Source organism: Sneathiella sp. P13V-1 (assembly GCF_015143595.1).
In the GTDB taxonomy this organism is placed as follows: Bacteria; Pseudomonadota; Alphaproteobacteria; order Sneathiellales; family Sneathiellaceae; genus Sneathiella.
The window spans coordinates 1,209,407-1,267,077 of the sequence record NZ_WYEU01000001.1; the positions used below are offsets into that span (position 1 = coordinate 1,209,407).

Sequence of the window (57,671 nt, forward strand, 5' to 3'; positions counted from 1 at the left end):
TTTGTCGTTGGATCTTTGTCATAAAGACCATCCACATCGCTTAGCAACACAAGGCAATCCGCGCCCATCATCTGCGCAACACGCGCCGCAAGTCGGTCATTGTCACCATAGCGAATTTCACTGGTGGCAACGGTGTCATTTTCATTGATCACCGGAATGGACCCGAGCGACAGGAGGGTGGACAATGTACTTCTTGCATTCAGGTACCGGCGGCGTTCTTCAGTATCACTCAATGTGAGAAGAATTTGCGCGATCTTCAGGTCAACAAGACCCAGAATTTCCTGATAGGCATGGGCGAGTAATACTTGCCCGGTTGCCGCAGCAGCCTGGCTTTCTTCCAGACGTAGCTGTCCTGCTGGCAGGCCAAGCACAGTCCGTCCCATGGCGATGGATCCGGAAGAGACAATCAGCACTTCCTGACCGCGGGCACGCATTTCAGCCACGTCTTCTGCGAGGGCTACAAGCCACCGTTTTCGAAGCTCGCCCGTATCGCCATCCACAAGAAGGGCAGAGCCGATCTTGATGACAACACGTTTTGCATTGGTCAGTTTCTCAATTAAGGACGCCATGTTGGTTTCTCTTCCCCGGCTTCTTCGCGGCGGGTTTCCTCTTCTTCTACTTTTTCCTCTGCTTTTTCCGCGTCAATTATGTCGATCAGTTCAAATAGCAAAGGTTCTACATTATCGCCTGTAGCCGCGGAAATGGTTCTGACCTTTTTGCCAGAGGCGGCTTCCAAAGCGGCAACTTTCTCCTCAATTTCTTCATCAAGAAGCGAGTCGATCTTGTTGAGTACAACAATCTCGTCTTTCTCAGCCAGATGATCGGCGTAGGCTTCCAATTCACCGCGGATGGTTTTATAGGACGCCACCACGTCCTCTTCTGTTCCATCAATTAAATGAAGAAGAACCCGGCAACGTTCAACATGGCCCAAGAAGCGGTGACCAAGACCAATCCCTTCAGAGGCCCCTTCAATAAGGCCAGGAATATCAGCGAGCACAAATTCCCTGCCACCGGCACCCACAACACCCAATTGTGGAACAAGTGTGGTGAAGGGATAGTCAGCGATCTTAGGCTTGGCGCGGCTTGTGACGCTTAGGAATGTAGATTTACCCGCATTTGGCAGACCCACCAGACCGGCATCCGCAATCAGTTTCAGGCGAAGCCATACCCAACGCTCTTCCCCAGGCCAGCCTGGTTCAAACTTGCGCGGGGCACGGTTGGTCGATGTTTTAAACGCAGCATTGCCGCGTCCCCCGTCACCACCCACACAAAGGGTTTTCTTCTGACCAACTTCTGTAAAGTCTGCGATGATGGTTTCGTTATCTTCTTCTAAAATCTGTGTACCAACAGGGACCTTCAAAATGACGTCAGGCGCAGCGGCACCTGTTCGATCACGGCCCATGCCGTGACCACCGTTTTTAGCTTTGAAGTGCTGCTGATAACGGTAGTCGATCAGGGTGTTCAGCCCTTCGACACATTCGGCATATACCGACCCGCCGCGGCCCCCGTTTCCACCATCAGGGCCACCAAACTCGATATATTTTTCCCGGCGAAAACTCATGGAGCCGGGGCCACCATTGCCGGAGCGCAGGAAAATTTTGGCCTGATCTAGAAATTTCATGGAACTATTGCTCGTTCTGCTGAATGAATGCTGCTGAAAATAGCAGGACAAAAGAAAAAGGGGAATGGTTGGACCATTCCCCTTCTTAATTCTTTATATTATCCGAAGATGCTGGCGCTTAAGCCTGACCGTCTACAGATACATAAACTTTACCGCCAGCTTTTTTGGTAAATTTAACTTTACCTTCTGTGACGGCGAAGATGGTGTGATCCTTGCCCATTCCAACATTGTCACCCGGGTGCCATTTAGTGCCACGTTGACGCAGAATGATGTTGCCTGGGATAACAGCTTCGCCACCGTATTTTTTGATGCCAAGGCGGCGGCCAGCTGAATCGCGACCGTTACGGGATGAACCACCAGCTTTTTTATGTGCCATCTAGCTTACTCCTCGCTTGCTTCTTCAGCATCTTTCTTAGGTGCTGCTTTTTTTGCTGCTGCTTTTTTTGGAGCCGCTTTTTTGGCGCCTTTAGCAGAAATGTCTGTAATACGCAGAACTGTCAGATCCTGACGGTGACCGGCTTTACGACGGTAGTTCTGACGACGTTTCTTTTTGAATACGACGATTTTATCGGCGCGACCCTGTTCCAGAAGAGTGGCTGATACAGTCGCACCTTCGACAACCGGGCTACCTACAGTCAGGGCACCATCGTCGGCAGCAACTGCCAGAACCTGATCCAGAGTTACGGTGTCGCCAGCTTCACCGGCCAGGCGCTCTACCTTGATAACATCGTCTTTGGCGACTTTGTATTGCTTGCCGCCGGTTTTGATCACTGCAAACATGGCTGATCCGTTTCGAACATAATGAATGGTCGCGAAGATTGCCTCCGCGCCGTATAATTGAAGGGCGCAATATATCCATGACCTATTTTAAGTCAACATGATTCAATACGGATTTGAAAGATTTTTGACATTTTTCCCAATTTTTTGCGGGGCGTGGGATAGAGGTCCTGTTTTGGAAGAAGAATATTGAAGGAAATTGTCGCGCCTGATATTGAGGAAAAGCGCCGTTTGGCGCAGACTGCTAATAAATAACAATAACAAGTGCAGTTCCCGTGACGACCGTGATCCAATTCTGATTCCCTTCCTATTAAAAGGGGCCCACGGCTGGTTGCAGGGACAGAATAGGGGAAATCATGAGTGATTCATCTGTAAATGAAGGGCGTTTTGACCCATTTTCACACACTTTGGTGGAAACGAAAGGTTTTGAGGACCTGAAATTAGGCGACAAATTTCCGATTCCATCCCGCACCATTGGCGATGCGAACTTCGCAGCTTTCCAATTAGCGTCTGGTGATAACCATCCGATTCACTATGATGAGGAATATTGTAAGGCGCTTGGCTATTCTGGAATGCTGGCTCACGGATTTCAGGTGCTGATTCAGGCGACACCGGGGGCTGGGTTGTTTCCACATGTGATGGGGGACTGCATGATTGGCTTCATCGAGCAATCGAGCCGTTTCCTAAAACCACTGATCGCTGGTGATACGGTTTATCCGAACCTTGAAGTCATTGATTTGAAGAAACAGACCAAGACAGGTGTTATTACTTTGAAAGCCACAGTTCATAATCATCGTGGTGAGCTCTTGATGGAAGGGGAGCAGAAGTTCCTGGTGAAACTGAAAAAACCAGAATAGGGGGCGGATATGTCTGAAGCAGGCTATTTACCTTATAAAGAGCAAACCCGTCACTATTTTGACCGTCCAGACGAAGGGCCGTTAAATGATATACTTGATGTCCCTGCTGCGTGGTATGGACGTGAGTTATCCAAAACAGATGATTGGATCGTTCATTTCACTGATGAAGACATCGCTGAGATTGAAGCGGCTTTTGATGTGGCGATGCAAAGCGGTAAGGAGACCCGCGATCTTCTTCCTTCTGATTTTCCCCTCCCTAACCTTTCCAGGAAAATGGACGTGTGGCGTGAGGAGATCAAAACGGGTCGCGGCTTTCAGGTTCTTCGTGGTATTCCAGTTGAAAAATGGTCCCAAGAAAAGGCGGAGACATTTTTCTGGTGCTTTGGTCTTCATCTGGGGCGGCCCGGCGGTCAAAACCAGTCCGGAGATCTATTGGGCCATGTGACAGATCTTGGTGGGGAGAAGGCTGAAGATGTCTTATCCCGTCTATATAAGACCGCGGCCAATATCGACTACCATTGTGATGGGGCAGATGTGGTTGGCCTTCTGTGCTTGAAAAAAGCCAAGTCAGGTGGTCGCAGCCGGATTGTCAGTTCAGTCACTGTATTTAATGAACTGATGAAGGAGCGTCCGGATCTCGCTGCACGGTTGTTTGAGCCGGTTAAACTGGATATCCGCAACGAAAACAGCAAAGCAGGCCGCAAATATATCGAAGTGACCCCGTGCAAATACGGGAGGGGGACTTTGCATACTTTTTATCATGCAGACTATTTCCGTTCGGTTCAGCGACATGAGGAGGTTCCGCCCTTTACGCGCGAAGAGCAGGAGATGTTCGACCTTTATGAAACCATTGCCGCCAAGCCCGACCTGTTAATGGATATGGATTTGGAGCCGGGCGATATTCAGCTTCTCTCCAACCACACAAACCTTCATGCCCGAACTGAGTATGAGGATCATGAGGATGCAGCCAAGAAGCGCCATCTGTTGCGCCTCTGGCTGTCTTTAATGGACTAAGGTCTGACCCCGAAACTTGGTCGCCCTGCTTTTCGAAGGGGGGCGGCCAGATTGGCAAATTCACAAAGTAGTTTTCGTGTGCTTCTTGGGTCAATAATCTCTTCCACCATAAAGCGTTCCGCTGTTCTAAAAGGTGACCTGAGACGATCCAGACGCTCTTCAATTTCTTTGAGCTTTGCTTCCGGATCATCGGAAGCCTCCAGATCTGATTTATAGGCCGCTTCCAGCCCGCCTGCGATGGGCAAGGACCCCCAGTCACCACTTGGCCACGCGTATCGAATATTAAAACGGGAGGCGTTCATGTGGGCGGCACCGGCAACCCCATAACATTTGCGAATAATAATGCTGCACCAGGGAACTGTGGCCTGGAAAATGCCGCTCATGGTGCGAACGCCGTGGCGGATGGTGGCCTGTTCTTCGGCCTCACGCCCCACAAGAAAACCCGGGATATCCACAAGATGAACAACGGGCAAATGGAACGTTTCCGCAATATCCACAAATCTGAGCGCCTTATCTGCGGCATCTGCGGTCCACGCCCCGGCGTAATGGTAGGGATCGCTTGCCATAACGGCAACAGGCCAGCCATCAATCCGGGCAAAGCCTGTAATGACAGAACGCCCCCATTTTTTACCCATCTCAAAAAAGCTGTCTTTATCCACCACAGATTTGATGATTTTCCGCATCTTGTAGACCTGACGCGGATTGCGCGGGATGGCTTCGATAAGCCAGTCATCTGATCTTTCGGGGTCATCGGTAATCTCATTACGTTCAGGCAGTTCATGGACGGAGTTTGGAAGGTAAGAGAGAAACTTTGCTGCATATTCAAAGGCTTCTTCTTCTGATCTAACCTCATCATCCACGGCGCCATTTGTGGTGTGAATGTCAGATCCACCAAGTTCATTCTTGTCCAGCTTTTCACCGACACGGGCAACAACGGGTGGTCCGGCCACAAACATCTGGGAGGTTTCTTTGACCATAACGGAATAGTGGCTTGCCGCCACACGCGCCGCCCCAAGGCCAGCGGTTGAACCTAAGGCCAATCCCACTACAGGAACCGTAGACAGGTTTTCCACCACATGTTCCCAACCACGCACCGCCGGAATATAAGTGCGGCCCTCCGTTTCAATGGTTTTAACCGAGCCACCACCACCTGTGCCGTCCACAAGCCGAATAAGGGGGAGTTGCAACTGACCTGCCATCATTTCAACATGGGTGAGTTTTTCGCGTATGCCTGCATCATTGGCACCGCCGCGAACCGTAAAGTCATCGCCCGCGACAACCACATTGCGCCCGTTAATCTTACCGCGACCGGTGATCAAGTTGGCCGGCTGCATGGATTTGATGTTGCCATCTTCGTCATATTCCACTTTGCCGGTGATGGTGCCGACTTCATGAAAGCTGCCGTCATCCAGCAGCTTATCAATCCGCTCCCGCACGGGCAGCTTGCCTGCATTGATGTGCCGTGCGAGTTTTTCCTCGCCGCCCATTTGCCGACCAAGTTCCTGACGGTGCTTTAATTCATTGATTTCTTTTTCCCAGGACATGGGCTCCCCCTTTTTCTTCTTGTTTTTAAGAAAAGGGTAATGGAGCAAAAGGGAAAGAGCGAGTGTTTTTTAAAAAGGATAAGCTACAAGTTACGCGACTGTTGGGTCCATGGGGGGGCTGGATGCGCTTTCCGGCCCGGCCGCCATTTCTTACGCTACTGGGTAATCAACTCGACTGCAATCGAGGGAGAATATGCCCTTAAGGTTTTAACATCCTGTAAGATTCTACACGCAATTTTATGCAATTTTTAGATGCAGTTTATATAAGCGTTTTCAAAGGTTTGTAATCCGCAGTTTTGCTGTGTATTGTAGATCTATGACCGAAGCAGAAATTCTGGATTTTCTTCAAAAAATTTGGGTGGAGATCTCTCAAAACGCCCAAAAGATCGAAATCTACGTACAGATTTTGGCAGTTATTTTGGGGTATGGACTGGCGAGAGTGGTCCAGTTCCGAATCAAATCCGCCTTGTCCGGACTGGAAGATAAATTCACCTATCCGCTTATCGCCCGTACCGTTCCCGTTCTGGTGTCCGTTTCCCTACCGGCAACATGGCTTGCGATCCAGTTTGCTGTCCTTGCCATTATTCGGGGGCTTGGGCATCCGTCTTATATTCTGAGCATTACCTGCTCGCTTCTCAGTGCCTGGGTGATCATTCATATCTTTACCCGACTGATGCAAAACTCGGCATGGGCGCGGCTCGTGGCGCTGTGTGTCTGGTCAATTACCGCCCTTAATATTCTGGGGTTACTATCGCCCACTCTTGCTTTCCTAGACAGTCTGGCTTTCACTTTTGGAGAGACTGAAATCTCCATGCTGAAAATTGCCAAGGGAATCGTGGCAGCGATTATTGTTTTCTGGATTACCCTTGGTCTTTCCAAATTTGCAGAAGGCCGTATTCAGAAAAGCAAAGCGCTCACCCCTTCGGTTCAGGTGTTGCTGGCCAAACTGGTGCGGGTTGGCCTGATCGCAGCGGCGATCCTGATCGTTCTTTCAAATTCAGGGATAAATATCACGGCCTTCGCGGTGTTCAGTGGTGCCTTGGGTGTAGGTATCGGCTTTGGCTTGCAAAAGGTGGTTTCCAACCTGATCAGCGGTGTCATTCTTCTTCTGGATCGGAGCATTAAACCAGGTGATGTGATTGAAGTTGGCCAAACATATGGGCGGGTGCATTCCATGGGGGCACGCTATGCGTCTGTCATTACCCGTGATGCCACAGAGTATCTGATCCCGAACGAAGATCTCATCACTCAGCATGTGGTCAACTGGTCTTACACTTCCCACAATATCCGGCTTAAATGCCCGATCGGAGTATCTTATAATTCTGATATCCCCGCAGTGATAAAGTTGACCGAAGAAACCGCTGTTACCATCCCGCGGGTTTTGTCAAATCCGGCCCCCCGTTGTCTGATGCGGGGATTTGGGGACAGTTCCATTGATCTGGAACTGCGCTTTTGGATTACCGATCCGGAAAATGGCTGTGCCAATGTTACCAGTGAAGTGTTGGTTGCCATATGGAAAGCCTATAAAGAGGCCGGTGTGGAAATCCCATTCCCACAGCGGGATGTGCGTGTTGAAATGATTTCAAGCGATCAGTCTTCAACGGAAAATTAAAATCCAGATACACAGCTTCCTTGCCTCAGCTCTCAAATGTGATATGTAATAATATAACATTTATCTATAGGAGCGCTGTCCATGTACGCCCAACATGAACATAGCCATTGCATTGAAACCGCAGTGGAGGCCGCAGAGCGTATTTGCGAAGATCGCAATTTGCGATTTACCGAATTGCGCCGCCGTGTTCTGGAGCTTGTCTGGCAGAATCACGGAGCTGCCAAAGCCTATGACTTGCTGGAACAGCTGGGGGATGACTATAGCGCTAAGCCACCAACCGTGTATCGGGCGCTGGACTTTCTATTGGAAAATGGACTGGTTCACAAAATAAATAGTTTGAATGCCTATGTAGGATGTGAGCATCCGCTGGAGCATAAGGATTGTTTTTTTCTGATCTGTTCCAATTGCGAGGAAGTGGCAGAATGTTGTGCCGGTGATGTTGCCAAATCACTGAGAGACATGGTGGCAAAAAGCGGTTTTAAGCCAACGCACACGACCCTGGAAATTGAAGGCCTGTGTCAGCAATGTCAGGCCGGGTGATGTAATGAGTATCGCTTTTGTTTCGGCCAAGGATGTATCTGTCATCCGTGATGGTCGCCATATCCTGAAAGATGTCTCCGTTGATGTGATGGAGAATGATTTCATCACTATCATTGGCCCAAACGGAGCGGGCAAATCCATGCTGCTGAAGTGCCTGATGGGATTTTACAGGCCTGACGAAGGTTCAGTTTCCATCGCGAAGGATTTGCGTATCGGATATGTGCCGCAACGTTTGATCGCAGATGCTACGTTACCCATTTCTGTAAAACGATTTTTGACGCTCCGGAAGAAAGTTAGCAAGCCTGAGTTTGATCGGGTAGTTGAGGAAACGTCCATTGGAGCTTCACTTGACCAATCTCTTTCAGTTTTGTCTGGCGGTGAATTGCAGCGCGTTCTTCTGGCGAGAGCGCTACTTGCTGAGCCGCAACTTTTGGTGCTTGATGAGCCGGCACAAAATCTGGACATCACAGGCCAATTGGCTTTTTACAAGCTTTTGGACAAGGTCTATAGAGAACGGAACTTGAGCGTTCTGATGGTATCTCATGATTTACATCTTGTTATGGCTTCTACGCGAAACGTTCTGTGCTTGTCATCCGAAGTTTGTTGTTATGGCGCACCTCAGTCGGTTGCCAGAAACCCTGCCTTTATCACCTTGTTTGGGGAAGATATGGCAACGTTGATGGCGAGCTACGACCATCACGCACACGGACATCATCCCCATTCCCATGAAGCCTGTGAAGAAGATGGTCATACACACGACCCTATTCAGGTAGTTTCCAATGTTCGATGATTTTTTGGTGATGGCATTGCTTGCAGGGGCAGGCATTGCCTTAATTGCAGGTCCGCTTGGTTGCTTCGTTGTGTGGCGGAGAATGGCCTATTTTGGTGATAGTCTTGCCCATAGTGCCTTGCTGGGAATCGCTCTTGGACTTTTGGTGGGATTTAATACGAATCTGGGAACTGTCCTAGTATGCGCTTTGTTTGCTGTGATGCTGTTGACTTTGCAGGAGATGAAAGTACTGGCGACAGACACCTTGTTGGGCATTTTGGCCCATGCAGCCTTGTCCATAGGTATGGTGGTTTTAAGTTTCGTTCATGATCAGCCTTTTGACCTTCACGCTTATCTGTTTGGTGATATCCTTACCGTTACAACGACGGATCTTATGTGGATCGGTGCTGGCGGAATTGTTGTGTTAGGGCTTCTGGTCGCAAACTGGTCGTCTTTGACTTTGATGACACTTCACGAAGATTTGGCCCGTGCGGAAGGGGTGAAAACCTTTTGGGTTAATCTGATGCTGGTTCTGATTATGACGGTTGTTGTTGCCGTTTCTATTCGAATTGTCGGAATTTTGCTGATCACTTCACTGCTCGTCATTCCGGCGGCGACCGCACGTCAGTGGGTAAAAACTCCTGAAAGCATGGCGATGCTCGCAGCGGCTTTCGGGTTGATGGCTGTAAGTGGTGGCATCCTTGCGTCATATGAAGTGGATACGCCTGCTGGGCCTTCTATCGTGACGGCGGCAACTGCTTTGTTTGTGGTGCTTTTCCCTTTAGCGGCTTTGCTTAACAAGCGCCGAAAATTTGTTTGATCGGCGTTTACTTGATCGCTCCTGAGCGCTACTCTGCTTGAAATAACAAACAAAAACAGGGGAGTATTCTGATGATCGAACATGTGTTGGAGAAGTGGCATGGTATCCTTGAGAGCAAGGATATCGCTGCGCTGGATGGATTGCTGCATGATGATGTGGTGTTTCATTCGCCTGTTGTTCATACCCCGCAAGCGGGAAAACAGCTCACCACCTTGTATTTGGGGGCGGCTTTTCACGTGCTGGCTGGGGATGATTTCAAATATCTGCGTGAGGTGACAACCGGAAATCACGCCGTTCTGGAATTTGAAACGATTATCGATGGGATTACCCTGAATGGCGTTGACATGATCACCTGCGATGATGACGGCATGATCACAGATTTCAAAGTCATGGTGCGTCCGCTAAAAGCGATCAATATGATCCATCAGATGATGGGTGAAATGCTTCAGAAAATGGCTCCCAAAGCATCCTGATAAATCGGAGGCACCATGCTGTCAGATCAGACCATTCTTTTCATCCTTTTTGGGGGGGTATTTGCTTTTCTTCTTTGGGGGAAGTGGCGATATGATCTGATTGCTTTTGTAGCGCTTATTCTTGCGCTGGTGCTGGGAGTGGTGCCGACAGAAGCCGCTTTTTCCGGCTTTGGTCATCCGGCGACAATTATTGTGGCACTGGTTCTGGTCGTGTCCCGCGGCCTGATGAATTCGGGTGCTATTGATATCCTCACACGCAAACTGACGGCGATGGATTTGAAACTATCCAGTCATATTGCGGCGATGAGTGGTTTAAGCGCAATTCTGTCTGCTTTTATGAATAATGTAGCGGCACTTGCCTTGTTGATGCCTGTGGATCTGCAGGCCGCCAGAAAAGGGGAGCGTAAACCCCGTGTCACGCTGATGCCCCTTGCTTTTGCAACAATCCTTGGCGGCATGATTACCCTTATTGGCACACCGCCCAACATTATTATCGCCGCCTACCGAGAGCAGGCGCTGGGTGAGCCTTACGGGATGTTTGACTTTGCCCCGGTGGGGCTGGTGTGCGCGGTGCTTGGTATTGCCTTTGTCACCTTTATCGGTTGGCGTCTTATTCCGAAGGGCAAAGATGATAAAGATGCAAATGTAGAACTTGCGGATCTGGAAGAATATCTTTCAGAACTGGTAGTCCCCGAAAAATCCCCCATTGTTGGGAAGCGTATTCGTGAGTTGGATGCAACGGCAGAAGATGCGGATGTATCCATTGTCGGATTAGTTCGTCAGAAAACCAGATTCTCAGGCTACGCCCGCCACCGTGAAATTCAGGCAGGTGATGTGTTGGTTATTGAGGGGGGGCCACAATCCCTGGATCAGTTTCGTGGTGCGTTAAAGCTGGAATTTGTTGGGGAAAAACGACATGAAAAAGCGGCGTCTGGTGGTATGGCCCTATTGGAAGTTGTGGTGCCGCATAATGCCCGCATAGAAGGGCGCTCAGCATTGTCGTTGCAACTGCTTCGCCGTCACGGGGTGACGTTGCTCGGGGTGTCGCGGCAAGGGCGCCGTTTCAGGGAACGGGTTCGCCGACTTGAAATTGAAGCCGGTGATATTCTCCTTTTGTTGGGGCCAACGGAACAAGTGGAAGAAGTAGCCAACTGGCTTGGCGTCTTGCCGCTTGCAGAGCGTGGCCTGAACGTCACCCAGTATAGACGGGCGGGAATTGCCGCCGGAATTTTTGCGGCAGCCATTGGGGTTGCCAGCTTCGGTGGCCTGTATCTGGCCGTGGCTTTGGCTATTGTAGTGGCGGCCTATGTGATCTTGGACATTGTTCCCTTGCAGGAGGTTTATTCCCAGGTGGAATGGCCTGTGATTGTACTTTTGGGATCTATGATTCCTCTTGGCAGTGCTCTGGAGGCTTCAGGCGGCACAGCCTTTATCGCGCAAGAAATTATGGATTTGACAGCGGGTCTCCCGGCGGCTGTCATTCTCACCGTTTTAATGGTGGTGATCATGACCTTGTCAGATGTGCTCAATAACACAGCAACGGCGGTGGTTGGAGCTCCCATTGCGGTAGATTTGGCAAATCGTCTTGGGGTGAGTCCTGATCCGTTTTTGATGGCCGTAGCCGTTGCCGCTTCATGTGCTTTCCTGACCCCCATCGGACATAAAAATAATACCCTGATTATGGGACCGGGCGGTTATAAATTTGGCGACTATTGGCGCATGGGGTTGCCACTTGAAATCCTGATTGTCGCTGTATCTATTCCGGCGATCCTGTTTTTCTGGCCGTTATAATCAGTCAATATCTACTTCTAAGGTGGATTTATCTGTCACAGACTCCATGACGATGAAGGTGCTGGTATGCTGAACCTTGGGTAGGCGTGCCAGCGTTGCCCCTAGGAAATGCCGATATTCGGTGACGTCTTTAGTGCGCACCTTCAACAGATAGTCAAAATTGGCAGCGACCATGTGACAGGATTGAATTTCCGGAATTTTGGAAACGGCAAGATTAAATTCCTGCAAGGCTGCCGCGGTTGTGTCGTTTAGGCTAACCTGAACAAAGGCGATATGCCCTACGCCTAACTTGTTCGGATCCAACCGCGCGCCATATCCGGTGATGATCTTTTTCGATTCCAACCGTTTCACGCGGTCAATACAGGGCGTTTTGGTAAGGCCGACGCGGGAGGCCAGCTCCGTCATTGTGATGCGGCCATCTGCCTGCAATTCGCGGATTATCTTACGATCTATCTTGTCCATATGACTATCATATATTGATTATGCAGTAAAATTTACTTTAGAGCCGAAACTTCATAGGAATAATATACGAAAATAGTTCGCAAAAAAGTAAATTTGCCAAAATTACTGCGCTAGATTCAGTTTCATATCCTGTTTGTTCAAGGGAATTGGAAATGACTGCTATGCCGCGCACTACTCTTACCGATATCCGTCATCGTATCCGGGAGGCTTATCTCACAGATGAAAAGCTGCTGTCGAAACAGCTCATCACCGAGCTCGGTATGAGTGAGAAGACCCGTGAGAAAATCACCGCTGATGCAGCGGAATTTGTGCGCAGCCTGAGACGGGATACAAACCCTGGTCTCATGGAAACGTTTCTTGGGGAATATGGCCTTAGCACCGAAGAAGGCATCGCCCTGATGTGCCTTGCTGAGGCTTTGCTTCGCGTGCCGGATGAACAGACAATCGACATGCTGATCCAGGATAAAATTGCCCCGGCCGACTGGAGCCGGCACTTGGGTCATTCCACCTCTCCTCTCGTAAACGTGTCCACATGGGCGCTGATGTTGACCGGTAAGGTGATTACACCGGAGCAAGGTCGAAACTGGGATGTTGTGGGAAATATCAGAAATCTTGTCCGCCGTGCTGGGGAGCCGGTTATACGTAAAGCGGTTGGACAGGCCATGCGGGTTCTGGGCCATCAATTTGTCCTCGGAAGGGACATTAGGGAGGCTCAGAATCGCGCGTCGGCCATGGAGAAAAAGGGGTATACATACTCCTACGATATGCTTGGCGAAGGTGCCCGCACAGCAAAAGATGCTAAGAAGTATTTTCTGGCTTACAGTCGGGCCATTTCATCCATTTCTGAGAGTTCCAATTCTGATGATGTGAGGGAAAATCCGGGGATTTCCATCAAACTGTCCGCATTGCATCCGCGTTATGAGTTCGCGCAAAAGGATCGGGTGATGCAAGAGTTGGTCCCGCGGGTTGTCAGTCTTGCCATTCAGGCGAAAAATGCCGGAATGGGGTTCAATATTGATGCGGAAGAAGCCGACCGTTTGGACCTGTCACTGGATGTTATCGAAGCGGTCTTAGCCACATCTGACCTGAAAGGTTGGGATGGGTTTGGGGTGGTCATTCAAGCCTATGGCCTTCGCGCATCGCACGTGATTGACTGGTGCTATGGCCTTGCCACTGAGCTGGATCGCAAGATTATGATCCGTCTTGTGAAAGGCGCTTATTGGGATACTGAAATTAAACTGGCGCAGGAGCAGGGACTGGACAGATATCCGGTCTTTACCCATAAAGCGGCTACAGATGTCAGTTACATGGCGTGCGCCCGAAAACTACTATCTATGACAGATCGGATTTATCCGCAGTTTGCGACCCATAACGCTCATTCAGTGATCAGCATTATGGAAATGGCGCCAAACACAGACGTGTTCGAATTTCAACGCCTGCATGGGATGGGGGAATCTTTGCACGATCTGGCGCGGGAGAAATTTCAATCTCGCTGTCGGATTTATGCACCTGTCGGGGTTCATGAAGATTTGCTCGCCTATCTGGTGCGCAGGCTCCTAGAGAATGGTGCCAACAGCTCCTTTGTGAATCAGGTGTTTGATGAACAGGTACCTGCCCGTCAGGTGGTGCGTGATCCTATTGAGATCCTTGAGAATTCTAGTTACTGGAGCGGCAAAGGTGGCCTCCCGCTCCCCCATGAGATTTATCCTGACGGCCGCATGAACTCTAAAGGCCTTAATTTTGCGAATCCTCCGGTTCTTGCGGCATTTGATCAAGAGATGGCAACGCGCCGATTAAATACCTGGGATGCCGCAGCGATAATTGACGGTGTGGTATCGACCGGAGAGGGGACACCGGTAATAAATCCCGCTAATCGCACAGATCAGGTGGGAACTGTGTTGGAAGCCACACCGGATGAAGTGCAAAAGGCATTTGATTTGGCAAAAGAAGGGGCGGCTGAATGGCAAAATACCGCACCTCAAGATCGGGCTGGTATCCTTCGAAAAATAGCGGATCTCTACGAGGCACGCGCCTATGATTTGATGGCGATTTTGGCGCGTGAAGCGGGTAAAACCCCATGGGATGCGTTGAATGAAATTCGGGAAGCCGTTGATTTCTGTCGTTACTACGCGGAGGAAGCGGCAAAAGCAGGCGGGGATATGCTTCCCGCGAGAGGTGTCATCGTATGTATCTCCCCTTGGAACTTTCCGCTGGCGATTTTCACAGGGCAAATTGTTGCGGCGCTGGTGGCGGGTAATGCGGTTCTTGCAAAACCGGCAGGACAAACACCGCTCATTGCCTTTGAAGCTGTTCAGTTGATGTTGGAAGCAGGTATCCCTTCAAATGTTCTCGCTCTTCTTCCCGGGGAAGGCAGTACCGTAGGGCAGGCGTTGGTCTCCAACCCTGATGTTGGGGGTGTTTGCTTTACTGGGTCCACAGCAACAGCGCAGCATATCAACCGTACTTTGGCGGAAAATGCAGCACCTACCGTTCCGCTTATTGCAGAGACGGGAGGGCTAAACGCGATGATCGTGGATTCAACCGCACTGCCAGAACAGGCAGTAGATGATATTGTAACGTCGGCCTTCCAATCAGCAGGGCAGCGTTGCTCCGCCCTTCGTATTCTGTATGTTCAGGAAGATATCGCAGATACCCTTATAGAGATGATGAAGGGCGCTGTGGATGAATTATCCATCGGTAACCCTCAATTCATAACAACGGATGTAGGGCCGGTCATTGACAAGGCCGCCTATGAGAAAATCACCAGCTACATTGACACTCATGAGGCGGAAGGGAAGCTGCTTTATCGTCTTGCCCTCCCAAAAAACGAAGTAAGTGACGGGTATTTTGTCACCCCGGCGGCGATTTCCGTATCCGGCATTTCCGAGATGGCGGAAGAGATCTTCGGCCCTGTCCTACATGTCGCCACATACAAGGCCAGCGAACTTGAACAGGTCGTTGAAGATATCAATGCTGCTGGATATGGCCTGACAATGGGGCTTCACACACGGGTTGATAGTCGGGTTCAAAAAGTGGCGGAACTTGCGAAAGTTGGAAATCTATATGTCAATCGAAACCAGATCGGCGCTGTGGTGCAGGCCCAACCTTTCGGCGGGGAAGGCCTTTCCGGTACTGGGCCAAAAGCGGGCGGTCCCCTGTATTTGAAGAAGTTTGGGGCAATGCCGGCGGAAGGATCTGAAGAAAACTCAATATCTTTCGCCGCAGACGGTACAGACCTCACGCCGTTAATTGACAAACTTAATAAAATGAGCGGCCACATCACCAACGGCGAACTCCTGGATCAGGTGTTGGAGGTTTCTGCCAAAGAATCGGCAGAGTTACTGACTGATGTGAAAGAGCGACTATCTTCTTTCATGACAGACGGTATTGATGGCCCCGGTCCCACAGGGGAGAGCAACAGGCTTGACTTTCACGGGCGCGGTCTGATTTGGGTGCATGGCGCCAATTGGCAGTCTGACATGCTGACTTTGCTGGCAACGGGGAACAAGGTGATTGTGTCCGGGGTGAGCGAACAGGATGTGAACGCGTTTAAAAATCACTTATTAGGTAAGCAATTGTCGGAGCGAGTGGTTTTCTCAACTGAGGCCGTGTTCAGTATGGATCATCTCAAATCTCCTGATCTTTCTGCCTGTTGTTTGTCGGGTCAGTCCATTTCTTTGCTTAAGGAAATAAGGGTAGCGCTTTCACATCGTACAGGAGTACTAGTACCTTGCTTGGCGTCAGCGCGAGCGTGGCCCGAATATGTGAGCGAGAAAACGTTGAGTGTTGATACAACGGCATCTGGTGGAAATGCAGCGCTTCTGGCGTCAGTCCCATATGAAAACTAACCTATTTAGATAACTAATTATTTACGCTCTTCGGTTTAGTGTTTTCGTATAACTGCTAAACCGGGGAGTTCATGAATAGTTTTAGGTTGTTATCCGTTGCCGCTGTTTGCGTGCTGGCTGTATTTTTCTTCGTTCTAGAGAAGGAGTATGAACGTCATCTTGTCGAAGAAAATCGTCAGGAAGCGATGAATGATGCGCAACGCAGGGCTGATTCACTTAAATCTAAAATTAATCTCCGGATTGCCCGTGATATTCATATTCTATATGGCCTTCGGGCTTTGGTTGAAATTGACCCAAATATCACTCAAGAACAGTTCTCCAAATTTGCAGCCTCTGTTCGCGAGACAAGCCCGGGTATTGTAAATATCGCGGCGGCACCGGATCTGGTCGTTAAGTATGTTTTTCCATATGAGCCAAATAAAAAAGTTCTCGGTCTCGATTATCGCCAGCAAGCACCAGAGCAAAGGCGCGCAGTATTTAGATCAGTTCGTCAAAGCAGACCTGTCATTGCGGGACCTACAGAGCTTGTACAGGGAGGGGTGGCGATTATCCTGCGCCTTCCCGTATTTACCCGAACTGTCACCGGTGAGCGAAAGCTCTGGGGCATTTTGGCAGCTCCTGTCAGCATGGATCAGATTTTCAAAGATGTAGAATTTTCCTTTTACGAGTCGGAATATGAAATTGCCATAAGAGGTAAAGATGGTCTTGGGCGCAATGGAGCTATCTTCTATGGCAAGGAAGAGCTTTTTGGGGCAACTCAGGAAGCCCTGATTACCTCGGTGCCGCTTCTTAACGGAAGTTGGGTGTTAGCGATGAAACCTAAGGGCGGGTGGCCTGGGGGTAAAGGCCCTGATACTGCAATAATTGGGTATTTCTTCGCTGCTTTTGTCATGACCTCGATTTTATTTGTGCTGGTTTCCGCCTATTTCAGGGAAAGAAGTCTCGCCAGAAAGAAAATCGAGGTTTCATTAAAAGAAAAATCAGAGTTTCTGGAAATCCTGACCCATGAAATCAGATCCCCTCTGCAGGGGGTCTTGGCGGTGCAGAAGTATCTTCTTGATAATGAGATAAATCCGAAGTTCAGGGAACTGGTGTCAACAGCGCGCGAAACCGGAGATTATATTGTCAGTCTCATCAACGACTATCTGGACTTACAGAGGGCAGAGAGCAATAACCTTCAGGTGATTAAACAGCCAACAGATGTACGGCTGTTACTCTCACGTGTTCTGGATATTGTCGGGGTGATGCATAATAACTCCAATGTTTCATTGATCACGAACGTCTCTGACGATGTTCCAGATCTGGTGTTGGTCGATGAAAGGAAGCTGAAACAGGTTCTAGTAAATCTGGTCACCAATGCGTTGAAGTTTACTGACCTTGGTGTGGTGCGTATTAAGATAACGCATAATCTAAGCGATACAGATCCAACACTGGGCATCAGTGTGGAGGATACAGGCATTGGCATATCCAGTGACGCCTTGAACAGTTTGTTCGACCGCTTCACACGAACAGAACACAGTGAACACCGGGTAGGTTCGGGCCTTGGGCTTACAATCGTGAAAACTCTGATTGACGTAATGGATGGGGAAGTAGAGGTTACCAGTCAAGTTGGCGAGGGTAGTATGTTCCGCATTGAACTTCCTGCGGAAATTGTAAGCCAGTTGGATTTGGAGAAGATGCAGGAGGCAGAGGTCCCTGCCAAATCTACATATAAAAACCTTCGATCCCTCAGCGTGTTGATCGCCGATGATATGTTGGTGAACCGGACATTGTTGGAAGCTCTGTTAAAGCCCTCAGTAGGTTCAGTTTCTGTTGCCGAAGACGGATCTGAAGCGCTGGACCTTCTGAATAAAGAAAAGTTTGATCTGGTCATAATGGATGCGAGAATGCCCGTCATGAACGGTATCGACGCGGTAAAACGTATTAGAAATGATAGCCGCTTAAGTGGTCTTCCTGTCATTGGGCTGACAGGTGTAGATAGCAATACCAGCCATGCGTCCATGTTGGATGCAGGCATGGACAGGGTGCTTACAAAGCCCGTCAATATTGATGTCTTGCTGAAGGAAATTGATATTGTTCTCGGGGAGAGGGGTAGTATGGATCACTCCGGGGATTGATAAGACATCACTTGATTTGAATACCGACTGTTATCAGATACGTCTTCCCCCACCCAATCAGGAAGTGAGATTTCTGCTTTTTCTTCGGCAAGTTCGATTTCTGCTAAAACAAGACCAGTGTTGGGAGAGGTAAATTCATCAACATCCCAGTGTTGCCCGAACGTGTCGCGGACCTCATACCGTGTCTTCTCTATGATGTTACCGATGGCAAATTGCTGCTGAGCAATGACATGAGCTTTGGGTACTTCATACTCAAACTCAGGTCTGACCAGCACATTTTTTGACGTGGAGGGGTATTTAAGTGTCAGATAGCCAACATCCTCCAGCAAGCGTAACCTCACCGTTGGGATAGCTTCCGGGGCAGAAATATAAAACTGAGTGATTTTCTTCTCGGAAAGGATACCTTCCTTCCATCGATCAGAGGTCACTAGGAATTTCTTTTCAATTTCGATCATCTCAGGTCTCGGGAAACAAGGTAGGCTGTTTGATTATCAATCAACCGCGGGCAAGTAAACCGAAATGATCGTTCCCTCATTTTCTGCGGATTTGATACCAATATTGCCGCCAGATTGTTTCGCAAATCCCATAATCATGCTCAGGCCCAATCCGCTTCCTTTGCCCACTTCTTTGGTTGTGAAGAAGGGATCGAAAATGCGCTCCTGAATGTCCAGTGGGATACCGGCACCGTTATCTTCAACTTTTAAACAAACATAATGGCCTATGGGAAGTTTGTACGTCTCTGAGTTTTCTTCAGTAATTGAACAATTCTGAGTTTTCACTTTCAATGTGCCACCGCTTGGCATGGCATCGCGAGAATTGAGACACAGGTTGAGAACGCTGTTTTCGACCTGATTGGGGTCCACCACCGTTTCCTTGAGGTCAGGCGCATGTTCAACGATGATGTCGATATCGGCTCCCAAGGTTCTGTGGATCATGCTCATCATGGTTTCAACCTGGTCACTGATTTTGATCTTTTTGGGTGCCAATGGTTGTTTCTGTGAATAGGCCAGCATTTGGTGGGTGAGCTCAGCGCCCCTTGATGCTGCTTTGATTATATTCTCGGTTTTCGCGGATAGGGCACCCTGCTTCAAGTCCGCCAAATCTTCTTGCAGCATTTCTGCGTTTCCAAGAATGATGCCCAACAGGTTATTAAAATCATGGGCGATACCACCTGACAGATTTCCCACAGCTTCCATCTTTTGCGCTTGTTTGACACGCTCTTCCAGATCTACTTTATGGGTAATGTCGGTATTACAGCCACGAAAGCCTGCAAAATTCCCTTGGGGGTCGTAAATCGGTATGCCGCTGGTTGTGAACCAGTGTTTTTTGCCTGTTTTCTTGTGAAATCTTGGAAATTCTGCATCCCGATAGGCGCGCTTTTCATCAATAGCGTTCAGAAAAACGCTAATTCCGGGGTTCTGTTGTTCTTCTTCAGAAAAAATAGACCGAATGGTTTTGTCAAAATACCAGTTTTTACTGTGCCCAACAAAACTATCAACGTCATCAGAGATATAAGTGAAATAACCATCAGCATCTGTTTCCCAATAAATATCAGAAGAAAACAGAGTGAGGTCTTTAAAGCGCTTTTCGTTGATCCGAAGCAGATCTTCAAGTTTTTTGCGTTCAGTGACGTCTCGAGACATGCCGAATACCGAAACTGCATTTCCATGTTCATCCACTTGAACTTCAGCTCTTCCCTGAATGAACTTTTCTTTACCATCCACGATCATCCGGTGCTCGAAGTCAAAGGGGGTTCTTGCCTCGATGCCATCCCGGTAGACCTGCAAAATCGGCTCATATTCGCCTTCTGGGAACATCTCTTTAAATTCATCCAGCGGAATTGCTGAAGACTGGTGATTAATCCCCAGAATTTGGCGGAGCTCATCGGAGGGTGTGAAATGGAGGTTCTTGAGGTCAAATATCCAATGCCCCGCTTCAAACAGGGTCTGGGCGCTCGCCAGTTGCGCTTTTTGAAACTCCAGTTTTTCCAACAGCTCACGGGTTTCGGAAATATCTCGTATCGTGAAGATGGCGGCTTTGTGTTCTTTCCACTCTACCGGACCATAGGTGACATCCGCATAGAAATAGGTCCCATCAATTCGTTTCAAGCGGCAATTGAAGCGAAGGCGATCGTCGAAAACATGATCGTTAATCTGTGATGTCACGAAGTCGATATCATCGGGGTGAACGTAATCCCGATAAGGGATTTTGATCATTTCCATCTCATCGGAAGCCCCAAAAAGGGAAAGGACTTGTTGGTTTACGTAGGCGATTTTACCGTCTTGCAAAATGGAGATAGCGTCAGGACTTGCTTCCAAAAGATGGCGAAACCTTTGCTCTTTGTTCTTGAGATCCTGCTCTTTTTTTCGAAAAGGCGTAATATCCGTCAGGCTGGCAACCCAGCCCCCTGTTGGTAGTTTCGAATCCTTAATGCGAATATTCCGGCCATCTTCCAATTCAACATCAAGATGGGGGATTTCACCGCGGTGCAGCTTTTCTCTTTCTGTGATCCATTTATCTTCATGGCCTTGCACTGAGGGCATGGAGCCACTAAAAGCAGCAATTTGTGCTAAATCATTGAAGTGAACGCCAGGTTTAAGGTGACCTCTCATCCATGGATAATATTCCAATTGCTGGGGGCTATAGGCAACCACACGATCTTTATCATCATATATGATAAATGAGTCATTTGTGGCCTCCATGGAGGCGGTTAAATATTTGTCAGTCTCAGAGTGCTGGATGTTATTTTTTTGGGCCGTATTTTCACTGTCAATCAATCGCCCAAAGCTTTTGCGAAGCAGCTCAGCGAAGCATCCGGATATCTGATCCAGTAGACTTTTTGCCATTCCGCTTTTGTGGCCGATCAGGATGAGGCCATTTTCCTGCCCCGATGGGGATTGGGTGACCAGTGCAAGATAATCTTCGCTGACATCAGCCTCAGGGAATATGTGCTTTTCTTTTGTGGGGGTAAAATACCAGGCAATGGGATCTTGATCCGGGCGCGCCAGAAGCCTGAGCCCGATCATCGAGAGATGCTGTTGAAAATGAACGGGTCTGAAATAGGTGCCAGATTCATGCCTGACATAAAGTTCAGCGGCTGTAATCTTCAGTTCCTGAATCAGTATATCTTTAAAGTTCTGAAATTTAGTTGCCAAAGATCCCTTGGACCATACCAGGCTGCCAATTACGGCATCCCAGTCCATACTATGCACCGTCATAACTTACTTGTCCCACACACATCGCCTGCCAAGGCAGGAAACAGATACCACACACACCATCCAGCGGCCATTAACCACACATAAACGCCAGAAACAAACTATAAATTCTGTTTTGGTAATATTTTATTAAAACTTATTGAACTTGCTGTGATCTAGGTGCTAATTGGTGGGAAGTGCCAGCTTGAGGGGCCAAAAGGTGCCAGATTTCCAAAAAACTGGTTGGCACTTTTCTCCCACGTGTATTGAAGGGCAAATGCGCGGCAGGCGTCAGGATCTATGGTAAGGGCCTTCTGGGCAGCCCGAGCCAGATCTTCATCCAACACCCCTACATCGGAGTTGCCGATAACATCCAGTGGCCCTGTCACTGGGTAGGCGGCAACGGGAACGCCTGAGGCTAAGGCCTCCAGCAGGACCAAGCCAAATGTATCTGTTCGGCTTGGGAAAACAAAAACATCTGCGGATGCATAATGTGCTGCCAGATCTTCCCCTTCCTTCATTCCCAGAAAATAGACTTTGGGGTATTTGACTTCCAGTTGCGCGCGTTGAGGCCCGTCACCAACGACGACTTTGCTACCGGGTAGGTCGAGATCTAGGAAGGCTTCAATGTTTTTCTCAATTGCCATTCGTCCCACATACATGAAGATCGGGCGCGGCAAATCTTCCATTAGTTTTTCTCTTGGGTGGAAGAGATCCGTATCAATGCCACGTGACCAGCGTTTTATATTTTGAAAGCCTCTGGATTTAAGCGAATCCTCCAAGGTTTGTGTTGCGACCATCAAGCATTTGGAAGGTTTATGAAACCATTTTAAAAACGCATAGCCGACAGATAAGGGGAGCCTCGTGCGCGCCTTGACATATTCCGCAAAAAGCGTGTGAAAGGCGGTCGTAAAGGGTATGTCATTCTTCACGCAATAGCGCCTCGCCGCCATACCCAAGGGACCTTCTGTAGCAATATGAATAGCACTAGGTCGGGCAGCTTCAATCATCTTGCCAACCTTTTTGCCTATGAAAAGGCTCAGGCGGATTTCTGGATAGGTCGGGCAAGGAATGGTGCGAAATAGGTTGGGGGTAATCGTTATGATCTCGTGCCCCTGTTTTTCCAGTTCTGATTTCAGTTGAGTCAGCGTCCGGACGACACCATTGATTTGAGGCGCCCAAGCGTCAGAGACGATGATGCAACGCATTCTTTTTCCTGTTCTTTTGAAGATGTAATTTTCTGAAATGTCGGAGAGACCCAGTGGAGGATTTCAAGTCGTCCATCGTGGTGCTCAACCAGAGCAGAGCAGCTCTCTACCCAATCGCCGTCATTGCAATATAGGATCCCGTCAATATCTCGGATTTCCGGGTGATGAATATGACCACAGATGACTCCATCCACACCTTTGTCACGGGCGACATCTGCAAGTGCATTTTCAAAGTCAGCGATAAACTGAACAGCGTTTTTCACTTTCAATTTTAAATAGGCGGAAAGGGACCAATAGGGATAGCCGAGTTTTTCACGGACTGCGTTGACAATATCGTTCAGCTTCAAGCAGAGGCCGTAAGCCCAGTCACCGAGGAGCGCAAGCCACTTGGCATATTTGACGACAACATCAAATTCATCCCCATGCAGAATGAGGAACTTCTTCCCATCCTCAGTTTCGTGAACCATTTCCCGGGCGACTTTGATATCCCCGAAATCATGTTCCACATAAGCGCGGGCAAAGGCATCGTGATTGCCGGGTATGAAGTAAACTTGCGTGCCTTTTCTGGCTTTGCGCAGAATTTTCTGGACCACGTCATTATGCGCCTGTGGCCAGTACCAGTTCCGCCTCAACGACCAGCCATCAATAATATCGCCAACCAGATAGAGTTTTTCGCTTTCGGTATTTTTGAGGAAATCCAAGAGAAAGGCGGCTTTACAACCGGGTGTGCCCAGATGGATATCGGAAATCCAGATGCTCTTGAACTTGCGTGGTGCCGGTAAAGCGTTCATGAATTCCCCGACTACTGCTCTCTAATATCGACTTTCACGGAACCGTCATCAAAAAGTTGAATTCCGGTAACGAACTTTCACGAGGATTCTTTATTAGATAGACTGCAATTAAATGACCGCTAAGTGATGTTTTTGTGGCGAAAGGAAGTCGGATAGGTGACACGAAGATCCAATCTACTGGTCATTCATAACCCTGCATCGGGTGCAAAAAACGAACGCCGTTTTGCCAAAGCTGTAAATCTGCTTGTTAGTCAGGGATGTTCGTTGGATATCAAGAAAACAACCGGCCCGGGCCATGCGGAAGAACTGGCACATTTCGCAGGTAAGCAACCAGACGCACCTGAAGCTGTTATTGTCGCAGGCGGGGATGGAACCCTCGCCGAAGTGGCGCAAGGATTAAGAGGAAGTGATCTTCCCATGGGGGTTATTCCCCTTGGCACCGCCAATGTGTTTGCCCAGGAAATTGGGGTTGCCAACAATTACCGCAAGGTCGCAGAAGTTATCCAAAAGGGGCGTCAAGTTCAGATTTATCCCGGATATGCGGACGGGCGGCGATTTCTTCTGATGATAGGGTGTGGTTACGATAGCCACGCTGTGGCTGCACTTAATCCTTTGGAAAAGAAAAAATGGGGGGCCGCGGCTTATCTGTTTGCAGCACTTCGGGTGCGTCGTCAGTTTAAAAATTTCCAAGTGCAACTGGACCATGACGGAAAAATCCACACTGGTGCCAGTATTATAGTCTCCCGTGCGAAGCACTATGGGGGGCCATTTAATGCCTTTCCAAAGGCAGATTTGGAGCAGCGCGCGTTTGAAATTCTGATTATGAACAACGCAGGTTTTTGGGCGGCAACCAAATACGGGCTGGGGTTGCTCTTGGGATCAATTGAAAGCTTTGGGGCGGATCGAATGACAGTGACAGGTTCCCTGAGGCTAACTAGTGATTTCCCTTCTAATTTTCAAATGGACGGCGATGGGTTTGAGAAAAAAGTTGTAGAAATTGAGCTTGATACATTGCCACTTCAGATTCTGAAGCCCTGAAACTTATTCTGTCCCATTGGTCAGAACCGGTGTAATGTGAGGTTCAATTCTTCAGGTGGATTAATGCAACCTTCCTACACTCACCGCGCTGCAAGCCTGCGAATGCAAGGCTATTACACAGCATTTTTCGCTGTATATGGTATCGCTATCCCGCTCTGGCCCCGTTGGCTGGAAGGGGAGGTGACCCTGCAATATGTGGGCTTTGTGCTGGGTGTGTCCTATTGGTTGAAACTTGTAATCGTTCCCATAACAGCCTGGATAGCTGATGCCATTGGTGACAGGCGTCAGGTCATGATTGCTTTGGCAGTGATGTTGTTTGTGTTGTTGGCGATGATGCCTTTTTTTGAAGGCTGGATTGCCTTTGCGGTTCTTTGGGGGCTTGGCGGCGCCATGCTTTCAACCGGTATTCCCTTGTCTGATGGGCTGACCATGCGCTTGGGCCAGCTTTTGGGTGTGGATTTTGGCAAGGTTAGAAGCTGGGGATCTTTTAGTTTTATGGCAAGCGCCCTTGCTGTTGGCGCCCTTGCGGATCAATTTGGGGATCAGGTTATATACTGGGCCATGGTCGTGACATCCGTGTTGTTGATTATCGCTGCTATTGCTGCTCCGAAAGTGCATACGGAGCCACTTAACGATAAAACGCCCTTGTTTGAGCCGCTTAAACTGCCGAATTTCCCGTTGTTTTTGGTAACGGTGTCTTTGTTGTTGTCGACGCATGCCGCGCTTTATGGTTTTAGTGCGATTTATTGGAAATCCCTTGGCTATAGCAATCTGACCATCACACTTCTGTGGATGGCAGGGGTTGTTGCAGAAATTGCCATGTTCTCAATTTCAAGCCGGATTATTGATCGTTTTGGCGCTATGCCCATGATAATTGTTGCGGCCGTGGGTGGGGTCGTACGTTGGATGCTATTGTCATATGCGACAGAACTGCCTTTGATTGTAATCGGTCAGGCTCTGCACGCTTTTACTTTTGCCCTGCTTTATATGTCTTTAATCGCCTATATGAGCAAGCGTGTTCCACCTGCCATTTCGGCTTCTGCACAGGGGCTTTATGACAGCCTTTCCATGGGGGTGTTCTTTGGTGTCCTGACCATGGCCGCCGGTGCCCTTTATGAGATGGATCCAGCCTACAGTTTCTTATTGATGGCGGGGTGTTCCTTTGTTGGAGGTGGCCTTGCGGTGTTGCTGTTGGCGAAGGTGAGGCGATATGAGCGACGAGAGCTTGATCTTTCTGAAAGCTGAACAAAATAACCAGTTTTCAGGAGAACATGTTTTTCTTGTATTCTTTCAAAGTTCCGCTGCTTAAAAAGCGTACCTTGTTACCTTCAAAAATGGCGGCGGTGATCCGTCCTTTTTGCTTGTAACTGCCTGTATCAATCCCGATGCGATGGGGTTTAATCTCAGGGCGCATTCTTGGCGTTATGCTGTGCCCGTGGACCACCAGATATTTCTTCTCAGACCCCTGCCAATTCAGGAAGGGCCCACGGATCCAATGAATATCTTCTACCCGCTGATCTTTCAGTTTGCGATCAAAATTAATGCCCGCATGCACAAAAACGAGAGGGCCAATTCTCTCAAGTTGATCCAGGTTCTTTAAAAACTGCAGATGTTTTTTAGGGAAGTTTGCCCGGAACATTTTGAGTTGAGTTTTTAGACTGGCCCCTTCAGGGATCTCTACGCCTGCATAGCTCAAATAGCTCTCAACGGTCTCTTTTCCTCCGTTACGCCACCAGACTTCCTCGCGCGTTCCGGATTGCTCAAGAGCCTCCAGCGTCAATGTTTCGTGATTTCCTTGAAGAAAGAAGGCTTCTTGGCCGGTTTTCTTTGCTTCTTTCTTCCGCTTAATAAGTTTGTCGATGATATAGGGGGAATGAGGGCCTCGATCCACATAATCCCCTAAAAACAGCAGGGTTTCTTTTTCTATAGGATTGTCAGCCCGGTACTTGTCGACAAGGGACATGAGCTCCTTAAAGCGCCTCTTCTGACCATGGATATCTCCAATCGCAATAACGCGTTCTCCCTTTGCAAGAGAGACCCTGAGTTTCTTTTTTGGAAAAAGGCCAAACATAGTTCGCTTGTCGTTGTTTTTCGATTCCATGTCAACAGGACGATGAAAATGAGTGTTGCGGGATTTCATCATTGATGCCCGGCGGTCATTCTTCTGCTTGAAATGACTCTGTAACGGGATATTTACGTGCTAGTGCAAGTATTTGGGTATTGATCCTATGGGAGTTGGGCGTGAAGAAGGATGAAGTGAAGGATAAGCAGGTTAAAAAGGTTACTGCCCCCGGCACAGCCAAAGTCCTGTATCGCAGACTTATTCGCGACTATGTCTCCCATTACAAAGGGCGACTGACATTCGCAATTCTGTTCATGTTGGTGAGCGCCTTTACCACCACGGCAACCGCCTACCTTATGAAACCCATCGTGGATGAAGTGTTCTTCGAAAAAGATCAGCAGGTTATTTACTATACAGTGATTGCAATTGCGGTGATCTTCTCGTTACGAGGTATGGCAACATTTGGTCAATCCATTTGTATGAGCTGGATCGGTAATCGCGTGGTAGCGGATATTCAAAGGGATCTTTTTAAGAAACTTATTATTGCGGACCTTGCCTGGTTAAATGACAATTCAACAGGCCAGCTCATCTCCCGCTTTGTGTATGACACAAATTTGCTTCGGGCAGGTGCAACAACCTTTCTCGTTGTTATGACGAAGGACACACTAACCGCAGTGTTTCTAATCGGATCCCTGTTTTATTATGACTGGCAAATGGCACTTCTTGTATTAATTGCATTGCCGCCAGGAGCGATAGCCATTCGTCAATTGGGGAAAAGAGCACGCAAAGCGTCAACTCACGTGCTGGATCAAACTGCAAATTTCAGTACGTTTCTGGAAGAAACCTTTAATGGAATACGTGTGATCAAATCCTACAACAAGGAAAATGACACGCGCGTTGCAGGCGATGCAGAGATATACCGGCGGTTTAAACTCCAACACAAAGCTATGCGTATCCAGGTGACAAGTACCCCGGTTGTTGAAACGCTTTCTGGCGCGATGATCGCCGGTGTCATTCTTTATGGTGCCAACAGTGTGGCAACAGGTGACACAACACCGGGTACATTCTTTGCGTTTATCACTGCCGTCATGTTGGCGTATCAGCCGATTAAAAGTGTGGCGAAAATTGCACCGCAAATGCAGAATTCGATGGCCGCTGCCGACCGAATTTTCTCTATCCTTGATGTCACCCACAACATTGTCGAAAAGCCTGGGGCCGCTCCGTTGGAGCTGCACGAAGGGCGTTTAGAATTTGATCATGTGTCCTTTTCCTATGATGACCGGGATGAAAAGGTTCTAAAAAGTATTAGCCTGACAGTGGAGCCCGGCCAGAGAGTCGCACTGGTAGGGCCATCCGGCGGCGGTAAGTCAACCATTCTGAACCTGCTCCCTCGTTTCTATGATGTGACCGATGGAGAAATTAGGGTTGATAATCAGAACATTCAGGACGTGACGATCCAGTCTTTGCGCGATCAGTTCTCATTGGTGAGCCAGGATATATTCCTTTTTGACGACAGTATTCGCGCCAATATTATGTATGGACGGGAAAAGGCTAGCGAAGAAGATATGATGGAAGCGGCAAGATCTGCTGCGATCCATGATTTTATATGCTCTTTGCCAGAAGGATACGACACAAGAGTGGGGAATGATGGAGTGCGGTTGTCTGGCGGACAGCGTCAACGTATTGCCATTGCTCGCGCCATCTTAAAAGATGCGCCCATCCTATTGCTTGATGAGGCGACATCCGCTCTTGATACAGAGGCTGAAAGAAAAGTTCAGCTGGCGCTGTCCCATTTGATGAAGGGGCGGACCTCCATGGTGATCGCCCACCGCCTGTCCACAATTCTGGATGCAGATGTTATTTATGTTATTGATGCCGGTGAAGTTGTGGAGGCGGGTAAGCATAGTGACTTGCTCTCCAAAAACGGGGTGTATGCGGATCTCTACAACAATCAGTTCAAACTGGAAAACAACGTTACCAGTTTGACCGAAATTACGAAGAGCAAGTGACAGAGAGAAATCCTGTGATGACCCAGATTTGGATGGTTCGCCATGCACCGGTGGACCTTCCCTATATATATGGGCAGATGGATGTTGATGCTAACTTTGACAATGCCTCAGCGTTTGAATTCATGGAAAGCCATTTGCCGAAAGATGCGACAGTATATAGCAGTGATTTGTCACGTTGCCTTAAAACCGCTGAGCGGGCCGGATTTACTGGGGTTATCTCATCCGAGAACTTAAGAGAGCAGCATTTCGGAGAATGGCAGGGCATGACCTATGATGAAGCCATAGACCATGATGACGAGTTCTATTGGCAGTTTTGGGACAAACCTGTTGAAACCAAACTGCCGGGCGGGGAAAGCCTTCAAGACGTTTCAGAAAGGGTATGGAGTTTTCTAAGAAACATTCTTGAAGAGCAACCCGACCATGAGAATATAGTTCTGTTTAGTCACGCCGGTGTCATCCGCACCATATTGGCAGGGGTTCTGTCGGTTCCGCTTTCGGCAAGTTTGAAATTCAAAGTTGATCCACTTTCGGTCAGTCAGGTGTCATGTTACCGAACGGCGGATCAACTGGAATTTGATGTTGGGTTTGTAAACCGATCAGACGCGCTGACCTAATCTTTGTCGCTAACACCAGCCTCGCCAAAGCTGGCCATTCCGGTATGTGTCGCGATGGCGCTCTGGACAATGCCGAGGGCAACTGCGGCGCCGGAACCTTCACCTAGTCTCATATCCAGAGACAAAATTGGGGATTTGCCAAAACGGTTCAGCAATTTGACATGGCCAGGCTCCGCAGAGGCGTGACCAACAATACAATGATCAAGGAACTGATTGTTGACCAGGAAAAGCGGAAGCATGGCGGCGGAGGCGACATATCCATCCAGAATTACCGGTATGTTTTTGAACCGAGCTGCCAGCACGGCACCGGCCATAGCTGCGAGCTCTCTTCCGCCCAGATGTTGAAACACCTGAAGCGGATCCTCCAAAATGGCGGCATGTTTTGCCAAAGCCTCATCAATGACAGTGGCTTTATGGTTGACGCCTTCTTGTGAAACACCTGTGCCGGGGCCGGCCCATTCTGTGCCGCCACCTTCTAGCAGAGCCGCGCATATGGTGGCGGCTACAGTGGTATTCCCAATACCCATTTCCCCAACGATCAGAAAATCAGCCTCCTCTGCGACTTTATTCCAGCCACTGTTAAAGGCTGAGACAAATTCCTGCTCGTCCATCGCAGGAGCTTCTGTGAAATCTTTTGTCGGGGTGTCTAAATCAAGCGGTGTTACTGAAAAAATAGCCCCATACTGATTGGCCAGTTGGTTGATGGCGGCTCCGCCAGCTTCGAAATTGGCAACCATCTGAACGGTGACTTCAGGTGGGAAGGCGGAAACGCCTTTGGCACAAACGCCATGGTTCCCCGCAAAAACAGCTATTTGTGGTTTGTTGAAAACAGGTGGATGTCTACGTTGCCACCCGGCCGCCCAGACGGCAATTTCTTCCAACTTCCCAAGAGAGCCAGCAGGTTTAGTGAGTACCGCATCACGTGCGAGTGCTTTATCAGTCGCGCTCATGTCGGCGGAAGGAAGGTTGGAAAGTTTCTGGCGTATATCCGCCAGTGAGGTCAAAGTCATCAATCTACATCCACAAAATTCAACATTGAGCGCTGATTTTATCTTCTGTTTTTTGAAAGGCAATCACAGCTTTGTGACAGAAGCTGAATAGCCTGAGCTTGCGCATTACAGTTTTTTCAATATTATATGGAACGATCATTCCAAATAAGGAGTAAGATGCAGTGTATTCGGAGAAAATCAAGGCCGGAGCGGCGTTTCCGGAATTTACAGTCCCCCTGGTTGAGGGAGGCGAAATTAAGGTTGGTGGTTCTAATGATGAGGGTCGTTGGAAACTGGTTGTAATCTATCGTGGGTTGCATTGCCCCCTTTGCGCCCAGTATCTTGAGAAATTACAATCGCTAAAAGAGGATTTTCTCATTCAAGAAACCGATATTATTGCGATTTCCGGCGATGGACTGGAAAAGGCAAAATCGCAAGTTGCAAAAGGTTCATTAGAAATACCAATAGGTTATGATTTGCCTATATCCGTCATGGAAAAACTTGGGCTGTATATCTCCAATCCAAGGTCTCCTGAAGAAACAGACAGGCCATTCCCTGAGCCTGGCCTTTTCTTGATCAGACCAGACGGAAATGTGCAGATCGTGGACATATCCAACGCACCTTTCTCAAGGCCAGATCTTGCGATGATTTTGCGTGGAAGTACTTTTGCTAGAGAGAAAAACTATCCGATCCGTGGAACCTACAGCTAATTGTTTGTGATAAAATTGTTACATCTTTTTTGGTTGAATTGAGGGCCACAGAAATTTCTCGAGAACACAATTAAGGGATGTGATAGAAAATCGCTCAGACAAGTATTATGTTTGTTTGGAGCGAATCAAACGACGATCAATGCTTTAGTGGCGCGGGATGAGGGTTGATCTCAACTTTTCATGCTTTCCGGGCCACATTTTGTTGTGAAAATTCCAAATTCGCTTTCGGCAATAAAAAAGTAACAAAAGATGTTTCAAATACAACATCTTAGAACTAGTACATTGTGAGGGGTAACCCATTCGAATCCAACCAGTGCGAGGTTATTTTGTGGGATTTGAACGGGTTCTGAATTTTATGCTGGTCAATTTTGTTGGCTGGTGAAAGAATTAACACCAAAGTGTTGATTGCTAAGTTGGGGACTGGGCAATATGCAAGAGGAAAATGCTGTACAGTCGACTGTGGAGACACGTGACGGCATAGAGTGCAAGGTTAAGTGGTTCAATACAGCGAAGGGGTTCGGTTTTGTAGAACCAACTGACGGATCTGGAGATGCGTTCGTTCATATTTCTGTTTTGCAAGGCGAAGGTCTGCAAGGCTTGCCTGAAGGCGCGCCTATTGTTTGTGATTTAACCGCTGGTGTCCGCGGGCAGCAGGTATTGCGCATTGTTACACTGGGCCCGGCGCCAGTCCTTGATCAAAGGGACGGGGATACAGAACTGATTGAAGGCACTGTTAAATTCTTTAATTCTGAAAAGGGCTTTGGTTTCGTTACACCTGACGATGAAAGCCGCGATATCTTTGTTCACATGAAAGCGTTGGAGCGTTCAGGGTTGGGAATGCTGGAGACTGCACAACGGGTTCGTTTGAACGTGAAAAGTGGTGAAAAAGGCCCATTGGCTGAAGGTGTTGAGCTGCTTTAAAAACAGACGCGAATTGATGTGTTGCATTAAACCTGTCATTCTTGTGGCAGGTTTTTTTGTGTCTAAAGCTACTGAAATCTTGCAAATCCAGACGTTGGAAGGCACCCTAATGTCAATGGAGATGGAAGCGTCGCCTTTATAAAAACAAAAACAAAAATGAGGAGAAGATCAATGTCAGGCATCCTGGAGGGGATTCGCGTTCTCGATTTCGGCCGTTATATAGCTGGACCTTACTGTGCCACCATTCTGGGGCAGCTCGGGGCTGAAGTTATCCGTATTGAGAAGCTGGACGGTAGTGAAGATCGTTTCACGACACCAGTGATTGAAAGTGGTGATGGTGGCATGTTCATGCAGATTGGACATGGAAAGAAAGGCCTTACCCTTAATCCAATGAAGCCGGAAGGCCGAGAAGTGGTGAAACGACTGGTGAAAACCGCAGATGTTGTGGTCGCTAACCTGCCGCAAGAGACGTTAGCTGCGATGGGGCTTGATTATGAAAGCCTGAAAGCCATCAAAGAAGACATTATCCTGACGCACCAATCAGCTTTTGGAGACAAAGGCCCGTATAAAAACCGTGTTGGATTTGACGGTATTGGTCAGGCGATGTCGGGCGCCATGTATATGTCAGGCGATGAAAATGGCCCTCGTAAACTGGCGGCACCATGGGTGGATTTCTCGACAGCCATGGCAGGGTGTATTGGTACGCTCGCGGCAATTATTCATCGTCAGAAAACGGGAGAAGGGCAGATTGTCACGGGCTCTCTGTTTGGCTCCTCCGCCCTCATTGCCAGCGTTACCATGATTGAGCAGGATCTTTTGAAACTCGATCGTGTTGGGACGGCAAACCGGGGGCAGAATGGCGGCCCTTCAGATACATATAAAACTAAAGACGGATGGATCTTGGTTCAGGTAATCGGGCGGCCTTTATTTGAGCGTTGGGCCAAGCTGATGGGAGAAGATCACTGGCTTGAAGATCCACGCTTTGATAGCGATCAAGACCGCGGAGATCATGGTCAGATCCTTTCAGAACGTATGGGCAAATGGTGTGCGGAGAGAACCAATAGTGAAGCGATCGCAGAATTGGAAGCGGCTCGATTGCCATGTGGTCCAGTTTATTCTCCACAGGAGCTGAGAGATGACCCACATCTTGCGGCCATGGGCCTGATTAATGAAATGGAATATCCGGGACTTGAAGGGAAAGCACCTATTGTGGATTTCCCTGTGAAAATGTCCAAGGCAGATATCTCAGTCAAGCACCGGGCGCCAACGCTTGGTGAACATACTGACGAGTTGATGCAGGAGCTTGGATATTCAGCAGAAGAAGTTGCTGAACTAAGAGAAAAGCGGGTCGTTTAACGCACCGGCAAATGCGCTTCCTGTTCCTGTTGGGTCAAGGACGTCCAATGGGACAGGAAGTTTCGGCACCATTTATCCATTTCACCGTCATGTTTGAAGCGATCAGCAAGCTGTTCTTCAGCGGATTGGGCGCCCGGCTCGACGAGCATATGTGCCGCTTTTCGAAGCCATTTTCGGCTCATTGCTTCGGTGACTTCCGGATGAAACTGGATACCGTAGGCTGTTTTTCCATAGCGATAGGCCTGATTGGGAAAAGCCGCGCCGCGAGCGAGTAATACACTGCCTCTTGGTAAATCAAACCCTTCCTTGTGCCATTGATAGGCATGCAGATCTCGGGCGAAATAGTCGGCCCCCTGATCCGTTGGTTGGACGAGGTGATAGCCGATTTCCATCTGTCCCTCAGGGTGGAGATTGACACCCGCCCCCAGGACACGAGCCATGATCTGGGCGCCGAGGCAAATACCAAAGAAAGGAACTTCTTCCCTTAATACCCTTTCCACATATTTGGCTTCATCCCTGATGAAACTCTCATGATCATCATTAGCGCTCATAGGGCCACCAAAGATAACCGCACCTGCATGTTCGCGAACATCATGAGGGAGAGAGTGCCCTATTGCAGGTATGCGAATATCCAGTTGATAGCCAAGAGTGCGCAAAACTTCGCCTACGCGTCCCGGATCGGATCCCGCCTGATGCAATATCAGTAATATCTTCTTGTTGGGCACTTTACTCTCCACTCATCCATCTTGACTTAGCTTACATTGCGCTAATGCCGCCATCCAGCACCAACTCCGCCCCCGTCATAAAGCGGGATTCGTCAGACGCCAGATATAACACACCATAGGCAATGTCATTAGGTTCCCCCAGATGCCCAATGGGGATTTGGCGCGCCAATTTGGCTTCCCCATTTTCCGGACCTACCTTTGCGAACATGGCCTCCAGAATAGGGGTGCGTACAAATGTGGGGTGGACGGAGTTGCTGCGAATGCCATTTTTCTTCTTAGCGCAATGAAGCGCAACAGATTTGCTTAAATGCCGAACACCCGCTTTCGCAGAGTTGTAGGCAGCCATATTGTGTCCCGCAATGATACCGGCGATAGAAGAAATGTTAACAATAGACCCGAGTCCTTCGGTTTCTTCCATATAGGAAATGGCATACTTACACCCAAGAAACACACTATCGAGATCGATGGAATGAACCCGTTTCCAGGTGTCGAAATCCGTGCTTTCTACATCAGATCCATCACCAATGCCGGCATTATTCACCAGAATATTCAGGCCACCGAATGTTTCTTTTGTCTGGCGAAGAACTTCTTGCCAGCCTTCCTCGCTTGTTACATCCTGCTTAAGAGCAATAGCATTGTCACCAATGAGTTTGACTGTTTCCTCTACGCCTTCAACATTGATGTCCGTGGCAACCACTTTTGCGCCCTCCTTTGCAAGAAGGATGGAAATGGCGCGGCCCAATCCACTACCGGCACCGGTCACCAATGCTACTTTCCCGTCTACGCGTCCCATTATTCTCTCCGTTTTTATTATTGGTACCTTTTGGTACTGTCATTATGTTTTTTTGTTATCCATTTATTGTGATGGTTGGATCAGAGACAATATGAGGGTAAAAGGATACGCTGTCATCCCTTAGAAAGGTTATTTGTCCGTGGATCACATCAATAGCAGTACCCAGAAATATGAATTGCCTTGGTGGATCTGGATTCTGCCAGCCCCTTTATTTGTAGGGTTTCAGATTGCGGTCAGAGGATATTCGCCGGAACTGGCAAGGGCATTGCTGGCCGGAGAAGGGGGATGGTACGAAAACCTAACGGTTATTATTCTGTTTCCTGCTATATATTTCGCCGTGAGGCTCGTTCTTGATCATAAAAAACTACCTGCCCGCTGGCTCAGTTGCTGGTACGCATTGCTTGGTCTTGCCTGTGTATATTTCGCAGGGGAAGAAGCGAGTTGGGGGCAGCATTGGTTTGGCTGGGAAACACCTGAATGGTTCGGCGAGAGGAATGATCAGGGGGAGACAAATTTTCACAATATGTCGTCTTGGTTTGACCAAAAACCACGCCTGATTGTTGAGTTGTCTGCGATATTTGCAGGCGTCATTTTCCCAATATATCGCCGCCGCAAAAAGATCATCTATAAAGTAAACCAATGGCAGTCATATTTTTGGCCAGCCTGGGTGTGCCTTCCTGTGTCCCTGGTGGTAGGTATTATTAAATTGCCCGATCGGATCATTGGAACCCACAATATTCCTTACCCGTTCAATATTGGTGTCAGTGAAACTCAGGAATTGTATGTGGCGATTGGGTTTTTAATCTATCTTGCATCCGTTTGGGTCCGCCACAAAAGAGGCATGGATAACCGCTGATTTAAGCGGTTAATGATGGACAGCAAGGTCAACGAAAGTTATACCATGAACTCGGCCGCAGCTTCGGGGTTGCGGTAATTTTGGTATGAGACACGGCAAATGCTTGAAAGAGGCAAAGGATGAGCTGGACGGAAGAGCGTATTGAAACCCTGAAAAAGCTGTGGGGTTCCGGTAAAACAGCAGCCGAGATCGCAGAAGAACTGGGGGGCGTGACCAGAAATGCGGTGATCGGTAAGGCAAACCGTCTTGGTCTTTCCAACAAATCCTCCACTACGGCCGCACCAAAGCAGAAGAAGAAAAAGGTGCCCGCTCACAAAGCCTGCCAGTGGCCAATTGGTCATCCGGGAGAGGCTGGGTTTCATTTCTGTGAAGATGAATCTGTTCCTGGTAAGCCTTACTGCCTGAAACACTGCAATATGGCTTACCAGTCACGCGATAACAGCTAGCATCAATTTATGAGAAAGCCTCTCAGGTCTTTCTCGTTTTGATATTGGTAATTCAGATAACGGCCGAGTGGTTCTCCTTCAATGACCATCCGGCCTTTTTTGTCTCTATTATATAGCAGACCGATCTGCTCAGCTTTTAAGGCTCGCCCCAGATTGTCTTTACTGATGATTTTCGCGCCGTGGTATGTGAACTCGGTTTTCTCATCTCCGGAGACGCGGGTCCAGCCGATCAGGCGGTTTTTCTCATCATATCTGAAGCTGTCTTTCCAATCCCGTTTAACAAAGAGCTGGGGGTCGCTGTAGCTCCCGGCAGGTTCTCTATGATCAATTGAGAGCAAATTGCCGCTCGGGTCATATACCCGTTCCTGATACGGCGGGTAATAGAAGTTTAAAATCGCTGGCGCAGATACTTCCTTGCCATTATCAGCGAAAACGGCAATCTCAACCCGCCCTGAATAGTGGCCTTTAATGGTCAGATCTTTCCGGGTGTGCCACTGAACCTTGATTTCTGCCTTGGCGCCATCGTCTTCACTATTGATGGATATCTTCTCTGGATTTCCGCGTAATATCACCCATCTAAAAGTCACATCCCCTTTTTGATCAGAGCGGGATGCAGTCGTTTCAATATTGATCGTTTTTTCAAACGCACTGCTTCGGATCACCCGGGAAAGAGAAGAGGGCGTTGTAAATAAGGGTTCCGGCATTTGACCCACGAAATTATCAATCCCGGCAATGGGTTTATTCTCTGAATTTACCTTTAACAAAGGAAGGCCTGGATAATCCCCCATGTTCAAACCGTTTGCATGTTCGATCATTTTCTCAAGCTGCAATTGGTCGGCTGCAAAAGCAATCGGATGGGCTTTTGTGCTGAAGTAATGTTCAGGTTTTTTAACGGTTTTCAGATTTTTGCGCAAAATCATCTGAACCGCGCTCATGAGCTGCCCGTCCTTGGCTAGCCTTTCCTTCACTTCAGGTTTAAACGCGGCAAGGATACTGGCGACGGCTCTTAAATAGGGTTTATCAGAGCCTGATTTTCCGATGGTTGTGATCAGAAAAGGTGTGTTCGCCGGAAGCAGATCTTCTGTATCTGAATAATCTTTTACCGCTGGATATACATATAGGTGGTTTCGCACATGCTGAAGATAAAGTTTTTGGGCGCCTCCGGGTGTCGTGTAACCAAGACGTGAATGACTGCGCCAGAAAGCGCCAGATGTAACGGCCGTGGAAGAGTTGCCAAGTGTCGGTGCATCAAACAGGATTCTGGTGTTAAAGCCGTAGTCCGTATTAAGTTTAGCCGCGACGGGGCTATAGCGAACATGTGCCAGTTGCGGATATTGCTTCTCCGTCAATTTTGAATGGTCGCGATCCCTGTTATCATAGAGATCCCCATTATTCCCGGCGGCCAATCCCCTTTGAAAAAGAGTGTTTAGTTTTTTTGCGGCGGGATCATTGAACGACTGGACTGTTGCGGGGGCCACCTTGCGATCATTGAAAACAAACTGAGACCACAGCATTTCAAATCGAGGTTCCCAGAGTGTGTTCGTGCCGTCGACCATTGCCTGTTGACTGCTCACCGTTTTGGGGACCGTTTGAGTTGCGGCTTCAGCTTTATTCTTGCTTTCTGTTTTATTCAGAAGCGCTTCCACCATCTTCTGAAAACGTGGTTCTTTCTGGATATTTGCCAGATTGGCGTCTTTAAACAGAATTTGCCGATTATCAAAACCGTTATCAATAGCCATTTGCAGGGCATCCAATGCCTCTTCTTTATGGCCTTTCACTGCTAAAACAGATGCGTATAGATACTGACTATCCATATGCCATGGGTAAGTTGCCGTAATTTTTTCAAGTGATTTCAGGGCCCCGTCAATTTGTCGGCGGGAGAGAGCTGAAATCACGCTTCTAACCCTGTCGTTTGCAGATGGCATGGCGAACAACTGCTGAGGGGACAGGTGCTGTTGTTCCTGGCCGTGAGATATCTGAGGAGAGAAAACAAGCGGAACAGCCGCAACCATCAGGCAAAGGGTTACGGCAAGTTTCTTATGTTGATGTCTCATTTAGGGATCCGGTTTCGGTTGAAAAAACGTCTCCCTAAATTCTCTACAGTTTCTCTAGGTCAAGGTCCAGTTTTTCCCCCAGCCACATTGCGTGGTGACTATGGTCATCAATGTCATTGCCTGTCTCAGGGTGAACCAAGATGGAGAGACCCGAACGGTTGAGCATCAACCAGGGGACCAGTTTGTTGAATTCACCAATTCCAAACATCACCAAGTACATTGAAGCTGTATGTGGGCCGACAGACTGGTCATGTACACGACCCAGTTTAACCGCGAATTTCTGACCTAACTCCTCACGAACTTTCAGGGCTGTTTCCTTGTTCGTTTCGGTAAAGTAGATATGGGCGTGGTAGCCCTTGATAACCGAAATTGGTTTAGACACGACTTAATACTCTCTAACAAAACAAATTATACTGCGCCCGTTTAAAACGTATCGCGAAAATCTCTTTAATCAAGAGACTTTATTTGCAAGATATAAGAAAATCTTCAAGTAAGGCGGCCCATCTCTCATATTTTGAGTGATTCGGTCAGGTAATCACCTGGCAAGTCATAGTTGTTAATAGATATGGTTAATTTCCCTTGCTGTTCACACCTGAGTGTTGCGCAGGCACACGGCTTTGGAGAAAACAGCAAAAAAAACCTCTTGAACAGTGGCTCCTGCGCTTCGTGCGTTGACATGTATGTATAAGGGGAAAATAATATATTAATGGTTTGTTAACCTTCTAAAGGGGCAATCGAACGCGAGTGCAGAGGTATAAGGGGGTGTGGCGACATTCCTGTTTTACAACTAGGGAAATTGGACATGAAAATCATGCTTAAAAGAGGCATCGCAGTATTGGCCGCCGCCACTGCTGCAACAGTTATGAGTGCTTCCATATCAAGTGCAGCGATCGTAGGTGTGAGCAATAACACAAGTTCACTTGGCGCTCAGGCGGAAATTCTGGATCCATCCACGACACCTTTCTCTGTTCTGAACGGAACAGTTGAAAATCGCGGTCAGCAGGGATTTGATGAGCAACAGAATGTGTTTCTGACAAGTGCTTTGGATGTTGATGGCGGGTCTATCGCGGCTGGAACAAGCGTAGCCAGCCACATGATCTTCTTCAACCAGAACTCACAATCAACCGCTCTTAACACCCATACCAATGTTATCTGGACATTCAGCCATAAGATTTTGGGTGTGATGTCGGATCGCAACGGTGTTTTAGAAGGTAAATCCACCGGAATTCTCGGGCATGATGACGTGACTTATCCTTCTGTTACACCGGGTGACCCGATTTTCAGTGCACGTGGTATGGAAGGTGACGACACTTATCAGATTATCGATCCATACACTTTGAGCGTCAGCATGTACCTGACACAGCCAGGTGACTGGATCCGTGTAGTAACAGCTGTTCCGCTGCCTGCGGCTCTTCCGCTTTACGGTGCTGGTATGGCGCTGCTCGGTTTTATCGGCTGGCGTAGAAAACAGAAAGCGGCGGCTGCCTAAATCTTCTAAAAAACTAACTTGGAAACGGCGCTACTTTCATAGCGCCGTTTTTTATGCGTTGTCACTTAGGTGTATCTAATGCAAACTTGGGTTAAGGATAACAAAGAATAAGGAACAAGAATGTCCTACTCAGAAATCACATACCAAAAAGAGGGACCTATTCTGACAATTACCCTCTACCGCCCGGATCGCATGAACGCTTTTACTCATGTCATGCGGGATGAGTTGATTGATGCTTTCGATCAAGCAGACAACGATGATGAGGTGCGGGCCATTATCATAACAGGGCATGGGAAAGCATTTTGTGCGGGCGCTGATTTGGGGGCGGGTAAAGATACTTTCAACTACGAAAAACGAGGTCTGAAAGAAAAAAAAGCCATAAACCGTGATGGCGGCGGTCAGGTGACGTTACGCATGTTTAATTGCAAGAAGCCGGTAATTGGCGCGATCAATGGTGCCGCGGTGGGCATTGGTGCTACTATGACATTGCCTATGGATATCCGCATCGCCTCAGAAAAGGCGCGGTTTGGTTTTGTGTTCTCGAAGCGCGGAATTGTACCAGAAGCGTGCAGTAGCTGGTTCCTTCCGCGTGTTGTTGGTATTTCGCAGGCGTTGGATTGGGTGTATTCAGGGCGCGTATTCTCGGCTGAAGAAGCGAAAGCGGGCGGGTTGGTGAAATCTATTCATGCAGAAGAAGACTTGCTGGAAGCTGCCCGTGCAATTGCCCTTAGTTATGCAGAGCAAACATCTGCCGTGTCAGTAGCGCTCGCGCGTCAAATGATGTGGAAAATGTTAGGGGCGGATCACCCTATGGAGGCACACAAAGTTGATAGCCGCGGCATTTCTTATATGGGGCAAAGTGCGGATGTGGCAGAAGGGGTGCAATCCTTCCTTGAAAAACGCCCCGCAGAGTTCTCTATGAAAGTGTCAGAAGATATGCCGGAATATTATCCTTGGTGGGATGAGCCGGAGTTCAAATAAAAAAAGGGGCCTTCAAAGGCCCCTTTTCACTTACTGAATAATCAAATTATGCAGCTTTTTTGCGTTTGCCCAGCCAGCCAAGGCCAAACAGCGCGGCACCAAACAGAACCAGGGCTGGTGGCAACGGAACAACAGAGATACGGATTGCCATATCGTCATAGTCCTGATCGCCAGCACCATCGCCAAACAGTGCGATAACAGAGTTATTCACGATGTCTGTAAAGGCGATTGCAAGTGGATTTGTAATATTGCCGTTTTCCGCATCCGCAGGGTTTCCACCGCCGGATGTGCTGAACTTAAATGGCAATAGACCATTTGCGTTTGGAGAGAGAGTTACCGTTACGCTTTGACCTGGAGTGGATGTTTTGTTGTTAAACAGAACACCAAAACCTTCCAGTTCGATAGCTTTGTTTGTGTAACCCGCTTCTGTGCCAAGGTAATCGAAACGAATGGTTGCTGGACCAGATAGGGCGAGGCCTTCATTTGCAGCGTTGCTGCTGTTGAAAACCGTTACCTGATCAACACCTGCCTGCAGGCCTGTTAAGGCCAGCTGAGGATTACCACTGAAATTAGCAGGGAGAGTTACATTTGACGTTCCCCCGACCAATGACAAAGTGGCTGATTGCGCTGCAGCTGTTGGCAATACCATGAGTGCCAGACCCACAAACGCTGCTTTAATCAACTTCATCATTACGCGACTCTTCAATTGTTGATGTGTGTACTCGTACTCAATGCTTGAACGTGTATAGGTTGCGAATTGGGGATATGCATCCCTCATTTGTGCGACAGAGGGGAAAAATGAGAAAAAAATATGGTTAATTTTCAATTAATTTGCGTTTTTTGGATTTTTTTTCTTAAACCCATTCCGTGGGGGGTGAAGTAATGAATACGTGAGCCAAGTATCATAAGGAAAATGAAATCGATAATTTTGAAATGCGAAAATATTTATCTGTGTATATTGACAAAAACATTAATAAAAAATCATTTTATAAGTAATTATAATTTATAATTAAATAAGTATAAATAAATAATAAATAATTATATCTTACAATATAGAATTAAATACTTACATTTACTTTGAAAGATACAATTTTATATAAAATTCTCGATAAATGTAGAAAAAATATACTGGAATTTCTCTCTATGGGTAAGAAATCATCAACTTGTCTTCTGTAGTTTTTGCATCAGATTTTGATCATCGATTCATTTCCGTGCGGTTTTGCCGACATCGGATACGGGAGACGACAAGAAAATGAGTGTAACGCTTTCTCAGACTGAACAGGACTTTCTTAACCAAGCTAGTCAGGATTTCGGTAATGGAGTCGTAAATCTCGGCCGTAGTGCGAACCTTTTCGGAATGAACAGCTTTACATTAAGTGTCACGCTTAATCTGAATAGCCTGTCAGGCGGCAATCAACGTGTGCTGTGGAACCACACACAGTATGGCATTGTTGTTAATAATGATGATCTTCAAGTGGCGCTTCGGGGTGCCGATGGAAATTTAAACTATTACACAGTTCCAAATGCTTTTGATGCAACGGGATGGCACGATATTCAGGTTGTCTATGATGATACGTCTGACGCTCTGAAGCTGTATGTTGATGGTGAAGAGGTTTATTCAACGATCACAAGTGATGTTGATATTTCAGAACCAAGTTATTGGGATGTGACCGCGGGTGGTACCCTTTGGGGGGATATGTTGGATGGTGAAGTGGCCGATGTGTCTATTTTGGATACAGCGGAGGAAATTGATCCGTCGCAGTCATTGGTCGAACGTATGATGACGCTGGATGAGACCGATACAGCATCCAAAATTGAAGTTGCAGCGCCAGATACGACACCTACAACCGAGCCTAAAACCCAAGAAGAACTGTTGGCTGAAGCTGCTGTCGAGTTCGGTGATGGAACGGTCAGCCTTGGTAATGATCCTTCCCTGTTTAATCTGGATGACCTGACAATTAGCGCAACTTTCTCATTGGATACGTTGTCCGGTGGCAAGCAGATGCTGGTTCATAGTCAGGGTCAATATGCAGTGTATGTATATCGCGACGATTTATTTGTTCGCTTCCGGGATGAAAACGGCAAACAGATCCGCACACGTATTCGAGACGCCTTTGAAGAAACCGGTTGGCACGATGTTCAGGTAACCGTGGATAAAGCAGCCAATGCACTGAATATCTTCCTGGACGGTGATTTGCTGCTGACAAAAAGTGCCAATTGGATCGAACTTGGTGTTGGCACGAATTACGGAGTGACAGCGGGTGGAAATCAATGGGGTAATGAACTTCAAGGTGATATCGCTGATGTTTCCATTCACAGCGAAGCACTGGACGTTGATTCCAGTTTGAGCCTGTATGATCGCATGTATGCGCTGGATGATGGAAATCTCGCGCCGAAATACGAGGTTCCTTCTGAAAATACAGCAGCCGTCATTGGTGGTGAAGATACAGTCTTTATGGCCGAAGATGATCTGGCTGTTTCCGGTAAGCTTTCAATCGAAGATGCGGACGCAGGAGAGGCATTGTTTGCTGCGGGAACATATGCAGCGGCTCACGGTCAACTTGTGCTGGACGCAGACGGCAACTGGACCTTTGTGCCAGACAGCGCGTCTCTTCAATCTCTTGGTGAAGGCGATACAGCCACAGATACTGTCACCATTACATCTGTAGATGGGACAGAGCACACCATTACTGTGACCTTTGAAGGCAGCAATGATGTTCCTGTTATCACTGGTGTCGCCAGTGGATCTGTTGCTGAAGAAGGTCCACTTTCAACGTCCGGTAAATTGGATATCGCAGATGTTGATGCAGGTGAAAGCGCATTTGTCGCCGCTGCCGTCGATGGTGTTTACGGCACGCTTGTCATCGATGCGGATGGCAATTGGTCTTACAATGCTTCCGGAAATGCAGAACTAGCGGCGCTTGGTGCCGGTGAAAATGCCATTGATGCCATTACTGTTAAAACCGTCGATGGGACTAGCCAGCTCATTGCAATCAACGTGACAGGCTCTGATAGTCAGGCTGTTATCTCTGGTGTTGATACCGGTGTGATCGAAGAAGATGGTGCGCGTCACGCCTCAGGAAAATTGGATGTTGTGGACGCGGACGCTGGCGAGAGCAGCTTTGTTGCCAGCTCTGTTGAAGGGAATTACGGGGTTCTCAGCATTGATGCTGCGGGCAATTGGTCTTACAGCATCGTTAATCAGGCAGCTGTTGAAGCCATGTCTGAAGGTGATGTTGCAGTTGAAACGCTTACTGTTGAAACACTGGGCGGCGCTTCACACCAGATTTCCATTGAACTTCGCGGCAGTAACGATGCTGCCGAGATTACGGGAAGCAGCAGTGCTCAGCTTGTTGAAGATGGAGACTTATCCGCGTCAGGGAAGCTGGATATTGCGGATGTAGACGCTGGTGAAGCCGCGTTTGTCGCGGGTTCCACTGGTGGGACTTATGGTAATCTTGTCATTGATGCGGCCGGTAACTGGACCTATACCGCGGCGACAACGGCCGCAGTACAGGCATTGGCGGCGGGTGAGATTGCAACAGAAACCTTTACGGTTGAAAGTCTGGATGGCACCGCCCACACCCTTACCATGACCATGGAAGGCACTAATGATACGGCTGTTATCTCTGGCGTCGCGGTGGGATCAGTTGCTGAAGATGGTCCACTGACAACATCCGGTAAACTGAATGTCAGTGATGTGGATACTGGTGAAGGTGCGTTTGAAGCCGCAGCTTTGAGCGGGACATATGGCACCCTTGTTATCGATGCCGAAGGTAACTGGAGCTATAGCGCAACAGAAACCGAAGCGTTGCAGGCGTTGTCCGCTTCTGATTCTGTAGCAGAAGCCATTACAGTTCGTTCACTTGATGGGACTGAGCAGGTCATTACGATCACTGTCTCTGGTAGTGATAGCGAAGCAGTTATTACCGGTGTGGATACTGGTTTGGTTGTGGATGATGGCACGCCAACGGTTTCCGGTAAGCTGGATGTGACGGATGAAGATGCAGGACAAAGTGCGTTTGTCGCCGACACAATTGACGGTGATCTTGGCACCCTTGTGATTGATGCCGCGGGTAACTGGATCTATCAGGCAAATGAAAGTACAGCTTTGTCCGCTTTGGGTGCCGGCGAAACACTCACCGATACTGTGCAGGTACTAACTGTCGGCGGAACAAGCCACACGATTACCATTACGTTGGAAGGCACCGATGATGTTCCGGTTATCACGGGCATTGCGACCGGAAATATCGGAGAAGACGGCCCCCTTACGGCTGCTGGTAAGCTGGATATTGTAGATCTGGATGCGGGTGAAAGTGCCTTTGTTGCAGGCACTGTGAACGGTACATTTGGCGTGTTGACTATTGATGCGGCGGGTAACTGGACCTATGACGCTTCTGGTAATGCAGCCCTTGAAGCCTTGGGTGCTGGCGATGTGGTGACGGATGATGTGCAGGTAAGATCCGTTGACGGAACCATTAAAACCATCACTATTACAGTGACAGGAAGCGACAGCGAAGCTGTGATCAGTGGAGTTGATACGGGCACTATTACAGAAGATGCCGTTGTGAGCGCATCCGGCAAACTTGATGTTACCGACAAGGATAGCGGCGAAAGCAGCTTTGTTGCAGGCACAGTCACAGGTGTTTACGGTGCACTTGCCATTGATGCATTGGGCAATTGGACTTATGAAGCTAATAATGCCTCTTTGCAGTCACTGGGTGCGGGCGATGTTGCTGTTGAAAATCTAACAGTTCAAACCGCAGATGGCAGCACACATGTGATTGCCATCAGTCTGGAAGGCGCAAATGATGCCGCCGTTATTACAGGCAGCAGCACTGGTCTGGTTGAGGAAGATGGCAACCTCACTGCAAATGGTAAGCTGGATATTACAGACGCGGACCAAGGTGAAGCGGCCTTTGAAGCGGGGACAGTGGTTGGCGCTTACGGCTCCGTTGAAATCGATGCAGTAGGTAACTGGACCTACACAGCCAACAATGGCGCTAATATGCAGGCGCTTAATACCGGCGATGTTGCAACAGATACGCTAACCGTTCACGCTCTCGACGGTACGGCGCATCAGATTAATATTGCTGTGACTGGTCAGGATGAACCGGTGGATCCCGGAACAGGTGACGTAATTATCGTTTCCACTTCTGAGGAGCTTTTGGCTGCACTTAAAAACGCTGAGGGCGGAGAAGAGATCCAGTTGATGCCTGGTGAATATGGGCGGGTTGACATAATGAACCTGGCACCAGCTCAGCAGGTTACTATCTCAGCTTTTGATGATGCAAATCCACCAACATTTACACAGTTTGTAATCAGTAATTCACATAATTTGACCATAGATAACGTGGAAGTCAGACCGCTAGATGTTCCCCCAGTTTATATGGACAAATATCTGATGCTAATTGATGGCGGAAGTAACATTGAGATAACAAATTCCCTTATTCAAGGGGATCCATCAATTGACTACGCTCATTTCGCAGGTGTTTTCTATCAAAATACGACGGATGTGGAGTTTTCTGGAAATGAGCTGAGATATCTTGAGCGTGGTGCCATTTTTAATGGGGTAACCAGAGCCGACATAACAGAAAATAATGTACATTCAAATACAATGGACGGATTTAACTTTGTACAGGTTAAAGATCTTCTCATTGAAAAGAATCTGTTCCATGAATTTTATCCGGCAGAAGGAGTTCATCCGGATTACATCCAATTCTGGACTACAGGATCGACCGAATCCTCTGAGAACGTGATTATTCGTGATAATCAAATGTATCAATCTGAAGGTGGATTTACTGAAAGTATATTCATGCGAGATCAGCTTGGAAATATGCCTTACAAGAATTTCCTTATTGAGAATAATTTGATTTATCAAGAGCATTATCATGGAATCACTGTAATGAATGTTGAAGGCTTTGATATCCTTAACAATACAGTGATATCCCAGACAGATACTTCTCAACTAGTTGCCATTCGTGTTCTCGAAGGAAACGATGTCACTATTGAAGGAAATATAACAAGCAAGCTGGTAACAGAAGGAATCACAGAATTAACTGTTGATAATAATATTATTGCCACGAAAGACGGCCTCTATGGATCGGAAAAATATGAAGATATTTTTGTAGGATCTCTCGAAAAAGCCTCTATGGATCCGTCTCTTTTTGATACATTTGGAAGTATCGCTTCCGGTGCAGATGTTGATATTTTCGTTAATTCAGACCTTGAGCATATCGGCTCTGGACTAAGTGATGTTGTATTCGGTGAAGATACAAATGACACAATTTTTGGTTTTAGAGGGGACGATACGCTCTACGGTGAAGCTGGAGATGATCTACTAGTTGGCGGTGCAGGGCGTGATATCCTGTTTGGCGGTGAAGGCGCTGATACGTTCCTTTTTGAGAAAATAGATGATGGTGGAATTTCTTCAGATACCATTGCCGATTTTAATGCCAGTATGGATAAGGTTAGTTTTGAAGGACTTGCCGATATCCCACTTGAATATGTCGGGAGCAGTGAGTTCAACGCTGTTGATTTTTCTACTAAAACTGCAGAAGAGTGGTTCGATATCGCCTCAAATCAATATCCGAGTGGTGGCACAGAGGTAGAAGTCCCTGACCTAACCTCAAATGGTAGTGAGTTTACGATTAGTGCAACCTATTTTGTCAATGAACTCAAGACGACTTCCCAGACTATTCTGTGGAAGGAAGGCCATTTTGGTATCGTTACAAAGAACGAGTATCTCTTCATTGCCCTTCGAAACCAATCTGGCGGAATGGATTACATAACTGTCAATGGGGTGATGTCTCCTGGAGAGTGGCATGATACTCAAATTGTAGTCAACGGAGATCAGCTAGAGATTGTTTTTGATGGAACATCTGTCTTCGCAGGAGATGCCACAAAGTACGATTTGTTTGCTGATGTTGATCAGCCAGTTTTTGCAGGTGCTAAACAATATGGAAGCGAACTGGATGGTCAGGTTGCAGATGTTTCATTCGTAGATCGTGCGTTGGATCTTTCGGAGCAAGCAACTCTGCTAGAAAGAACGACCGATATTGATGATCAGGATCTATGGGAGCACATGAATTTCTCAGAAGGATCTGGCGAAATTAGATTTGATGACCAAACAAATATGCTACAAGTTGATCTGGATGGTGATACGAAAATTGATTTCGAGGTTGAAATGCTTGGGGTTCAATCATCAGACTTGAATTCAGAATCGTTCATTTTCTAATTTGTTTAGTTGCATCAACTGGGCTGAGGAAAAATGCCTAAGAAAAACAGACCACGTTCCTTTAAGTTGAGTTTGAACCGATTGTCTTATCTTAGAAAGCTACTGGTTGGGGCAAAGAGGGCGTATCTAACAAAACTATGGAAGATGGATATACATCCGACGTGCGAGCTTTCATTAAGTGCGAAATTTGACACAACATATCCCGCAGGGGTGCATATAGGCGAGTATTCTTATATTGCTTTCGAGGCTAGAATATTGTGCCATGATTTGACCCGAGGGCTTTATGCACATACGAGAATAGGTAAAAACTGCTTTATTGGTGGCAGAAGCATGATAATGCCAAATGTGACAATTGGTGATGGATGTATTGTAGGTTCTGGCGCAATAGTGACAAAATCAGTGCCAGATAACTGCATAATTGCAGGAAATCCCGCCAAAATAATTTCAAGAAACATTAAAACTGGTAGATATGGCAAATTGGATACAGCCGACGAAACAACACATCGACTGATAGCAGAAGGTGAGATCGTCTGATCAAATTTGCTTTCTAAACTTGTTTAATAGATAAAAATATATTCCTCCGAGTGATTGTGTGTTTTTAGTAAATTTAAACAAAAATCGCTTTAGAGAATTGGTTACACCTTCTATTTCTGATCTGTCTAGTTTGCATATTTCTTCAACCAACTTAGTGATATCGATTTCGCTGCTCCTGTTCGGGGTGGGAGATCGTAACTTTGTAATCAGTTGATGAAAATCGTTTAAAGCCCTTTGCTTTGCTTTATCGCTTAGCTCGTGCATATTCTGTTTAATGCAATTGTCGAAATGGTTGCTGATTTCGCTTATGTTATATGCTGTGATATTCGGGATTCTCAGGGCTTCCATGACACTATTGTGTTTTCCCTTTGCTCCTTTTCCTAGAAGAGCAAACGGCTTTGCGAATGACAGTGCGACAACCCCTCCGTGAAGGCTCGAGCCAACATATCCCGCGCATCCTTCAAATAATGAGGTGGTTTGGAGAACATCGAGTTTTTTTTCAACAATGAATGCGTTTATTCCTTTCTGCTTTAGTATCTTCTTTGCTGATTTCAGAACGATGAGGTCGTGTAGGAAGAGGCAAATGGGAAGTAGTAGTATTTCGGCATCTAATTTACGTGCAATTTTCCCAATCTCGTCGCACCATTCACTAAGATCGTTTTGCAGGTATGGAAGAGAAATCTGGGCTAACAGATATTTTTTACCCTTTAGTTCCAAAGGTAAACAATTGTCAGCTGTTTTCTGCCAATATTCAGCGGACCATAGATCTGAACTTAATAGAACAGGGTCGGCGGCAAGATCAGAATGGCAGTTTGCTTTTTCCAGTTTAATTCTTGAGTGAATGTCACGAACTGAAATGTAAGAGCATCGGCTTAACATATGTCCAATGTTTGATTGGATCTTTTCCGGCATCGCTTGTGCTCCGACGCAATGAAAAGAAATGTGAGGGCGGCTTTTTTCGGAAAGAGAAATTAGCGGAGCTAACCAGAGTCTAAGACTATGACTGAATGTTTCTTTAGGGAGTATGTAAGTGCCCAGACCGTGACCTATAGAAAGCGTTTCCCCTCCCGCAAGAATGTACGCATCTAAATCATGGAAAGCTGAAGCTGCTTTTTCCCGCGTATCGGGTAAAGAGGTGATACTATCCAGTTTTACAATTTCCGCTAACTCTCCGGTTGGGGAGTAATACTTAATTACTGTATTGGGGTGGAATCTGGACAGTAATTCTCTGTAAATTACAGGAAACAAGCAATCGCCATAGTTGTTTACGTCAAACGTTCCGGCTATACCTACTGTAAAACTAGATTCTATCAATTTGCTTTTCATTTTTTAGTTCCAAGCCTTGGTAGGTGTTTTATTGTTGTTGCGTAAATTGCCAATGAAAAACAGAGCAATATTACTACTGACAATAGTCTGTACCCAAATTCATCAATCATGTTGAAAGCAAAATAGGTAAGCAGAGAAAACACTATGTAGATTAATGGGTTGAAGGTCTGCTGAAAGAAAGAGGTGCTTCGATTTGCAAGTCGGTGGAAAACAATTTTTCCGTAAAGTATCGATAAAACTTCTCCGGCGCAGGAGGATACAATAATTGTTTCCAGTTTGCCGGTTATCATAACCGCTGGTAAGCCTATTACTAAACCGCTGAGCCGTACTACTGCCATGTAGAGGGTGAGTTTTGACAAGCCTAAACCTAGAAATATAGTGTTATAGTTTGCTCGAATAACGCGTAAAGATTGATAGATGCAGATCGAAAATATGAGTGTGTTGCTAACAGTAAAATCGTTCCCATAAAAAAGAACAGTTATATCGGTTAAGAGTAAAACGGAACCGATGAGCAGAGAAACAGATATTAGATAGTGAAAGTTGGTGGTTAGGGGAAGTGTATTATTCGTGTCTGCTTCTTGTGACATTGAGTTGGAGGTGACAGACAAGAATAAGGGCTGCACTACACTGATAAGGATTGAGCAACCCAGAAAAACAATTCCAAAAGGTGCGCTAAACCTGCCAAACTCTTCTAAAGAAAAAAAGCTACTTATAAGCAGTTTGTCTCCGTTAACAATGAGGCAAAAAAGCATACCATTTAGTATCAAAGGCCAACCAAAATTCCATATCTCGGTCAAAGTAGATTTTTGGGGAACCACAGAATATCGTTGATTTGATACAATGTGCGAAGTGATGGCGAAAACAAAAGCTTGGCTAATGGAGGCAACAATAACGGACTTATAGTCAGCAGAATACACAAAAGAGAGATATAGTACTGGGATAGCTATCAATTGAGATGCAAGTCCACAAATCACCACCGGAACAAACTTCATTTGCTTTTGTTGGAAGAAGATTTGATGGTGGACGAGACTTCTCGCTATTGGAATGCAAGCGAGCAAATACAGACCCGTCGAATATTCTATCATATTCATAAGGTGCGCCCATAGAGGCACTGTAACTATTATCAAAACTGCGCTTGCCACTCCTTTTGCCAAGCTCACAGAATGTACAGTCGATAAGAATTTGCTCTCAAACACTCCTTTTTTCTGGATGATGTAACGATCAAGTCCAATATCAGAAGCCAATTCAATTATTGCTATAATGAGTGCAAAGATAGATGCGGCTCCGTAGTCTTCAACACCAAGCAGGCGAGCCGTCAGCACATTCCGGAAGAATCCGAACATTGAACTTAAGGTATTGCCGAAAGCGAGTGTAAATCCGCCTTTTAGGAATAGGGACAAATTTTTACGCCTAGCCAGTAGAAGAAAAGGAAACTATTAAGTAATCAGAGGTTATGTTTAGATGAATTGTCTTAACAAAAAAACTAGTTGTATCAATTTGTTTGCATTGAAAAAAGCAAAAGTAACTAAACCCTATGCTCATTGAAACTATTGCGATAGCCGTTCTACTCAGTCTGATAGTTCTCTATGTAAAACCTGGGACAGCTTTGGCAATTGTACTCGCTTCTACGTTATTGTGGCCAGAATATCTAAGGATACCTATGGGGCCAGCCTTAATGTCTGTGTCCAGAATTCTAGCTTTAGTTCTGTTTACAAAGTTCCTGTTAAACGGCCGATTCCGCGGCATGAGAGGTAATCTAGCAGATGTGTTGATGCTAGTGTATTGGGTTTGGTTACTTGCTGCGAATATCATTGAAAATCAAAGTCTAGATTATCTGACACGAGCAATTGGAGAACTATTGGATTTGATCTTGATTTACTTTGTTGCTCGTTTGAGTCTGCAAAGGGAAGTCGATTTCAAACAACTCGTTGTCGTATTGTCTGTTTTGGCCATTTACATAGGAGCATTGGCGGCATATGAGGCTGTAACAGGCTCAACTTTCTACAAGCAGTTTCTACAGTATCGTCCTTGGGTTACTGTTTTTGGTGAAGTTGAAATTGAAAAAAGATTGGGGTTTTATAGAGCAACAGTAAGTGAATCTATTCATATCTACTTCGGGATTACCATGTCGATAATTGGGGGATTACTCGTCACGTTACATACAATGACGAGGAAGAAACTGCTAACTCTTGTCGGCATTGCGTTCGCGTATTTGGGAGTTGTAAGCAGTTTTTCTACAGGTCCTTGGATTGCAGCCCTATCATTCTTGTTGTTCAGACAGATGAAAAATCATACTGCAAAAATAAAGCCTCTTCTTCTGACCGGGCTAGCATTACTGTCAATACTTCATCTGATTTCGGAAAGAGGTATTCATTATGTTGGAAGTTACCTAGGGTTAAACTCAGCAACGGCTTGGTATCGCGGGAGGCTAATTGATGTCGCTTTTTCTGAACTCGGTTCATATTGGCTGTTTGGATATGGTAGCAATCTCCCTCACTATTGGGGAGGTATGGTAGATGGCAGGCCAATTATTGATATTGTAAACCATTACATTCTGGTTGCGGTATATGGTGGCTTGATGGCTTTGGTTCTGTTTCTCTCAATCACATGGTTGGCATACAGAAACATATTCAAATTAAAGCTCCATACACTACCAAAAAAAGAGAGATATGTTGGTTTCTCATTGATCGCTATTTTGTTTTCTCTCAATGTTGCCATGCTTTCCGTGAGCTTCTACGACACGCCAAACAAGTACTATTTTGCTTTACTTGGGATCATGATTAGCTATCCATATATGGTGAAGAAAGAAGTCAAAATGAAAAGGATAGCTTACGAGTTTAAAGAGAAGCATGATGACTAAAACAGTTCTTGCAATAGCTTCAGCCGGGGGGCATTGGGTTCAGTTGCAGCGGTTAAGGCCTGCATGGGATGGGTGTCACGTCATATACGTGACGACTAAGCAAGGATACTATTCCCAGGTAATAAAAGATGCCGAAGCTCGCAACCAGACGAACGTTAAGTATTTTTGTGTTCAAGATGCGAATAGGTGGCAAAAATTGAAGTTGTTGCACCAACTTTTTCAAATCGGTTGGATTATTCTAAAGAACAGACCTAACGTTATTATTTCAACCGGGGCGGCTCCAGGATTTTTTGCGCTGAAAATTGGCAAATTGCTAGGAGCAAAGACAATTTGGCTTGATAGCATTGCAAATGCGGAAGAACTCTCACTATCAGGTGAGAAGGTCAGTACTAGCGCAGATTTATGGCTGACACAGTGGCCAGAGTTGGCCGGTAAAATGGCGAAAGAGAGAAAAACAAACCAGCATATCGAGGAAAAGTAATTTGATTTTTTTGACACTTGGAACACAACTGCCCTTCGAGCGGTTAGTAAGAGCAATGGATAGCTGGTGCGCACAGAATCCTAAAGAAACAGTGTTTGGTCAAATTGCATCTGTTGAAGAAGGGAGTTATGAACCCAAGAATTTTAAGTGGGTGGAGTTTCTGGAGCCGGATGAGTTTTCCAAAATGTACGAAGAGTCGAAACTGGTTGTTGGACATGCAGGCATGGGTACAATTATCACAGCTTTAGTCCAAGCGAAGCCACTGCTTATTATGCCAAGAAAAGCGTCTTTGGGGGAACATCGCAATGACCACCAAATGGCTACCGCGCAAAAGTTTCAAGATCGACAATTAATTACAACAGTTTTTGATGACGCGTTTTTTGATGCAGGTATGATGGATGCAATTGGAGGGTTAGATCACGAACGGAACTCCGAAAGCGGGAAGTTCGCAGATGATAGTCTGATTGAAGAGATAAGGCACTTTATACATAGCTGATGTCCATCATAGAAGGCTTTCGGCCCACAATTCTATAGAGAGCAGTTGGTATATCTTGGCTGAGTTATCTCGCGTCCCATTGACGTGATCCGATATAAGTTTGGAAATTGCATCCGGGTTATACCAACCCCGCTTTTTCACTCTTTCTGCGGATAGTAGGTCCATAACCATTTCATTTAGGTCTGTTGCCAACCAACTTCTAATGGGAAGAGAGAAGTTTGATTTCGGACGATAGATGACTTCTTTTGGCAAATATTTTTCTGCCACTTTTTTCAGAATATACTTAGATTCACCTTTCTGGAACTTAAACCTGCTATTTATGCTCATAGCCGCTTCAACAAACAACTTATCGATAAATGGAACTCTTGCTTCAATGGATTTGGCCATTGTGGCACGGTCAGTATAAGTGAGATTTAGGCCGGACATATATAACTTGATGTCAGTTTGACAAAAATTATTGATCGGATCATCTATGAATAGAGATCTCATAACTGTTTCATGATAGTCAGCAAAACTACGTAGGTGATCTCCGTCGAGTACCTTCACAAGGCCAAGTAATTCATCATCTTCATATTGACTGTAACTTCTCTGAAAACCTTGGCTTATGGGGAGGTTAGCAAATGAATTGAATTTTTTTGCCCACCTTCCCAATCGAAACCCACTATTACCAATTCGAACCGGCATGACATTAACGGATCTGCCGATAGCGTTACGAAGGATTGCTGGTAATTTTTGGTATCTTTGGGCGTATAGGAGCGCTTTATGTCGCCTGTATCCAAAGAACAGTTCGTCAGCTCCCATGCCGGATAAAAGTACTTTTAGTCCCGAAGCATTGGCTAATTCGCATATCAAGGCGGTATTAATCGCGGCAGGATCGCCGATTGGCTCATCAAGCGAATAAGCCAGCTTTGGAAGCTCATCAACAACATTTGGTTCAACCACAATTGATTTATGATTGAACCCTTCTTTCTTAGCGATTAATTCCGCATAGAATTGGTCGTCAGCCATTTTTTCAATTTTCTTGTCTTCTTGGCGCATCCCAATAGTAAATGTACTAATAGAACCTGTTTTTCTTCCAGCAATTGTGCTTACCAAGGAAGAGTCTAGGCCACCGCTTAAAAAACTACCTACTTCGACATCCGAAACCAAATGCCGAGAAATGGTGTTTTCCAGCTCAGTTGACAGATAATCGATGGTGTCTTGTAAAGACAAATTGGCAATATCTGGTGTTGGTTGCTCAGACAATTTCCAGTATTCGTGACATTGAACTTGGCCATTTGAGTCAACCAATAAATAATGTCCAGGTTGCAGCCTGGAAACCCCCTCGAATATGCAATAGTGGTCAGGTAGCCATTGAAGCTGGATACAAGCTGCCAGCGCTGTGAAATTTACGGAGTTGTCCTTTGCGACAAGCTTTCTCAAAGTTTTTAACTCAGAGGAAAAAGCAAACTTTTTGCCTTGCTGAACATAAAACAATGGCTTGATACCAAAATGGTCTCTCGCAATAAACGTATTGCCCGTAGCAGGATTATAAATTGCAAACGCAAACATTCCGATAAGATGATCCAAGCATTTTTCACCGTAAAAGCGGTATAGCTCCAGGATAACTTCGGTATCCGATGTAGTAGTAAACTCAACTCCGCAACTGTCTTGGAGAAACTTTCTTTTTTCGGCATAGTTGTACACTTCGCCATTGTAGACAATAACCAAACCGTCTTTAATAAATGGTTGGTCAGAGCGAGGATCTAAATCAATGATTGATAATCTCTGATGAGCAAAACTCAAATTGTCTGAGCTCCAAACGCCATTGGAATCTGGGCCCCGATGAGATTGAATCAAATTTGATTTTTCCGCAAGAGACCGATGTTCATCATAGTTTAGAAACCCTGCGATTCCGCACATGTTAGCTTTGTCTCCAATATTTGACTGGGTCCACAACTTTTTCGGGTTGTAGTAGCAACCGTAACATTAATTGTGCACGAAACCACCTGCACCAAAATAGCACATGAATTGCTTTTAACTTATATCTAATCTTACTTACACGATCGCTTCGAAGTGCTTTAATGGTATGAACAAAAGGAGATGCAATGACCGCAAGGATCAAAAAGATCCAGATATAGAAAAAGTGCTCTTGAGGCCTTAGTTCATTGAACTTCATAACTGTTTGACGGCCCCATTTCTCTCTCAGTTCACAGAATTTTTGTCGTCCTGGATGGAAAACCAAGCAATTCTTGTTAAACGAAAAACTAGCGCCAGCTTGTGCAGCTCTTCGGCACCAGTCGGTGTCTTCAGCAACGAATTGTCTGAACTCACCAACTTCCCTAAATAAAGATGAACTCGTCCACAGATTGCCGGTCGCTCCGTCTTTTCTCGCGGCACATTTCTCCTGATCCATTAAAAAAATCATTTCGAATGCTTCAACACTGTTGGGGGTAGGGTGATGGCTATAAATTATGACATCCCCCAGCATCACATGGTGAACGGGTAAGGCTTGAATTTCCCTAATGCCAGTGTTGACAAAATTTGGATCAAGTAAGCAGTCGCAATCGGTGAAAGCCAGATATTTGCCTTTTGCTTCCTTTATGCCAGCATTTCTCGCAGCAGCAGCACCACGGTTTTTTTCAATTACTAGCTTTAGGTTAAAATTATATTTTTCGAATTCAATGTTGAAGTCTGTGCTACCGTTATCGCACACGATGACTTCAAACTCGCAAGCGACATTTTTTTGGCTCGAAATAGACTTTAAGCAAAGCTCAAGATTCTGCTGATCATTGATATGCGGGATGATGATGCTCAAATCCATAGAGTTTCTACTTCAATTGTCGGCGATAGGATAGCTTGTTCAAATTGCATGATACCTTTAATAACCTTTGAGCCAGCTAGTCTTTTGTTTCCACACTTCATGCCATTGAGATTGTTTCTTAAAAGTTAAAAGGGCAGCAAATTTTCGCACGGTTATCCAACAGAAGAACAGTAACAGCCCGATCGGCGCGCTAACACTGCTCCAATGATCTTTGATTAAGGAGATGCGAGCTTTAGAAACAAGGACCGTCTTGTCAGCTCTGTTTTTAGTTGATGCCCCTACCAAATGCATGATTTGTGCATCTGGGGTGATCATGGGCTGATAACCTTCTTTTTGGGCGCGCAGGCAGAGGTCAGCTTCCTCACCATACATGACATATTTAAGGTTAAATCCGCCAAATTCGCGCCAAAGATCAGTTTTCAGCATAAAAAAACAACCACTTACGATATCGACCTTGCGAACGGTATCTCTTTTCCAGCCTCCGATGGCCTCAGTGTTAAAGAGGGGAGAGTTAGGGAAAATCGCAGTCAGTCCAAATGCGTGACAGAACATGCTCCACGGGGTGATCTTCATCCAGCAGGAAGCAATATTCAAAGAGCCGTCTGGAAAAACTGTGCGGCCGCCTGTAATTCCTGCTTCCGGATGTTTTTTTGAAAACTCCAGAAGATTATCGATCGCGCCAGGATGTGTTTCTGTATCTGGATTTAAAAGAAGAAGCCATTCACTAGACACATTTTCTGCAGCCAAATTGTTTGCTTTTGCAAATCCCAGATTTTCTTCGCATCTAACGAGTTTCACTTGCGGGTAAGCCGCTGCGACTGCGTCCGCGGATCCATCGTGAGAATCATTATCCCAAAGGATAACTTCGAAATTGGTGTGTTTGGTGTTTTGATAAAGAGTTTCCAGGCATTTAAGCGTCAGTTCTCGGGTATTGTAACTGACAATAATGATACTGAGCTCTGCATTTTCGCTTTTGGTCATTGAATTGATACGCTTACGGGCTGGAATGTGGTTTCTGCTCTATGCTATATATGATGCTATTGTTAAACAAAGATTTATTCTATGTTTGGGGGAAAGGGGCGCGGTTTTTTAACTTCCTCTTCAGGTTTATCCCCTTAAGTTGTGCGTTCTTTGTGACACACGGTATGGCAGTTTGTTTCGTCATAAAGCAGTATCCGGTACTTCCTCATTAACTTTGGACAAAATAAAAAGCGTTGGCGGGATCTATGAAAAAAATGGTTAAGGGCAATCTGGGGCGGAAAACACTCATTCCTCTACTTGTTGGAACAGCAATGCTGGGACTTGCTGCGTGTGATTCCCCCGAGGAAAAAGCGCAGGCCTATTATCAAAACGCTGTTCAGCTTTTTGAAGAAGAAAATTACGAGAAGGCCGGACTCGAGTTCAGAAATGCGCTGCAGCTGAACGAAACGATTGCAGATGCCTGGTATCACCT

At 46.9% G+C, this 57,671-nt stretch carries 49 protein-coding genes (2 of these 49 running past the window's edge); 27 read left to right on the plus strand and 22 right to left on the minus strand.

All coding sequences use genetic code 11. The features are described from left to right. The 4 genes from proB to rplU all read right to left on the minus strand — a co-directional run. Positions 1-569 carry the 5' portion of a glutamate 5-kinase gene (gene proB, locus GUA87_RS05830; RefSeq protein WP_193715555.1) on the minus strand. Its footprint begins 559 nt before the window's first position, so only the first 569 of its 1,128 coding nucleotides appear in the window; the start codon lies at positions 567-569; its stop codon lies beyond the left edge, outside the window. Beyond that, complete coding sequence (gene obgE / locus GUA87_RS05835) at positions 557-1,621, minus strand: GTPase ObgE (protein ID WP_193715556.1); 1,065 nt, start codon at positions 1,619-1,621, stop codon at positions 557-559. Before obgE ends, proB begins: the two co-directional genes overlap by 13 nt. 118 nt (positions 1,622-1,739) lie before the next feature. After that, complete coding sequence (rpmA, locus tag GUA87_RS05840; RefSeq protein WP_193715557.1) at positions 1,740-1,997, minus strand: 50S ribosomal protein L27; 258 nt, start codon at positions 1,995-1,997, stop codon at positions 1,740-1,742. Positions 1,998-2,002: 5 nt separating this feature from the next. Further along, positions 2,003-2,401 carry a 50S ribosomal protein L21 gene (gene rplU, locus GUA87_RS05845; RefSeq protein WP_193715558.1) on the minus strand — a complete coding sequence of 133 codons (399 nt, stop codon included), beginning with the start codon at positions 2,399-2,401 and terminating at the stop codon, positions 2,003-2,005. 353 nt (positions 2,402-2,754) lie between these two features. Here rplU and GUA87_RS05850 point away from each other — a divergent pair, with 353 nt between their 5' ends. Together GUA87_RS05850 and GUA87_RS05855 are read left to right on the plus strand one after the other, a co-directional pair. After that, entirely contained in the window at positions 2,755-3,255 is a 501-nt protein-coding gene (locus tag GUA87_RS05850; protein WP_193715559.1) for a MaoC family dehydratase, read from the plus strand. Positions 3,256-3,264: 9 nt separating this feature from the next. Continuing rightward, positions 3,265-4,269: a TauD/TfdA family dioxygenase gene (locus tag GUA87_RS05855; RefSeq protein ID WP_193715560.1), complete on the plus strand. Its 1,005-nt coding sequence runs from the start codon at positions 3,265-3,267 to the stop codon at positions 4,267-4,269. On the opposite strand, the gene GUA87_RS05860 is transcribed toward GUA87_RS05855, so the two are convergent. Next, positions 4,266-5,813 (minus strand): acyl-CoA carboxylase subunit beta, encoded by a 1,548-nt coding sequence (locus GUA87_RS05860; RefSeq protein ID WP_193715561.1) that lies wholly within the window; start codon positions 5,811-5,813, stop codon positions 4,266-4,268. The two genes, GUA87_RS05855 and GUA87_RS05860, sit on opposite strands and share 4 nt — an antisense overlap. 316 nt (positions 5,814-6,129) lie before the next feature. Here GUA87_RS05860 and GUA87_RS05865 point away from each other — a divergent pair, with 316 nt between their 5' ends. The 6 genes from GUA87_RS05865 (at position 6,130) to GUA87_RS05890 (ending at position 11,818) form a co-directional block, all read left to right on the plus strand. After that, positions 6,130-7,425 carry a mechanosensitive ion channel family protein gene (locus GUA87_RS05865; RefSeq protein ID WP_193715562.1) on the plus strand — a complete coding sequence of 432 codons (1,296 nt, stop codon included), beginning with the start codon at positions 6,130-6,132 and terminating at the stop codon, positions 7,423-7,425. Positions 7,426-7,506: 81 nt separating this feature from the next. Next, positions 7,507-7,965: a transcriptional repressor gene (locus tag GUA87_RS05870; protein WP_193715563.1), complete on the plus strand. Its 459-nt coding sequence runs from the start codon at positions 7,507-7,509 to the stop codon at positions 7,963-7,965. 4 nt (positions 7,966-7,969) lie between these two features. After that, the gene (locus GUA87_RS05875; RefSeq protein ID WP_193715564.1) at positions 7,970-8,755 is read left to right on the plus strand and encodes an ATP-binding cassette domain-containing protein; all 786 of its coding nucleotides are present in this window, start codon (positions 7,970-7,972) and stop codon (positions 8,753-8,755) included. After that, positions 8,745-9,554: an iron chelate uptake ABC transporter family permease subunit gene (locus GUA87_RS05880; protein ID WP_193715565.1), complete on the plus strand. Its 810-nt coding sequence runs from the start codon at positions 8,745-8,747 to the stop codon at positions 9,552-9,554. Before GUA87_RS05875 ends, GUA87_RS05880 begins: the two co-directional genes overlap by 11 nt. 71 nt (positions 9,555-9,625) lie before the next feature. Further along, positions 9,626-10,027 carry a nuclear transport factor 2 family protein gene (locus GUA87_RS05885; protein ID WP_193715566.1) on the plus strand — a complete coding sequence of 134 codons (402 nt, stop codon included), beginning with the start codon at positions 9,626-9,628 and terminating at the stop codon, positions 10,025-10,027. A gap of 15 nt (positions 10,028-10,042) precedes the next feature. Continuing rightward, positions 10,043-11,818 (plus strand): SLC13 family permease, encoded by a 1,776-nt coding sequence (locus tag GUA87_RS05890; protein ID WP_193715567.1) that lies wholly within the window; start codon positions 10,043-10,045, stop codon positions 11,816-11,818. Here the strand turns inward: GUA87_RS05890 and GUA87_RS05895 are convergent, their stop codons facing one another. Beyond that, complete coding sequence (locus tag GUA87_RS05895; protein WP_193715568.1) at positions 11,819-12,280, minus strand: Lrp/AsnC ligand binding domain-containing protein; 462 nt, start codon at positions 12,278-12,280, stop codon at positions 11,819-11,821. 152 nt (positions 12,281-12,432) lie between these two features. On the opposite strand from GUA87_RS05895, the gene putA reads away from it, so the two are divergent. Together putA and GUA87_RS05905 are read left to right on the plus strand one after the other, a co-directional pair. Beyond that, entirely contained in the window at positions 12,433-16,128 is a 3,696-nt protein-coding gene (putA, locus tag GUA87_RS05900) for a bifunctional proline dehydrogenase/L-glutamate gamma-semialdehyde dehydrogenase PutA (RefSeq protein WP_227711693.1), read from the plus strand. 71 nt (positions 16,129-16,199) lie between these two features. Further along, positions 16,200-18,245 (plus strand): ATP-binding protein, encoded by a 2,046-nt coding sequence (locus tag GUA87_RS05905; protein WP_193715569.1) that lies wholly within the window; start codon positions 16,200-16,202, stop codon positions 18,243-18,245. Here the strand turns inward: GUA87_RS05905 and GUA87_RS05910 are convergent. The 4 genes from GUA87_RS05910 to GUA87_RS05925 all read right to left on the minus strand — a co-directional run bounded on the left by GUA87_RS05910 (position 18,230) and on the right by GUA87_RS05925 (position 23,438). Continuing rightward, positions 18,230-18,700 (minus strand): CYTH domain-containing protein, encoded by a 471-nt coding sequence (locus GUA87_RS05910; protein ID WP_193715570.1) that lies wholly within the window; start codon positions 18,698-18,700, stop codon positions 18,230-18,232. The genes GUA87_RS05905 and GUA87_RS05910 overlap by 16 nt on opposite strands. 36 nt (positions 18,701-18,736) lie before the next feature. After that, the gene (locus GUA87_RS05915; protein WP_193715571.1) at positions 18,737-21,463 is read right to left on the minus strand and encodes a PAS domain S-box protein; all 2,727 of its coding nucleotides are present in this window, start codon (positions 21,461-21,463) and stop codon (positions 18,737-18,739) included. A gap of 152 nt (positions 21,464-21,615) precedes the next feature. Next, positions 21,616-22,647: a glycosyltransferase family 4 protein gene (locus GUA87_RS05920; protein ID WP_193715572.1), complete on the minus strand. Its 1,032-nt coding sequence runs from the start codon at positions 22,645-22,647 to the stop codon at positions 21,616-21,618. Then, positions 22,584-23,438: a UDP-2,3-diacylglucosamine diphosphatase gene (locus GUA87_RS05925; protein WP_193715573.1), complete on the minus strand. Its 855-nt coding sequence runs from the start codon at positions 23,436-23,438 to the stop codon at positions 22,584-22,586. The genes GUA87_RS05920 and GUA87_RS05925 overlap by 64 nt, the downstream gene beginning before the upstream one ends. Positions 23,439-23,594: 156 nt before the next feature. Here GUA87_RS05925 and GUA87_RS05930 point away from each other — a divergent pair, with 156 nt between their 5' ends. Next, positions 23,595-24,476: a diacylglycerol/lipid kinase family protein gene (locus tag GUA87_RS05930; protein ID WP_193715574.1), complete on the plus strand. Its 882-nt coding sequence runs from the start codon at positions 23,595-23,597 to the stop codon at positions 24,474-24,476. A 63-nt stretch (positions 24,477-24,539) separates the two neighbouring features. Beyond that, positions 24,540-25,721: an MFS transporter gene (locus GUA87_RS05935; RefSeq protein ID WP_193715575.1), complete on the plus strand. Its 1,182-nt coding sequence runs from the start codon at positions 24,540-24,542 to the stop codon at positions 25,719-25,721. Between the two features lie 16 nt (positions 25,722-25,737). On the opposite strand, the gene GUA87_RS05940 is transcribed toward GUA87_RS05935, so the two are convergent. Beyond that, positions 25,738-26,619 carry a metallophosphoesterase family protein gene (locus GUA87_RS05940; protein ID WP_193715576.1) on the minus strand — a complete coding sequence of 294 codons (882 nt, stop codon included), beginning with the start codon at positions 26,617-26,619 and terminating at the stop codon, positions 25,738-25,740. A gap of 98 nt (positions 26,620-26,717) precedes the next feature. On the opposite strand from GUA87_RS05940, the gene GUA87_RS05945 reads away from it, so the two are divergent. Together GUA87_RS05945 and GUA87_RS05950 are read left to right on the plus strand one after the other, a co-directional pair. Then, positions 26,718-28,547, plus strand: coding sequence for an ABC transporter ATP-binding protein (locus GUA87_RS05945; protein WP_193715577.1), 1,830 nt, complete (start codon positions 26,718-26,720; stop codon positions 28,545-28,547). Between the two features lie 17 nt (positions 28,548-28,564). Beyond that, the gene (locus tag GUA87_RS05950; protein ID WP_227711769.1) at positions 28,565-29,161 is read left to right on the plus strand and encodes a histidine phosphatase family protein; all 597 of its coding nucleotides are present in this window, start codon (positions 28,565-28,567) and stop codon (positions 29,159-29,161) included. On the opposite strand, the gene cobT is transcribed toward GUA87_RS05950, so the two are convergent. Then, positions 29,158-30,171, minus strand: a complete 1,014-nt coding sequence (gene cobT / locus GUA87_RS05955; RefSeq protein WP_193715579.1) for a nicotinate-nucleotide--dimethylbenzimidazole phosphoribosyltransferase — start codon at positions 30,169-30,171, stop codon at positions 29,158-29,160. The two genes, GUA87_RS05950 and cobT, sit on opposite strands and share 4 nt — an antisense overlap. Positions 30,172-30,332: 161 nt before the next feature. On the opposite strand from cobT, the gene GUA87_RS05960 reads away from it, so the two are divergent. From GUA87_RS05960 to GUA87_RS05970, 3 genes are all read left to right on the plus strand, one after another. After that, positions 30,333-30,860, plus strand: coding sequence for a peroxiredoxin-like family protein (locus tag GUA87_RS05960; RefSeq protein WP_321575877.1), 528 nt, complete (start codon positions 30,333-30,335; stop codon positions 30,858-30,860). Between the two features lie 429 nt (positions 30,861-31,289). Then, positions 31,290-31,781, plus strand: a complete 492-nt coding sequence (locus GUA87_RS18325; protein WP_193715580.1) for a cold-shock protein — start codon at positions 31,290-31,292, stop codon at positions 31,779-31,781. A 171-nt stretch (positions 31,782-31,952) separates the two neighbouring features. Further along, positions 31,953-33,137: a CaiB/BaiF CoA transferase family protein gene (locus GUA87_RS05970; protein WP_193715581.1), complete on the plus strand. Its 1,185-nt coding sequence runs from the start codon at positions 31,953-31,955 to the stop codon at positions 33,135-33,137. On the opposite strand, the gene GUA87_RS05975 is transcribed toward GUA87_RS05970, so the two are convergent. Together GUA87_RS05975 and GUA87_RS05980 are read right to left on the minus strand one after the other, a co-directional pair. After that, positions 33,134-33,862, minus strand: coding sequence for a glutamine amidotransferase-related protein (locus GUA87_RS05975; RefSeq protein ID WP_321575878.1), 729 nt, complete (start codon positions 33,860-33,862; stop codon positions 33,134-33,136). The genes GUA87_RS05970 and GUA87_RS05975 overlap by 4 nt on opposite strands. A gap of 31 nt (positions 33,863-33,893) precedes the next feature. Next, a complete protein-coding gene (locus GUA87_RS05980) occupies positions 33,894-34,655 on the minus strand; it encodes an SDR family oxidoreductase (protein ID WP_193715583.1) in 762 nt (253 codons plus the stop codon). A 139-nt stretch (positions 34,656-34,794) separates the two neighbouring features. Here GUA87_RS05980 and GUA87_RS05985 point away from each other — a divergent pair, with 139 nt between their 5' ends. Both GUA87_RS05985 and GUA87_RS05990 read left to right on the plus strand, forming a co-directional pair. Beyond that, positions 34,795-35,511 (plus strand): hypothetical protein, encoded by a 717-nt coding sequence (locus GUA87_RS05985; RefSeq protein ID WP_193715584.1) that lies wholly within the window; start codon positions 34,795-34,797, stop codon positions 35,509-35,511. A gap of 119 nt (positions 35,512-35,630) precedes the next feature. Beyond that, complete coding sequence (locus tag GUA87_RS05990; protein WP_193715585.1) at positions 35,631-35,957, plus strand: GcrA family cell cycle regulator; 327 nt, start codon at positions 35,631-35,633, stop codon at positions 35,955-35,957. Between the two features lie 2 nt (positions 35,958-35,959). Here GUA87_RS05990 and GUA87_RS05995 read toward each other — a convergent pair whose 3' ends face one another. Together GUA87_RS05995 and GUA87_RS06000 are read right to left on the minus strand one after the other, a co-directional pair. Beyond that, positions 35,960-38,011 (minus strand): TPR end-of-group domain-containing protein, encoded by a 2,052-nt coding sequence (locus tag GUA87_RS05995; RefSeq protein WP_193715586.1) that lies wholly within the window; start codon positions 38,009-38,011, stop codon positions 35,960-35,962. 43 nt (positions 38,012-38,054) lie between these two features. Further along, positions 38,055-38,393 (minus strand): DOPA 4,5-dioxygenase family protein, encoded by a 339-nt coding sequence (locus GUA87_RS06000; RefSeq protein WP_321575879.1) that lies wholly within the window; start codon positions 38,391-38,393, stop codon positions 38,055-38,057. 420 nt (positions 38,394-38,813) lie between these two features. Here GUA87_RS06000 and GUA87_RS06005 point away from each other — a divergent pair, with 420 nt between their 5' ends. Beyond that, positions 38,814-39,500: a VPLPA-CTERM sorting domain-containing protein gene (locus tag GUA87_RS06005; RefSeq protein WP_193715587.1), complete on the plus strand. Its 687-nt coding sequence runs from the start codon at positions 38,814-38,816 to the stop codon at positions 39,498-39,500. 120 nt (positions 39,501-39,620) lie between these two features. Further along, complete coding sequence (locus GUA87_RS06010) at positions 39,621-40,481, plus strand: crotonase/enoyl-CoA hydratase family protein (RefSeq protein ID WP_193715588.1); 861 nt, start codon at positions 39,621-39,623, stop codon at positions 40,479-40,481. Positions 40,482-40,527: 46 nt separating this feature from the next. Here the strand turns inward: GUA87_RS06010 and GUA87_RS06015 are convergent, their stop codons facing one another. Then, positions 40,528-41,172, minus strand: coding sequence for a hypothetical protein (locus GUA87_RS06015; protein ID WP_193715589.1), 645 nt, complete (start codon positions 41,170-41,172; stop codon positions 40,528-40,530). Between the two features lie 561 nt (positions 41,173-41,733). On the opposite strand from GUA87_RS06015, the gene GUA87_RS06020 reads away from it, so the two are divergent. Both GUA87_RS06020 and GUA87_RS06025 read left to right on the plus strand, forming a co-directional pair. Then, complete coding sequence (locus GUA87_RS06020; protein WP_193715590.1) at positions 41,734-47,718, plus strand: VCBS domain-containing protein; 5,985 nt, start codon at positions 41,734-41,736, stop codon at positions 47,716-47,718. A gap of 33 nt (positions 47,719-47,751) precedes the next feature. After that, entirely contained in the window at positions 47,752-48,252 is a 501-nt protein-coding gene (locus GUA87_RS06025) for an acyltransferase (protein WP_193715591.1), read from the plus strand. On the opposite strand, the gene GUA87_RS06030 is transcribed toward GUA87_RS06025, so the two are convergent. After that, entirely contained in the window at positions 48,253-49,578 is a 1,326-nt protein-coding gene (locus GUA87_RS06030; RefSeq protein WP_193715592.1) for a polysaccharide pyruvyl transferase family protein, read from the minus strand. Next, complete coding sequence (locus GUA87_RS06035) at positions 49,575-50,978, minus strand: oligosaccharide flippase family protein (RefSeq protein ID WP_193715593.1); 1,404 nt, start codon at positions 50,976-50,978, stop codon at positions 49,575-49,577. Before GUA87_RS06035 ends, GUA87_RS06030 begins: the two co-directional genes overlap by 4 nt. 134 nt (positions 50,979-51,112) lie before the next feature. On the opposite strand from GUA87_RS06035, the gene GUA87_RS06040 reads away from it, so the two are divergent. Genes GUA87_RS06040 through GUA87_RS06050 form a run of 3 tightly spaced genes read left to right on the plus strand, consistent with a single transcriptional unit; the run spans position 51,113 to position 53,415 of the window. After that, on the plus strand, positions 51,113-52,438 hold the full coding sequence (locus tag GUA87_RS06040) for a hypothetical protein (RefSeq protein WP_193715594.1): 1,326 nt from the start codon (positions 51,113-51,115) through the stop codon (positions 52,436-52,438). Then, positions 52,428-52,919, plus strand: coding sequence for a hypothetical protein (locus GUA87_RS06045; RefSeq protein ID WP_227711694.1), 492 nt, complete (start codon positions 52,428-52,430; stop codon positions 52,917-52,919). Before GUA87_RS06040 ends, GUA87_RS06045 begins: the two co-directional genes overlap by 11 nt. Before the next feature lies 1 nt (position 52,920). Beyond that, complete coding sequence (locus tag GUA87_RS06050) at positions 52,921-53,415, plus strand: glycosyltransferase (protein WP_193715595.1); 495 nt, start codon at positions 52,921-52,923, stop codon at positions 53,413-53,415. A 6-nt stretch (positions 53,416-53,421) separates the two neighbouring features. Here GUA87_RS06050 and asnB read toward each other — a convergent pair whose 3' ends face one another. Genes asnB through GUA87_RS06065 form a run of 3 tightly spaced genes read right to left on the minus strand, consistent with a single transcriptional unit; the run spans position 53,422 to position 57,199 of the window. Beyond that, positions 53,422-55,317: an asparagine synthase (glutamine-hydrolyzing) gene (gene asnB / locus GUA87_RS06055; RefSeq protein ID WP_193715596.1), complete on the minus strand. Its 1,896-nt coding sequence runs from the start codon at positions 55,315-55,317 to the stop codon at positions 53,422-53,424. Between the two features lies 1 nt (position 55,318). Next, on the minus strand, positions 55,319-56,218 hold the full coding sequence (locus GUA87_RS06060; RefSeq protein ID WP_193715597.1) for a glycosyltransferase: 900 nt from the start codon (positions 56,216-56,218) through the stop codon (positions 55,319-55,321). Between the two features lie 57 nt (positions 56,219-56,275). Further along, positions 56,276-57,199, minus strand: a complete 924-nt coding sequence (locus GUA87_RS06065) for a glycosyltransferase family 2 protein (RefSeq protein WP_193715598.1) — start codon at positions 57,197-57,199, stop codon at positions 56,276-56,278. A 245-nt stretch (positions 57,200-57,444) separates the two neighbouring features. On the opposite strand from GUA87_RS06065, the gene GUA87_RS06070 reads away from it, so the two are divergent. Continuing rightward, positions 57,445-57,671, plus strand: partial view of a tetratricopeptide repeat protein gene (locus GUA87_RS06070; protein ID WP_193715599.1) — the 5' portion only. It continues 2,194 nt past the right edge of the window; only the first 227 of its 2,421 coding nucleotides appear in the window; it begins with the start codon at positions 57,445-57,447; its stop codon lies off the right edge, out of view.

Coding starts and splice junctions, on each gene's coding strand:
- GUA87_RS05940 (WP_193715576.1), bottom strand. CDS start 26,619: ATGATGAAATCCCGCAACACTCATTTTCATCGTCCTGTTGACATGGAA.
- GUA87_RS05935 (WP_193715575.1), top strand. CDS start 24,540: ATGCAACCTTCCTACACTCACCGCGCTGCAAGCCTGCGAATGCAAGGC.
- GUA87_RS05995 (WP_193715586.1), bottom strand. CDS start 38,011: ATGAGACATCAACATAAGAAACTTGCCGTAACCCTTTGCCTGATGGTT.
- putA (WP_227711693.1), top strand. CDS start 12,433: ATGACTGCTATGCCGCGCACTACTCTTACCGATATCCGTCATCGTATC.
- GUA87_RS05905 (WP_193715569.1), top strand. CDS start 16,200: ATGAATAGTTTTAGGTTGTTATCCGTTGCCGCTGTTTGCGTGCTGGCT.
- GUA87_RS05885 (WP_193715566.1), top strand. CDS start 9,626: ATGATCGAACATGTGTTGGAGAAGTGGCATGGTATCCTTGAGAGCAAG.
- GUA87_RS05875 (WP_193715564.1), top strand. CDS start 7,970: ATGAGTATCGCTTTTGTTTCGGCCAAGGATGTATCTGTCATCCGTGAT.
- GUA87_RS05890 (WP_193715567.1), top strand. CDS start 10,043: ATGCTGTCAGATCAGACCATTCTTTTCATCCTTTTTGGGGGGGTATTT.
- GUA87_RS05855 (WP_193715560.1), top strand. CDS start 3,265: ATGTCTGAAGCAGGCTATTTACCTTATAAAGAGCAAACCCGTCACTAT.
- asnB (WP_193715596.1), bottom strand. CDS start 55,317: ATGTGCGGAATCGCAGGGTTTCTAAACTATGATGAACATCGGTCTCTT.
- GUA87_RS05990 (WP_193715585.1), top strand. CDS start 35,631: ATGAGCTGGACGGAAGAGCGTATTGAAACCCTGAAAAAGCTGTGGGGT.
- GUA87_RS06040 (WP_193715594.1), top strand. CDS start 51,113: ATGCTCATTGAAACTATTGCGATAGCCGTTCTACTCAGTCTGATAGTT.
- cobT (WP_193715579.1), bottom strand. CDS start 30,171: ATGACTTTGACCTCACTGGCGGATATACGCCAGAAACTTTCCAACCTT.
- GUA87_RS05895 (WP_193715568.1), bottom strand. CDS start 12,280: ATGGACAAGATAGATCGTAAGATAATCCGCGAATTGCAGGCAGATGGC.
- GUA87_RS06030 (WP_193715592.1), bottom strand. CDS start 49,578: ATGAAAAGCAAATTGATAGAATCTAGTTTTACAGTAGGTATAGCCGGA.
- rpmA (WP_193715557.1), bottom strand. CDS start 1,997: ATGGCACATAAAAAAGCTGGTGGTTCATCCCGTAACGGTCGCGATTCA.
- GUA87_RS05850 (WP_193715559.1), top strand. CDS start 2,755: ATGAGTGATTCATCTGTAAATGAAGGGCGTTTTGACCCATTTTCACAC.
- GUA87_RS05870 (WP_193715563.1), top strand. CDS start 7,507: ATGTACGCCCAACATGAACATAGCCATTGCATTGAAACCGCAGTGGAG.
- GUA87_RS05910 (WP_193715570.1), bottom strand. CDS start 18,700: ATGATCGAAATTGAAAAGAAATTCCTAGTGACCTCTGATCGATGGAAG.
- GUA87_RS05880 (WP_193715565.1), top strand. CDS start 8,745: ATGTTCGATGATTTTTTGGTGATGGCATTGCTTGCAGGGGCAGGCATT.
- GUA87_RS06025 (WP_193715591.1), top strand. CDS start 47,752: ATGCCTAAGAAAAACAGACCACGTTCCTTTAAGTTGAGTTTGAACCGA.
- GUA87_RS06020 (WP_193715590.1), top strand. CDS start 41,734: ATGAGTGTAACGCTTTCTCAGACTGAACAGGACTTTCTTAACCAAGCT.
- GUA87_RS06060 (WP_193715597.1), bottom strand. CDS start 56,218: ATGGATTTGAGCATCATCATCCCGCATATCAATGATCAGCAGAATCTT.
- GUA87_RS05925 (WP_193715573.1), bottom strand. CDS start 23,438: ATGAACGCTTTACCGGCACCACGCAAGTTCAAGAGCATCTGGATTTCC.
- GUA87_RS05920 (WP_193715572.1), bottom strand. CDS start 22,647: ATGCGTTGCATCATCGTCTCTGACGCTTGGGCGCCTCAAATCAATGGT.
- GUA87_RS06065 (WP_193715598.1), bottom strand. CDS start 57,199: ATGACCAAAAGCGAAAATGCAGAGCTCAGTATCATTATTGTCAGTTAC.
- GUA87_RS05980 (WP_193715583.1), bottom strand. CDS start 34,655: ATGGGACGCGTAGACGGGAAAGTAGCATTGGTGACCGGTGCCGGTAGT.
- GUA87_RS06045 (WP_227711694.1), top strand. CDS start 52,428: ATGATGACTAAAACAGTTCTTGCAATAGCTTCAGCCGGGGGGCATTGG.
- GUA87_RS05915 (WP_193715571.1), bottom strand. CDS start 21,463: ATGACGGTGCATAGTATGGACTGGGATGCCGTAATTGGCAGCCTGGTA.
- GUA87_RS05950 (WP_227711769.1), top strand. CDS start 28,565: ATGACCCAGATTTGGATGGTTCGCCATGCACCGGTGGACCTTCCCTAT.
- GUA87_RS05860 (WP_193715561.1), bottom strand. CDS start 5,813: ATGTCCTGGGAAAAAGAAATCAATGAATTAAAGCACCGTCAGGAACTT.
- GUA87_RS18325 (WP_193715580.1), top strand. CDS start 31,290: ATGCAAGAGGAAAATGCTGTACAGTCGACTGTGGAGACACGTGACGGC.
- GUA87_RS06015 (WP_193715589.1), bottom strand. CDS start 41,172: ATGATGAAGTTGATTAAAGCAGCGTTTGTGGGTCTGGCACTCATGGTA.
- rplU (WP_193715558.1), bottom strand. CDS start 2,401: ATGTTTGCAGTGATCAAAACCGGCGGCAAGCAATACAAAGTCGCCAAA.
- GUA87_RS05970 (WP_193715581.1), top strand. CDS start 31,953: ATGTCAGGCATCCTGGAGGGGATTCGCGTTCTCGATTTCGGCCGTTAT.
- GUA87_RS06005 (WP_193715587.1), top strand. CDS start 38,814: ATGAAAATCATGCTTAAAAGAGGCATCGCAGTATTGGCCGCCGCCACT.
- GUA87_RS05865 (WP_193715562.1), top strand. CDS start 6,130: ATGACCGAAGCAGAAATTCTGGATTTTCTTCAAAAAATTTGGGTGGAG.
- obgE (WP_193715556.1), bottom strand. CDS start 1,621: ATGAAATTTCTAGATCAGGCCAAAATTTTCCTGCGCTCCGGCAATGGT.
- GUA87_RS06010 (WP_193715588.1), top strand. CDS start 39,621: ATGTCCTACTCAGAAATCACATACCAAAAAGAGGGACCTATTCTGACA.